Source organism: Kitasatospora sp. Root107, from assembly GCF_001424875.1.
Lineage (GTDB): Bacteria > Actinomycetota > Actinomycetes > Streptomycetales > Streptomycetaceae > Kitasatospora.
Genome location: NZ_LMCT01000045.1, coordinates 171528 through 229198, shown reverse-complemented (window position 1 = coordinate 229198; position 57671 = coordinate 171528). Strand labels below are relative to the sequence as shown.

Genomic DNA, 57671 nt, shown 5'->3' with positions numbered 1-57671 from the left:
AGCTCTTCGAGTGAGATGGGCCGACAGGAAGGGGCACGAATGCCCGGGCAACAGGCCCACCCCCGACACCGAGTCGGTCTCTGCCGAGCACCACCGAATGTGACCTGTTCCTCTCAGAATACGACGGGCTCGAGGCCCCGCCCAGCTGCGGAGCCCTGAAACGGCGACGATCCCGCTAACGGAGGATGCGCGCGCCGTGGCTTTCGCGCCCCTCTGTTGAGGCTGCGCGCCGCCCGACGAGAAGGTTCCCTGGAGCTTCGCCGAGGAAGCCCCTGGGCGCAACAGTGCCGCCACACAACGTGACCCGACTGTCATCGTCCAGTACTCAACCCGACCGGCCGGTCTGTCTGTTGCTGTCCCCTATATATGCCCGCCAATACGCCGACGTCACAAGCCCGCCCGGCCGGGGAGCGGGCCCCACCGATTCCCGCTCCCGCCCTCCACAGGCCGTCCAGCTCCGGCCCAAACCCCGCAGGCCGGCAGACCACTCGCTTCTGGCCATTTCGGTCCGCTACGGAACGCGACCGGGCAAATGCCTGCTGCATACGCCAGCGCACTGGCAGCATGCAGCGCATGCCGCTGCTGCTGTTCGATCTTGACAACACCCTGCTGCCCCGGGATGCCGCGTTCCGTGCCTGGGCGCAGGACTTCCTCGCCGAACACGGGCTTCCGGCCGGGGATCTGGGATGGTTCACCACCATCGACGGCAGCGGGCACGTCCCGCGCAGCACGGTACTCGGGGCGGCCAAGCGCCGCTACGGGCTCGACCGGTCGATGGACTTCCTACTCGCCCACTATCGGCGAGGCATCAACTCACATATTCACTGCCCAAGTTCACACATCCAGGCGCTCAAGGCGGCCCGCTCGGCCGGCTGGTCGCTCGGCATCGTCAGCAACGGGGGTACCCGGCCCCAGTTGGAGAAGATCCGTCGGGTGGGGCTCGGCTCGCTGGTCGACGGCTGGGTGATCTCCGAGGAGGCCAGCTACCTCAAGCCCGACCCACGGATCTTCGAGATCGCCGCCCAACGCTGTGGAGTCCCGCCGACCGGTGACTGGGCCACTCATACCTGGATGGTCGGCGACCACGCCCCCGCCGACATCGCCGGCGCCGAACTGACCGGACTGCGCAGCGTCTGGCTCCACCACGGCCGCCCCTGGGCCGAACTCGGCTACCGGCCGACCCTGAGCGCAGCCGGCATCCCCGAGGCCGTCGGCCTGATCCTCTCCGCCCGCTCCGCCCCGGTTCCCCGTCGCACGACCACAGCCGCCTCCACCTCCACCAAGCCGACGCACCGCCCGAGCACAACACTCGCGCGGTCAGCGGCACAGACCCAAGCCCAAGCCCAGGCCCAGGAGCGGCTCGCGCCCGCTGCCCTCCGCTCCGCCATGACCCGGTTCGCCCCCGCCCCCGCCCCTCCCGGTCCGGCAACCGCCACTACCGCCGCTACCGCCACCAGCGCGTGAGGCCCCGTTCCACGAACCCCAACCGCCGGTAGAGCGGTTCGCCGAGCAGGGTGGCCACCAGAGTGGTCACCCTGCCGGGCTGTGCCAGCAGGGCGGCCGAGAGCACCGCCCGGCCCAGCCCCTTCGAGCGGTACTCGGGCAGCACTGCCACCCAGTAGACGCCCACGGTCTCCCCGTTGTCGTACGTCATGCACGCGGCGGCCGGTTCGCCGTCCACCCGTCCCAGCCAGCCCCGGCAGCCGGGCTCCGCCAGCAGCCCGGGCGGGAGATGTACGCCCCGCTCCCACGGCTGCCTGGGCTCGATGGGGAAGCCGTCCACCACCACTCGCTCCAGAGCGGCCAGTTCATCGGCTTCCCGCACCTCCTCGACCGAGACGCCCGCCGCCCAGGTTTCCGGCGACTTCCCGGCCAGCCTCGCCGACGGCGGCAGTTCCGCAATCGGCGGTGCGTCGGGCTCGCGGACCATCACCGCCATCTCGAGCGTGGACTCCCGCCCCTGGCCGGTCAGGTCGATCCCGCCGTACGGGTCCTCCAGGACGAAATGGTCGGAGCTCCACTCCTTGAACAGCTCGGCCAGTTCGGCCAGCAACGGTTCGACCCCGTCCGGCCCGTACGGGCGGGTGACCACCACCCGGTGGGTGTCGGCGGCGTCCCGCGCGCACCGGACTGCCGTGAAACCGGGGCGGCTGGCGGACTCCCAGCCGTGCACCCTGGCCTGGGCCAGCCAGAAGGCCGCTGCGTTGTCACCGGCCGCTTCGAGCCGCCCCCGATTCGTCATGGCTCGACCCTAACCAGCGGTGGCACGTTCGTCCGATCCAGCCCCACCCTCCCCCGCTCCCCCGCTCCCCCGCTCCCCGACCGAGCTTCGGCCCCACCCGGCTCGAGCCCTTCGCCAGGGGCTCGCGCCGCCGCACCTCTCCCCACCCCGCTGCCCCGTGGCCGGGAGGCGTACGCAGGCGCACGCGCCTACCGCGAGCGCCCCTGCTGCGGACCGGCTGTTTTCGGTCAATCTCAGTGTCTGTCCGCCCGGTTCGGCAAAGTCGCAGCCCAGGGCAGCCGGCGCGGCGCATTCTCCCGTGCGGCCGACCGGTAGGTCGTGCGGCAACAAGCCATCGATCCTCCGGCCCTCTTCACAGGGGGGTCGACGGCTGCCACGCTTCGTGATCGAATGCATCACGCCAAATTGCCATGTCGACATAGCGTCGGATGGTGAACTTGTCACAACGGCAACGGTCCAACCAGTAGATTCGATCTTGGCGAGCAGGGCGATCTGCGGGGCGATTCGCCGATCACGGCGAGCAGTTCGGCACCACGGCACCACCACACACACCACCGAGGGGGCTGGAGCGCCTTGAGCAGGGTGAGCAGGAGCGACACGGGTCCTGACGGCGGCCAGTCGTCGGCCGGCTTCACGAACCGCGCTTCGAGAGACAACGCGCCCCACCAGTCACATCAGCACCAGACCCACCCCTCCGCCCCACCCCTCGGATACCAGCCCGGAAACCCGGTCGGAAACCAGGGCGGGCACCAAGCTGGGCATTCGGCCGGATTCCAGGCTGGGCATCCGGCGGGACATCCGGCGGGGCAACAGCAGTCCGCCAACTCCGCGCCTCGGCGCGGGATCTCTCCCACCGTCAGCCTGGCGGCCAGTCAGAACGGCGCCGGTGCAGCACAGCTGACCCATGGCCAGTTCGCCTCCGGCTCGGCCACGGCCGCCCTCCCCGCCCCGTCCGCCTCCGCAGCGTCGAACTCCGCCCTGCTCGGCCACGCCACCACCCCGCGCAAGCTGTCCGGCCGGCGCCGTCGCGAGACGGTGGCCGTGCTGATCTTCGGTGGCGCCCCGATCTTCGAGAGCTCGATCCCGCTCTCGGTCTTCGGCGTCGACCGTCAGGACGCCGGAGTGCCGCGCTACCGCCTGCTGGTCTGCGCCGGCGAGGACGGCCCGCTGGCGACCACCGGCGGCCTGACCCTCACCGCGCCGTACGGGCTGGAGACGCTCGCCCGGGCCGGCACCATCGTGGTCCCGGCCTGGCGGTCGATCTCGCAGCCCCCGCCCCCGGAGGCGATCGCCGCGCTGCGCAAGGCGCACCACGAGGGGGCCCGGATCATCGGCCTCTGCACGGGTGCGTTCGTGCTCGCCGCAGCGGGCCTGCTGGACGGCCGTCCGGCCACCACCCACTGGATGTACGCGCCCACCCTGGCCAAGCGTTACCCCAAGGTGCACGTCGATCCGCGCGAGCTGTTCGTCGACGACGGCGACGTCCTCACCTCGGCCGGCACCGCCGCCGGTATCGACCTCTGCCTGCACGTGGTCCGCAGCGACCACGGTGCCGAGGCCGCCAACGCGCTGGCCCGCCGGCTCGTGGTGCCGAGTCGGCGCAGCGGCGGCGGTCAGGCCCAGTACATCGACCAGTCTTTACCGGAGGAGATCGGCAACGACCCGCTCGCCGAGGTCGTGACCTGGGCCCTGGAGAACCTCAACCAGCAGTTCGACGTCGAGGTCCTGGCAGCCCGCGCCTACATGAGCCGCCGTACCTTCGACCGGCGGTTCCGCACTCTCACGGGCAGCGCCCCGCTGCAGTGGCTGATCACCCAACGGGTGCTCCAGGCACAGCGGTTGCTGGAGGCGTCCGAGCTCTCGGTGGACGACGTCGCGCGCCGCTGCGGCTTCCGCTCGCCGGTCGCACTCCGCGGTCACTTCCGCCGCCAGCTCGGCGTCTCCCCCGCCGCGTACCGGACGGGCTACCGCGCGCGGCGGCCGGCTCCCCAGCCGACCGCCGGTCCGCCGCTGCCCACCGGGGCGAATCCGACCGTGCCTGCCCAGGCCCACCCGGCCGACCGGTCCGCCGGTGTCCCGGGCGGGGCGGCGCACCTGACGGCGGGTCCGGTCCGCCCGCTGGTGCCCGTCCAGTCCGGCGGCGCTCCCCGCCCGGCTGCCTCTCGTGGCGCCCACCCCGGGCATCCCGCCCACCCCGGTGCTGCCGACACTCAAGCCAACTCCAACCCCAACTCCAACCCCAACGAGCGCGCCGTGGAGCACGCGCACGCCGCCGCGACGGAGGAGGGCTACGGCCAGCCGACGGCCCGTGATCTGGGCCAGGGTCACCGTCCGGACGGGGCACCGGCGTCCGCGCCCCGCCCTGGCCACAGCGGTGCTGCGGCCGGCTCCGGCAAGCCTGCGGGCACCGCCGCGGACGAAGCCACGGACGGGCGGACGGGCCGGCAGCTGTCCGGCTCCCGCGATCGCGCCGTAGGGTGAGCGTGTGAACGACCGCCTGGTATGGATCGACTGTGAAATGACGGGGCTCGACCTCGGCCGGGATGCCCTGGTCGAGGTCGCCGCTCTGGTGACCGACTCCGAGCTGAACATCCTCGGCGAGGGCGTGGATGTCATCATCCGCCCACCCGCCGAGTCCCTGGAGACCATGCCGGACGTGGTGCGCCAGATGCACACCTCCTCCGGCCTGCTCGACGAGCTGGCGAACGGCGTCACGCTCGCCGAGGCGGAGGCCAGGGTGCTCGCCTACATCCGGGAGCACGCCGCCGAGGCGGGCAAGACCCCGCTCTGCGGCAACTCGGTGGCCACCGACCGCGGCTTCCTCTCCCGGGACATGCCCGCGCTCGAAAGCCACCTGCACTACCGGATCGTGGACGTCTCCTCGATCAAGGAGCTGGCCCGCCGCTGGTTCCCGCGCGCCTACTACAACAGCCCGCAGAAGGGCGGCAGCCACCGCGCTCTCGCGGACATCCGGGAGAGCATCGCCGAACTCCGCTACTACCGCGAGGCGGTGTTCGTCGCCCAGCCGGGCCCGGACACCGACGCCGCTCGCACCATCGCGGCCAAGTACCAGCTGCCGACCAGCTGACACCGGCCGGCCCTCCCCCGGTCCCCGAAACCCTGGCGCGAGCACCCGGTCCGATCCTGTAGAGTTCTTCCTGTCGGAGCGGGAACGCACCGGCAGATGGTGGGTATAGCTCAGTTGGCAGAGCACCTGGTTGTGGTCCAGGGGGCCGCGGGTTCAAGTCCCGTTACTCACCCCAACAGCCTTGAGGGTCCGATCTCCTGGAGATCGGACCCTCAAGGCTTTTCGCGTTTTCCGCGCTGCTCGCATCGCTCGCTGCCCACCACCGCAGATGCCACACCGAACATGGCACTACCCTCAGAAGCTACCCACTAGTAACATCTCTGCCATGACCACACCTTCGATCGGCCAGCTGCTCGACTCCACGGTGCCGATGGCGCACACCCTCAAGCTCGAGTACCTGGAGACCAGTCCCGAGCGCGCGGTGCTCCAGCTGCCGGACCAGCCCGCCTACCACAACCACGTCGGCGGCCCGCACGCCGGCGCGATGTTCACGCTGGCCGAGTCCGCCAGCGGCTGCATCGTGCTCGCCGCGTTCGGCGACCAGCTGCACCGGGCCGTGCCGCTCGCCGTGAAGGCGGAGATCGCGTACAAGAAGCTGGCGAAGGGCGTGGTCACCGCCACCGCCACCCTGGACCGTCCGGCCGCCGACGTGGTCGCCGAGCTGGACAAGGGCGAGCGCCCGGAGTTCACCGTCACGGTGGACATCACCCGCGCCGACGGCGACGTCACCGGCGTGATGACCATCACCTGGACCCTGCGCCCCAACTCCTGACGCACGGTCACCCGGCGGGGGCCGGTCACCTCGGCCCCCGCCGACAGACCAGCCCAGCCCGGCCCGAAACCCAGGGCCCGTCCGACGATTCCCGTCGGATCAGACCCTAGGCCGACTCCCGCACCACCAGCTCGGTGGCCAGCACCACCTGCCGTCGCGCCCGCCCCTGCTCCGCGATCTCCTCCAGGAGCAGCCGGGCCATCGTCCGCCCCATCTCCTCGATCGGCTGGCGCACGCTGGTCAGCGCGGGGTCGGTGTGCCGGGCCACGATCGAGTCGTCGAAGCCGATCACCGCCACGTCGTCCGGCACCCGCCGCCCGGCGGCCCTGAGCACCTGCAGCGCGCCCGCCGCCATCACGTCCGAGGCGCAGAACACCGCGTCCAGCCCGGGCCGGCGCTCCAGCAGCTCACGCATCGCCAGCCGCCCGCCCTCCTCGGTGAAGTCACCCGGCCCCACCAGCTCCTCCTGGTACGGACGTCCGGCCTCCTCCAGGGCCTGCCGGTACCCGGACAGCCGGGCCCTGGCCCCTTCCATGTCGAGCGGCCCGGTGATGGTCGCGACCTCCTCGCAGCCGCGCCGCAGCAGGTGCCGGACGGCCATCCGGGCCCCGCCCGCGTTGTCCGCGTGGACGTAGCTCAGCGGCTCCAGGTCCCCCCGCCGTCCCGCCAGCACCGAGGGGATCTCCAGACTCTCCAGCAGGCTCGGCAGCGGATCGTCCTGATGCACCGACACCAGCAGTACGCCGTCCACCCGTTGGGCCGTCAGATAGGCCGAAAGTCGCTCCCGCTCACGCTGGTTGCGGACCAGGATCAGCAGCAGCTGCATGTCCGTCTCGGCGAGTTCGGCGGAGACGCCGCTGATGATGTCGGAGAAGTACGGCTCGGAGAAGAGCCGGGTCTCCGCCTCGGGGACGACCAGGGCGATCGAGTCGGTCCGCGAGGTGACCAGGGTGCGGGCGGCCCGGTTCGGGACGTAGCCGAGTTCGGCGATCGCGGCGTTCACGGCCTCCCGCGCCTTCTCGCTCACCCGGGGCGAACCGTTCACCACCCGGGAGACCGTCCCGCGCCCGACGCCCGCCAGCGCGGCCACCTCCTCCAGCGTCGGCCGCGCCGAACCTGCGGCGGTCCGGGCCGAGACGCGACCGGAGCCACCCGGCTCTCCCTGCGAGCTCTGCAAGCTCTGCGACCTCTGCGGCCTGTTCGGCCCCGTCGGCCGCTGTGCGGACTGGCTCATCGCTCACCTCGTGGGACGCGTCGTCGTGGTCGTCGTGCTCATTGTGGCCGGTTCGGGCACGGGCCGACCGACCGGCGTCCGTACGTCCGCCGGAGAGCCTCTCAGGACACACTCCGGCAACGGTTCCGACTTCTGCTCTTGACACTCACCCCCGCGACCGAGCAACCTTCCGGCATGCCTTCCGTGGGAGCGCTCCCACACTCTACTGGCCAATCACCGCGCACACAGCACCCCTGCCCCACCCTGGACCAAGGAGAACGTCATGCGCCGCAGCACCACCCGCCCCCGCAGAGCAGCCGCCCTCGCCACCGCCACGGTGGCCGCCACCGCCCTGCTGCTCACCAGCTGCTCCAGCTCCGGTTCCGGCACCGGCGACGCGAAGGGCGGGGACGCAAACGAGAAGATCACCCTCACCCTCGGCGACTTCGGCACCTTCGGCTACCAGGAGGCCGGGCTCTACACCGAGTACATGGCCGCCCACCCGAACATCACCATCAAGGCCGAGACCGCGCAGGACGGCCAGAAGTACTGGGATGCCCTGACCACCCACCTCGCCTCGGGTAGCGGCCTGGCCGACATCCAGGCCGTCGAGGTCGGCTACATCGCCCAGGCCACCAGCAAGTTGGGCGACAAGTTCGTCGACCTCGGCAAGACCGAGGGGGTCACCGCAGGCGCCTGGCTGCCCTGGAAGTCCACGCAGGCCACCACCGCCAAGGGCGAGCTGATCGGCCTCGGCACCGATGTCGGCCCGATGGCGATCTGCTACCGCAAGGACCTGTTCCAGCAGGCCGGCCTGCCGACCGACCGGGAGGCGGTCGGCCAGCTCTGGGCCGGAGACTGGGGCAAGTTCATCGAACAGGGCAAGGCGTTCCAGGCCAAGGCCCCGGCCGGGACCTTCTTCACCGACTCCGCGAGCGGGCTGTTCAACGCCGTCATCTCCGGCGAGGCCGAGCAGTACTCCGACTCCTCGGGCAAGCTGAACGTCAAGGACAGCGCGGCCGTGAAGAAGGCCTGGGACCTCTCGGTCGCCGCCTCGCAGGCGAAGATCAGCGCCGGGCTGCGGCAGTTCCAGAAGCCGTGGGAGGCGGCCTTCGCCAACGCGAAGTTCGCCACCGTGGCCTGCCCGTCCTGGATGACCGGCATCGTCAGCAAGCAGTCCGGCGAGGCCGGCAAGGGCAAGTGGGACATCGCCAAGGCCCCGGTCGCCGCCAACTGGGGCGGGGCCTTCCTGAGCGTCCCGAAGGCGGGCAAGCACGTCAAGGAGGCTGCCACGCTGGCCGCCTGGCTGACCGCGCCGGAGCAGCAGGCCAAGGTCTTCACCAAGGTCGGCAACCTGCCCTCGACCTCCGCCGGCCTCCAGCTGCCCGCCGTGCAGTCGGCCAAGCTGGACTACTTCGGTGACACCCCGACCGGTCAGATCTACGCGGCCGCCGCCTCGTCCATCAAGCCCGCCAAGATCGGCCCGGACGACGGCACCGCCAAGACCATCATCACCGACAACGGCATCCTCGACATCGAGGAGCACGGCACCGACCCGGCCAAGGCCTGGCAGAACGTGCTCTGTCTCGACCATCGGCGCCACCCAGTTGTTCGGTGAGCCGATTGTTCGGCGGCCACCCCCGCCGACTGCCGCCGTACCCACCCCAGTAGCACCGCCCGGCCGAGGCCTGACGACGCATCGGCCGGGCGGCACCATCAGCAGCCCTCCCGGGAGGACACCCCGTGGCCACCCCAGCCCCGTCCACCAGCTGGCGTTCGCGCCTGTACCGATTCGACCTGAAGGCCTCCCCCTACGCCTACATCGCCCCGTTCTTCCTCTGCTTCGCCGCCTTCGGGCTGATTCCGCTGGTCTGGACCGGCTGGCTGTCGCTGCACCAGGTCGACCTGCTCACGCCGGACGTGCAGGAGTGGCGCGGACTGGGCAACTACACCCGCCTCTGGGACAGCGAGCAGTTCTGGACGGCACTCCGGAACACCTTCACCATCGGGGTGATCTCCACCGTCCCGCAGCTGCTGATGGCCCTCGGTCTGGCCCATCTGCTCAACTACCGCCTGCGCGCCCGGGGTTTCTTCCGGGTGGCGGTGCTCGCCCCGTACGCGACCTCGATCGCCGCAGCCACCCTGGTGTTCGTCCAGCTCTACAACCCGGACTACGGGATGATCAACTGGGCGCTCTCCGCGGTGGGCGTCGAGCGCACCGACTGGTTCTCCGACACCTGGCCCTCCCAGATCGCCATCTCCTCCATCGTGACCTGGCGTTGGACCGGCTACAACGCGCTGATCTACCTGGCCGCGATGCAGGCCGTGCCGAAGGACCTGTACGAGGCGGCGAGCCTGGACGGAGCCTCGCGCTGGCAGCAGTTCACCCGGATCACCATCCCGTCGATCCGGCCGACCATCCTGTTCACCATCATCGTCTCGACCATCGGCGCCACCCAGTTGTTCGGTGAGCCGATGCTGTTCGGCGGCGGGGTCGGGGTGAGCGGCGGCTCGGCGCACCAGTTCCAGACGCTGAGCCTCTACCTCTACGAACTCGGCTGGCCCAGCCGCCAGTTGGGCCGCGCCTCGGCGGTGGCCTGGACCATGCTGCTGATCCTGCTGCTGATCGGCGCGATCAACCTGCTGATCGCCCGTCGCAACCGCGCCAAGCTGGAAGGCTGAGCGATGAGCACTCTGACCACTCCCCGCCCGGCCGAGGCCGCCGGCCTCGGCACGCCCACCCCCGCCCGGCGACGGTTCCGGGCCGGGGCCGGTGACCACGACAAGGCCGGCCCGATCACCTACCTGCTGCTCGGCCTGGCCGCGGTGATCTCGCTCTTCCCGCTCTACTGGACCTTCGTGGCGGCCAGCCACACCGGTGAACGGGTGGCCCTGTCGCCGCCGCCGCTGCTGCCCGGCGGCGAGCTGTGGACCAACATCTCCACCGTCTGGAACCAGGCCGCGATGGGTCAGGCCCTGCTCAACTCGACCATCGTGGCCGGGCTGGTGGCGCTCTCCACCGTCATGTTCTCCACGCTGGCCGGCTTCGCGTTCGCCAAACTCCCGTTCCGGGGCCGGAACATCCTGCTCACCCTGGTGGTGGCGACCATGACCATCCCGCCGCAGCTGAGCGTCATCCCGCTGTACCAGATCATCACCGACCTGAAGTGGGGCAATCAGCTCCAGTCGGTGATCCTGCCCTCGCTGGTGGCCGCCTTCGGGGTGTTCTTCATGCGGCAGTACCTGGCCGAGGCCCTGCCGGTGGAGCTGATCGAGGCCGCCCGGGTGGACGGCGCGCACAGTCTGCGGATCGTCTGGCACGTGGTCTTCCCGATCGCCCGCCCCGCCATGGCCGTCCTGGGCATGCTGGTCTTCGTGCAGTCCTGGAACGACTTCTTCTGGCCCTTCGTGGTGCTCACCCAACAGAACCCGACCGTGCAGGTCGCGCTCTCCGCGATCGGCGGCGGCAGCGCGTACGACATCAACCAGGCGGTCATCATGACCGGCGCGCTGGTCGGCACCCTGCCGCTGCTGCTGATCTTCGCCGTGCTCGGCAAGCACATCGTCGGCGGCATCACCGCCGGTGCCGTCAAGAGCTGATCCGACGTCAGCGTCCACACTCATCATGGGAGCGCTCCCGCAATGACCGTGACCGAACCGAGCACCATCCGCACCGGCCCGGCCTTCCCGCCCGGCTTCGCCTGGGGCGCGGCCACCGCCGCCTACCAGATCGAGGGTGCCGTCACCGAGAACGGGCGCACCCCGTCGATCTGGGACACCTTCAGCCACACCCCCGGCAAGGTGGCCGGCGGCGACACCGGGGACATCGCCGTCGACCACTTCCACCGGTTCCGCGACGACGTCCGGCTGATGGCCGAGCTCGGCCTGACCTCGTACCGGTTCTCGCTGTCCTGGCCGCGGATCCAGCCCACCGGGCGCGGCCCGGCCGTCGAGAGCGGGCTGGACTTCTACCGGGCGCTGACCGACGAGCTGCTGGCGCACGGCATCACCCCGGTCGCCACCCTCTACCACTGGGACCTGCCCCAGCACCTGGAGGAGGTCGGCGGCTGGCCGGCCCGGGACACCGCGTACCGGTTCGCCGACTACGCCGCGCTGGCCGCCGAGGCGCTCGGCGACCGGGTCGCCACCTGGACCACCCTGAACGAGCCCTGGTGCAGCGCCTTCCTCGGCTACGGCTCCGGCGTGCACGCCCCCGGGCGCAGCAACCAGGCCGACGCGCTCAAGGCCGCCCACCACCTCAACCTGGGCCACGGCATGGCGATCGGCGCCCTGCGCTCGGCGCTGCCGCGGACCGCCCAGCTGGCCGTCTCGCTCAACCTGCACCAGATCCGGCCACTCACCGAGGACCCGGCCGACCTGTCGGCCGCCCGCCGGATCGACGCCGTCGGCAACCGGATCTTCACCGGCCCGATGCTGAACGGCGGTTACCCGGCCGACCTGCTCGCCGACACCGCCCACCTGGTCGACTGGGACACCCTGGTCCAGCCCGGCGACGAGGCCGAGATCGGCCGGCCGATCGACCTGCTGGGCATCAACTACTACACCCCGACCGTGGTTTCGAGCGCCGAGAACGCCAAGGACCTCCCCCGTCACGACGGCCACGGCGGCGGTGACCAGTCGCCCTGGCCGGGTGCCGAGGACGTCGCGTTCCACCTCGCCCCCGGCGAACGCACCGCCATGGACTGGCCGATCGACCCGACCGGCCTGACCGACCTGCTGCTCGACGTGCACCGGGCACACCCGGGCCTGCCCATGCTGGTCACCGAGAACGGCGCCGCCTTCGAGGACACCGTCGGCCCCGACGGCCTGGTGGACGACCAGGACCGGATCGCCTACCTGCACGGCCACCTGGCCGCGGTGGCCGACGCCGTGGCCGCCGGAGCCGATGTCCGGGGCTACTACCTCTGGTCGCTGCTGGACAACTTCGAGTGGGCGTACGGCTATGCCAAGCGGTTCGGTGCGGTGCACGTCGACTACGCCACGCTGGCCCGGACCCCCAAGGCCAGCGCCCGCTGGTACGCCGAGGTGATCCGTACCGGAACCCTGCCGTAGCGGGGGTGACGTCGGCCGCGTGACCTGACCACCCGACCGGTCGTTCTCTCTTGTCGTGCGAGCAAATCACGCGGCCCGGCCGCGAGTCGAAGGCCCGAGCGGCGACCCGGAGTGTCAGGAGCGTCCGGGCCCGGAGCGGAACCGGGGACGGCTGCCCCGGCCCCGGGCCCGGACGCTTGCCGCCGGGGGCGCGGTGCTCGCCCACGTCTGGGGGATCGGCCTCGGGGTGACCAGCGCGTACGCCAGCGACAGCCCGTCCGTCACCGACCTGGTCAACCAGGCCGACGCGCCGGAGCTGTTGGGCCGCCTGACCGGGGCGACCGTGCCCGTGCTGGAACAGCAGACCGCCTCGGTGGGCCGCGCCCTGCAGGACCGGATCAGGACCGACGGGCTGCCGCTGCCCGGTCAGGCCACCACGGTGCCGGACGCCTTCGCCATCGCGGCAGTCCTGCTGCCCGCCGTACCGCCGCAGCCCAGGGGGGACGGCGACCCCCGGGCCTCCCGATCCAGCGGGGGCGCCGAAGCACCGGCAGCGGGCACTCCGTTGGTGGCCACCGCCGCGCTGCGCCCGGCGGTGGTCGGGCAGACGGCGGCGGTCACCGCCGCCGCTCCGGACCGGGCCGCTCCGGTCGTCAGGAGCGCCGACCTCCAGTTGGTGGAAGGCAGTTGGGAGACCGTCCCGCCGGAGCTGACCCTGGCCACCGCCGCCCCGGTGGAGACCGAGGGCAAGCTCACCGCCGTCCTGGTACCGATCGCGGCCGGGCTGCTGCTCACCGGGGCGGCGATGTACAAGCACCGGGGCATCCCCAGCGGGCACTGAACGGCTGCCACCGAGCAGCGGACGTCGGGTCGGGCCAGGCAGGCAGGTCAGATCAGGTCAGTGGAAGACGCCCGGCGGGGGCGCCGGGGACGGTGCCGCCGTGGCGTCGGTGGCCGGGGCGGCCCCGGCGGTGAAGTCGGTCAGCGGGCGGCCGTGTTCGATCCGGCCGAGGTAGGAGTCGGAGGCCACCCGGCGGCCCAACTCGTCCAGCGGCAGCGGCTGGTGAGCAGCGGTCAGGATCACGTTGCCGAATCGCTTGCCCCGCAGCACCGCCGGATCGGCCGTCAGACAGACTTCTGGGAACACCGCCAGCAGGGTGGCGGCCTGGGAGCGGGCGAAGCTCAGCGCCCCGCCGTCGGCGATGTTGGCGGCGTACCGGCCGCCGGGGGCGAGCGCCCGGGCGGCCAGCGCGGCGAACTCGACCGTCGCGCAGTGGGCCGGGGTCCTGGCGCCCGAGAAGATGTCGGCGATCACCAGGTCGACGGAGGCCTCCGGGGTCCGTTCGAGCACCGCCCGCGCGTCGGCGCCGCGGACCTTGATCTGCCAGCTGCGCTCCAACGGCAGCTCGGCGCGCACGAGTTCGGTCAGCTCGGGGTCGATCTCGGCGACCTGCTGACGGGATCTCGGCCGGGTGGCGGCGGTGTAGCGGGCCAGTGTCAGGGCGCCACCGCCGAGGTGCAGCACGGTGATCGGCTTGCCGGGCGGGGCCGCGAGGTCGATCAGGTGGCCGAGGCGGCGCTGGTACTCGAAGCCCAGGTGGCTCGGGTCGTCGAGGTCGACCAGGGACTGCGGCGCTCCGTCGAGCAGCAGCGTCCAGGCGCAGGGGCGGTCACGGTCCGGGATCAGCTCGGCCAGGCCGGAGGCGACCGGACGGGCCAGCGGGCCCTGTGCGTGTGTACGACCGCCGGGCGACCCGGCGGGGGCCGACGTCGTGGCGGGCTCGGCCTCGGTGCGAGCCCGACCGGCCCGGTTGCTGCGTCCCATGGGGACCATTATCGCCGGGTGGGGCGGGCCGACTGCCGCGGCCGGCGGGACGGGCGAGGGGCGGGCGAGGGGCGGGCGAGAAACGGTGGCAGGACGACCGTGCAGGTCAGAACGGGCCGAGGCCGCTCGCCGTCAGGGTGCAGGCCGCCTCGCAGAGGGCCGAGCGGAGCACCCAGGGGTCGGTCGCCCGGGCTGCGGCGGTGGGCCCGGCGGGCGGCATCACCCAGCGGGGGTCGGTCGCGGGGAGCTGCTTGGCCCCCGGCGTACAGCTGGTGCCGGGCAGGTGCCACTGCCCGGCGACCCCGGCGGGGACCAGGAACGCGATCGCCGACCCTCCGCCGGTCTGGTGCACCGTGCCGCAGGCCCGGCGGAGCCGGAGGATGTCCACCGTCTCCAGACCGTGCCGGACCGGGACGGTGACGGTGTCGAAGCCCGCCGGGGCGGGCCGCCCCACCCCGGGGCCGCCACCGCCGACGGCGAAGCCGGAGGGCTCCTGGTCGGCCCCGCCCGCACCCGAGGCGGGATGCAGCGCGGGGTGCAGGGCCGGGACGAGACCGGGAAGGCCCCGGCCTGCTCCGGCCGTGATGCGTCGGTAGTGCGGAAGTCCGGTGGCCATGGGGCCCTCCTGTCACCTCGTCAGGTCGGAAGCCGGGAGTCGCTCGATCGGAGGACCGGATCGGTGGGGGCGCGGCGATGGCTTCCACGTATCAGGACAACGCTGGGCGGCCGGAAAGGCCACGGGGCGACGTACAGCAAGCCATGGCATTTCATGGCGGATCTCGGCAACAGCGCCCGATTTAATGCCAATTGACCGCAGATCAGCCCACAACTGGACGTGACCGGTCGGTGACGGCCGGTACTCTCTGCGCTGGATCGAGGCCCTCCCGGGCCACCGGCACCACCACCGGCACCACAGGCACCACCGACGACGGACGCACCACGGACCGACCCCCGACGCACCAGCTCGGAGCGCATCAGATGGCAGCCACGAGGCCCCCCACCCCCAACGCCACCATGCGAGCCCTGCGCGGCGACCTCTCCCCAGCCGAGTTCGCGGTCGCGATCCGCCGGGCCGCCCGGGAGATCGGCGAGCACGTCTCCTGCGACGCCCGCTACGTCGGCCGGGTGGAGGCCGGGGAGATCCGTTGTCCCAACTACGCCTACGAGCGGGTGTTCCGGCACATGTGGCCGGGCCGCTCCCTGTCCGAGCTCGGGTTCACCCCACGTACGACGGTCCGCCGCCGTGTGGCCGACCCACCGTCGGTCCCGGCCCCCAGGCTCGGGCCGGGCGGGCCGAACCGGCTCGGCGACTCGTACCATCCCGACGAGGAGAACGACGACGTGCGTCGCCGTACATTCCTGAACGGCGGTTCGACCGCCCTGGTGACCGCGCTCGGCCTCGACCTGCCCGCGCAGGCCACGACACCGGTCGTGCCGCCCCCACGCCGGGTCGGCGCGGCCGAGGTGCTCGGTGTCGAACAGGCCGTCCGCGACATCCGGCTGCTGGACGACGTGCACGGCGCGGACGCCCTGTTCGAACTGGCCGGGCAGTCGCTGCGCGGCGCGTACGTGATGCTCAACGACGGCGAGTACAGCGCCGCCACCGAACGTCGACTGCAGTCCGGCGCCGGCGAACTGGCCATCTCGGTCGGCTGGTTGGCCCACGACTCGGACCGGCTGGCAGACGCCCGCTCGTTCTACTCCGAGGCCCTCGCCACCGCCCGGATGGCCGACGACGCGGCACTGGAGGCACACGTCTTCTCCAACAGCGCCTTCCTGGCTCGGGACGCCGGACGGGCCAGGGAAGCACTCCGGGCAGCCCAGGCCGGGCAGGCCGCAGCCCGGCACCTCGACTCCGACCGACTGCTCTCGCTGCTGGTCATGCGAGAGGCCGGGGCCTGGGCGCTGCTGCGCGACCGGGCAGCCTGCGAACGGGCGTTGGGGCGCGCTCACACGCTCTTCGACCGGGGCGAGTCAGAGGCCGACCCGGAGTGGATGAGCTTCTTCGGCGAAGCCGAGATCGCCGGCCTCGAAGCCCAGTGCTGGTCCGCGCTCGGCGAGTTCGACCGGGCCACCGAACGGGCCTGCCGGGCGATCTCCCTGCAGGAGCCGCACTTCGTCCGCAACCGGGTCCTCTACACCGCAGAGCTGGCCCACGACCGCCTCGGCCTCGGCGACCTGGCCGGCGCCGCAGTCCACGGCACGGCCGCCGCCACCCTGCTCGGCCAGGTCCGCTCGGCCCGCATCCGCAGCATGCTCGCCACCACCGCAGACCGGCTGCGCCCACACCGCACCGTCCCCGAGGTGGCCACCTTCCTCACCACCTACGAAGCCGCCTGACCTTCTCTCGGGCACCGCGCTCAGCCATCTACGGTCAGGGGCTCGGGGAACTGCGACGCCGACCTGGAAAAAGGTCACCAGTACGTAGGCGGTCAGGCACTTTTGCAGTGACCCGAACGCCAGATCTCCTCGCAGTTCCCCGAGCCCCTGGGTAGTAGACGGCTGAGCCCCTGCCAGAAGCTCAGCCCTGCAGGTGACTGTGGTCGTTCCAGATCTCCACCGCGGGCGCCCCGTACTCCCAGGACAGCACCGACAGCGCCGCTGTCCCGAGCTTGAACCGCTGCGCGAACTCCGGCGGGAGCCCCAGCCAACGCGCCGTCAGAATCCGCAGCAGGTGCCCGTGCGCGAACAGCACCACGTCGTGGTCGGCGCAGTGCATGGTGGTGGTCTCCGGATGCGGCTTCCCGTGTGCGGAGTTGAGATCCGCGAGGAAGCCGTCCACCCGCGCCGCCACGTCGGCGAGCTTCTCGCCGCCGGGCACGCCGTCCCGCCAGATCAGCCAGCCGGGGTGGTCGGTGGCCCGGATGTCGGGGCCGGTCCGCCCTTCGTACTGGCCGTAGTCCCACTCCAGCAGTTCGTCCCGGTCGGTCGCCCGGTCGCCGAAACCGGCCAGCTCGCAGGTCTCCTTGGCCCGGGACAGCGGGCTGGTGTAGACGGTGGCGTCCGGCAGTCCGTTCCACGGGGCCTTCGCCAGCCGGGCCCCGAGAGCGAGGGCCATCCCGCGGCCCTCCTCGGTGAGCGGGACATCGGTACGGCCGGTGTGCTGACCGCTGGCCGACCAGGCGGTCTCACCATGCCGGACAAGCACGATACGGGCGGGCATGAGCGGACTCCTCGCAGACAGGGGGCTGCTTCGACCTCCCCATGATCCCTCACCGCCCGGGCACTTCGAGGCAACCGTCCAACGTCCGGATGGCCCCGGAAGGTCCGGGGAGCGCGTTCCGGGGTGGTTTGTCGGTGCCGGGTGCGAGACTTGGCCGCACCATGAACGTCTTGACCTACGGACAGGCGGAGCCGGTCGCGCGGCGGCTCCGTGATCTGCGCGGCCAGGCGCCGCAGCGCAGCCTCGACGCCCGGGCGCTGGCCGCGCTCGCGGCCAATCCGGGGTGCCGCCGCCGCGCGGTGCTGGACGCGGCGGGGGTGGACAAGGGCGCGGTCGCCGAGCGGCTCGGGCACCCGGCACCGTTCGGGCAGTCCCCGTTCGCGATCACCCGGGGGAACGTCTTCGAGGCCCGGCTCAAGGCCGACGGCTACGCGGCGCTGCTGGAGCCACTCCGTCGGCTGCTCGGCGCACCGCCGGAGGGCGCCGAGCTGGCGGTGCCGGATCTGCTGCCGCGCTCGGCCCCCGCGACCCGGGCCGAGCGGACCGCTCAGGCGCTGGCCGAGGCCGCCGCCGATCCCGGGCGCTGGACACTGCTCGACCACCCGATGTTCCGGCTCACCGTGGCGGGCAGCCCGGCCTACCTGGAGCCGGACGCGGTGGTGGTGCACGGCGGGCGCTGCACGGTGGTGGAGATCAAGTCCTTCCCGATCATCGACGGCTCGGCCGACCCGGCGAAGGTCGGGGCGGCGGCCCGGCAGGCGGCGGTGTACGTGCTGGCGCTGCAGGAGACGGCGGCCGGGCTGGCGGGTACGACGGCCGATCAGTCCCCGTACGCCACCGACGAGTTCCCCGGCAGCCCCGAGCTGAGTGTGCTGCTGGTCTGCCCGAGGGACTTCACCAACCGGCCGACGGCCACCGCCGTGGACGTCCGCCGCGAGCTGGCCACCACCCGCCGGCAGCTGGCCCGGCTGACCGGGATCGAGCAGCTGCTCGACGCCCTTCCGCCCGGCACCAGCTTCGACCTGGCGCCGGATCAGGCCGGGTCGCCGACCCGCCCGGTGGCCGCACTCACCGAGTCCGTCGAATCCGTCCCGGCCGCCTACAGTCCGGACTGCCTCTCCACCTGCGAGCTGGGCTTCCACTGCCGGGCGCAGGCCCGTTGTGCGGACGCGGTGGAGCAGCTCGGCCGGGGTGTCCGGGGCGAGTTGGGCAGCCTCCGGACGGTCACCGCCGCGCTTACGGCCGCCACGTCCCAGGGCCCGCAGGCCGACAGTGAGGCCGCCGCCCGCCTGGCGCACGCGGCAGCCCTGCGCGCCGAAGCCCTCGCAGCCAACGGGGCCGACGGAGCCGGCCGGTGAGCCTGCTCGCCACCCTGGCCCGGCTGGAGGCCGTCCGCAGCGGGCACGCCGAGCCGCTGGCCACCGTCCGCCACCGGCACCTGTCCGACCGGCCGATGGTGCTGGTCCCGCTGGCCGCCGCCGGTGAGGCGGGGGCGCCGCTCGCGGTGCTGCTCGGCACCGAGCGGGCGGCGCCCCGGCTGCACCTCGTGCCGCAGCCGCTGAACCGCAGTCAGCGCTTCGAGTTCCTGGCCGGGTTCGCCGCCGAGCTGGTGCCCTACCTGGAGTCGTACGGCGCCGAGGTCGAGCAGATCGAGCGCACCGAGAAGGATCCGGAGACCGGCGAAAAGACCCAGGCCTTCCGCGAACTCTGTGCCGATGCACCCCAGTTGATCGTGCCGAACAGCGGTTCCGTGCAGCACCTGGCGCTGCTCGGCCGGTCCACCCGGTTCCGCCGCACCGCCGAGGATCCGGACCCGGGGCCCTACCCCGCGCCGACCAGGGTGCCGCTGCTGGGCCGCTGGCTGACGCATCTGACCGAGCGGGCCCAGGTGCCGGGCTCCAGCCTGCTGCTGCCGATGACCGGGCTGCTGGCCCGCCACTGGGCGACCGGCCAGAGCCACCTGGAGGATCAGCACCTCGGCGCCCAACTCGCCTGGCACCAGCCGCCGTTCGGCATCGGCGGGGCCGAGCTGGCCACCCGGATGGAGACGGAACGGGACGCCGCCGGCCAGTTGCTGCACCCACCGGCCGGCCCGGCCACCGACCCGGCCTTCGATGCCCGGGTGCTGGCCCCGGCCATCACCCGGCACGACACCGCACTGGCCGCACTGGCCGCCCTGGCAACCGCCCCGGGCGACCAGGCCCGCCTCCGGGTGAAACAGACCGCCGAGGAGCTGCACGCCGCGCTGCTCCAGGTGCTGCTGCCCACCTGGCAGGACGTCTGGCGCGGCCTCGACCTGCTCCGCGCCCTCCCCCCGGCCGCCCACCTGGCCGAGCGCTGGGAGGGCGACCGCTGGTCCTACACCGGTCACCGCGACCGGCTGGCGGCCGGCGAACCTCCGCAGCCCAAGCAGGACGACGCCGTCACCGCCGCCCGCAAACTGGCCCAGCGGGAGCGCGAGCAGGCCCGGCTGGACGTCCACGAGGCGCTGGACGACCCGCTGGCGATGGCCGAGCACCGGCTGTCCGGCGAGGCGTTCGCGGGGGTGGTCACCGAGGTGGTCCCGGAGTACGACACCTCGGGCCGCTCGCCCAAGCCCCGTCCGCTGCTGGTGATCCGCACCACCGACCGACCGCACGCCGACCAGGGCCGCAAGGTGTACCGGGCCAACCACAGCTCGGCCCAGGAGGCGGTGATCGTCGGGTCCGACCCGGCCGAAGGCACCGTCACCGTCCGGGTGTTGAACGGGATGGGCCGGAAGAAGGAGCCGGAGCCGGGCAGCCTGCCCGACCCCGGGGAGCGGATCGTGCTGACCCTGTTCGAGCTGACGCCCCGCCAGTCCGCCCCGCTCCCCGAGCCGGACGACACGCCGTGGACGCACGGCGGGCCGCCCGGCGGCAGCGATCGTTCGCCTACCGCCACCGAAGAGTGGGAATGACCACCGGCATGACCATCAGTCCGCCCAGCAGTCCGACCAACGAGCGCCCCGACGAGAATCCCGGTGCCGCCGCCGACTCCGCCGTGGCAGCGATCCTGGCCGCCACCGTCCACCCCGCCCCGGGTGCCCCGCGGGGGGTGGTGGTCGACTCACCGCCCGGTGCGGGCAAGTCGACCCTGGTGGTGCGGGCCGCCCGGGAGCTGGTCGCGGGCGGCGAGAAGCTGATGATCGTGGCCCAGACGAACAGTCAGGTGGACGACCTGGTCGCCCGGCTGGCCGAGAAGGGCCCGGACCTCACGATCGGCCGGCTGCACGCCGCCGACAGCAAGCCCGCTGCCGAGCTGTCCCGGTACGCCAACGTCACCGCCGCGCCGAAGGTCGGCGACCTGCTGGAGCAGGACGTGGTGATCTCCACCGCCGCCAAGTGGCAGTGGGTGAAGACCGAGGCGCGCTGGCGGCACGCGATCGTGGACGAGGCGTACCAGATGCGCTCGGACGCGCTGCTCGCCGTGGCCGGGCTGTTCGAGCGGGCCCTGTTCGTCGGCGACCCCGGCCAGCTGGACCCGTTCACGGTGGTCGGCACCGACCAGTGGGCGGGCCTGTCCTACGACCCGTCCAGCAGCGCGGTGGTCACCCTGCTCGCGCACAACCCGGAGATCCGGCCGCACCGCCTGCCGGTCTCCTGGCGGCTGCCGTACTCCGCCGCGCCGCTGATCTCGGCGGCCTTCTACCCGTACACCCCGTTCCGCTCCGGCACCGGGCCGGAGGACCGGCGGCTGACCACCTCCACCGCCCCGGACGGCTCCGCGCTGGACGCCGCGATCGACGAGGCGGCCGAGCACGGCTGGGCGCTGCTGGAGCTGCCCGCCCGGCACACCGTGCGGACCGACCCGCAGGCGGTGGCCGCCACCGCCGCCACCGTGCACCGGCTGCTCACCCGGGGGCTGACCGCCCACTCGGAGCAGGGCAGCACCCCGCTCACCGCCGACCGGATCGCGGTCGGCACCGCCCACCGGGACCAGGCGGCGGCCGTCCGGGCCGCGCTGCTGAAGCTCGGCGTGCCGGTGGACGGCTCGGCCGGCCCGGCCGTCACCGTGGACACCGCGAACCGGCTGCAGGGCCGCGAGTACGACGTCACCGTCGTGCTGCACCCGCTCTCCGGACGCCCGGACGCCACCGCCTTCCACCTGGAGACCGGGCGGCTCTGTGTGCTCGCGACCCGGCACCGGCACGCCTGCATCGTGGTGGCCAGGGCCGGTATCCCGGAGCTGCTGGACGAGCATCCGGCGACCGAGCCGGTCCAGCTCGGGGTGACGATGAAGTTCCCGGACGGCTGGGAGGCCAACCACGCGGTGCTGGCCCAGTTGAACGAGCACCGGGTACAGCTCCACTGACGGGGGCGCGCGGCCCGGGAATAGCGCCCGCACGTGCACCGTTCCGTTACCGGCCGTTCCCGCGCGACAATGGACGGCAGCCCCCTCACCCGCCACCTCGGAGGTGTCTCCCTATGCCCGACCGCCATCCGCCGGTGTCCGCCCAGCCGGTCGACCGCGAAGCCGTACGGCCACTCCCGGCGCAGTCCGGTCCCTCCGCTGGCGAGCCGAGCACCACCCCGCCCACCGCCGAGACCCCGCCGCCGCGCCGCCTGCGCCCGGCCCAGCTGCTGTTCGAGCCCACGGCCGCGGAGCCCGAGGAGGAACGGTTCTTCGACCTGGAGTCGATCGACGACCCGGCCGAACTGCTCCGTCGCTCCACCGAGTTGACCCTCGCCTTCCGGGTCGCCGCCGAGCGGGCCGCCGACTTCCAGGCGATCGCCGCCGCCCAGCTCGCGGACACCCGCCGGTTCGACGCGCTCTCGCCCGCCGAGATCGCCACCCGGATCGACTGGACGCCGGACTACGCGGCCCGGATGGTCGAGTACGGCCGCACCCTGATCCGCCAGCAGCACAGCGGCGAGCAGCACTAGGCCCTTCGACACGCCTCTGGCATATGCAGGCGGGAAGGGTACGCCCCTCCCCCGCCCGTTGTCCGCCGAACGTCGCTTTCCCGGCGCGGCTCACCCCAGCCGGGCCAGTCTGCTGCCCGTGGACATCTGGACGTATCAATCCGTGGAGTACGTCACCGTGGCCGGGGAGTCCTGGCTGGCCTCCGCGAGTGAGTACCCGCGCAGCATGCGCGCCCTCTGGGAGTCACGCCCCTGGGCGCCGACCGTCCTGCCCTGTGGGCGGGCCTTCGACGTGATCAGCATGCCGGCCCTGTTCGGCCGCGCCGTGCTGGACGAACTCTGGGCCTCCGGCCCGGGCTGCGGTCCGGTCGCCTCCTTCCGGGGCCGGACCCTGCTGTTCGTCCAGCCGGGCGCGGCGCCCCGGCTCCGTACCCTGCTGGCCTGGGAGGAGTGGGCCCGCGAGGTGCCGCCGCTGCTCTGCCACGGGCAGGGCGACGCGGTGACCGTGCCGCCGATCCAGCGGATGGTGGACGCCCCGGCCTCCCCCGGCCAGGGCGCCGGCCGCTGGATCGTCGCACCGGACTCCCGAGAGCCCTGGCTGCCGGGCGCCGCCACCGTGCTCTGGGCCTGCGTCCGGGCCTCCCGGGCAAAGGCGCCGGCCGAGCCCACCGAGGCCTGAAACCGATTTTGGTTCCGCCGGATCACGCTGCTAATGTTTTCCACGTCAGACAGGCGCCGCTAGCTCAGTTGGTTAGAGGCAGCTGACTCTTAATCAGCGGGTCCGGGGTTCGAGTCCCTGGCGGCGCACAGACGGTCGGAAGGCCCCCACCTCACGGTGGGGGCCTTCCTTCGTTCCCAGCGCGCCCGGCCGGAGCGGCCCCCCGCCCGAGCGGGGGGCCGCCGTCCGTCAGCGCCCGCGCAGCGAGCGGTAGTTCTGCACCAGCGCGGCGGTCGAGCTGTCCAGCGCCTCGGTACCCTCGCCGGTCAGCAGCACCGGCTCGATCCGCTTGGCCAGCACCTTGCCGAGCTCGACGCCCCACTGGTCGAAGGAGTCGATGTTCCACACCGCGCCCTGGACGAACACCTTGTGCTCGTACAGCGCGACCAGCTGGCCGAGCACCGACGGGGTGAGCTCGGCGGCCAGCACGGTGCTGGTCGGGTGGTTGCCCTTGAAGGTCTTGTGCGGGACCAGCTCGGCGGGCACGCCCTCGGCGGCGACCTCCTCGGCGGTCTTGCCGAAGGCCAGCGCCTGGGTCTGGGCGAAGAAGTTGGCCATCAGCAGGTCGTGCTGGGCGGCCAGCGCCGGGCTCAGCTCGGCGACCGGCTTCGCAAAGCCGATGAAGTCGGCCGGGATCACCTTGGTGCCCTGGTGCAGCAGCTGGTAGTAGGCGTGCTGGCCGTTGGTGCCGGGGGTGCCCCAGACCACCGGGCCGGTCTGCCAGTCCACCGGGTTGCCCTCGCGGTCCACCGACTTGCCGTTGGACTCCATGTCGAGCTGCTGGAGGTAGGCGGTGAAGCGGGCCAGGTAGTGCGAGTACGGGAGCACCGCGTGCGCCTGGGCGTCGAAGAACGCGCCGTACCAGACGCCCAGCAGGCCGAGCAGCAGCGGGACGTTCTGCTCGGCGGGCGCGGTGCGGAAGTGCTCGTCGACCAGGTGGAAGCCGTCCAGCATCTCGCGGAAGTGGTCCGGGCCGATCGCGATCATCAGCGAGAGGCCGATCGCCGAGTCGAAGGAGTAGCGGCCGCCGACCCAGTCCCAGAACTCGAACATGTTGGCCACGTCGATGCCGAAGTCGGCCACCCCGGCCTCGTTGGTGGAGAGCGCCACGAAGTGCTTGGCGACCGCCTCCTGGCCGGCCCCCAGCTCACCGAGCAGCCACTCCCGCGCCGAGGTGGCGTTGGTGATGGTCTCGATCGTGGTGAAGGTCTTGGATGCCACGATGAACAGCGTCTCGGCGGCGTCCAGATCGCGGACCGCCTCGTGCAGGTCCGCGCCGTCCACGTTGGAGACGAAACGCACCGTCAGGTCGCGCTGGGAGTAGGAGCGGAGCACCTCGTACGCCATCGCCGGGCCGAGGTCCGAGCCGCCGATGCCGATGTTGACGATGTTCCTGATCCGCTTGCCGGTCTGCCCGGTCCACTCGCCGGAGCGGACCTTGTCGGCGAAGGCGGCCATCCGGTCCAGCACCGCGTGCACGGCGGGCACCACGTTCTCGCCGTCCACCTCGACCACCGCGCCGCGCGGGGCGCGCAGGGCGGTGTGCAGGACGGCCCGGTCCTCGGTGATGTTGATCTTCTCGCCGCGGAACATCGCGTCGCGCAGCTCGGCGACACCGGTGGCGGCCGCCAACTCCCGCAGCAGGCCCAGGGTCTGGCCGGTCACCAGCTGCTTGGAGTAGTCCACCAGCAGGTCGCCGACCTGCAGCGTGTACTCGGCCCCGCGGCCGGGGTCGGCCGCGAACAGCTCGCGCAGATGGGTGTCACCGAACTCCTCCCGGTGCTTGGCCAGTGCCGTCCACTGCGGCAGCCGGTCCAGGGGGGTACGGTTCAGCGCCGTCATCGGTTGCTCCTCGAAGTCATCCGGTTGTGAGTACCGGCAGGGCCCAGCGGGAGGGTGACGCGAGGTCCGGCGGTAGTACAGGTGTGGTGCGCCGACTCCGTTGACGGCCTGCCCGGGCCAGCCTAACCGTCCTGGTGGACCGTCACCCGCGCCGCCACCTGCGGTCACGGACACTTCGTCGGTTCCACCCCTGCCGGTCACTTGCGCCGGGAGCGCAGGTCGAGCTTGCGCATCACCTGGTCGGCGATCTCCGGGTCGCCGCCCAGCTCGCCCCGGGCGGCGAGCACCTCACGGCGGGAGGCGGCGATCATCTCCTGCTCGATGTCGGCGGCGGCCTGCCACTGGACGAACCGCTCCCTGGCTTCCTGCGCCTCCTCCTCGGCGTACCTCTCCGGGCAGAGCCTGGCCAGCCGGTCGTGCTGACGCTCCCGCAGCCGCTCGACCACCTCGGGCTGCAGGTCGCGCTCGTCCTCCAGCTCGCCGAGCCGGGTCAGCCCGGCCTTGGCGGCCCGCCACCACAGCTGCTTGACCGCCTCCTCGTGCGCGTCCGCCGCGCCGCCGAGGCCGAGCATCCTGACCACCAGAGGCAGCGTCAGACCCTGGACCAGCAGGGTGAACAGCACCACCGCGAAGGCCACCACCATGATCTCGTCCCGCCCGGGGAAGGCCGCGCCGCCGTCGATGGTGAGCGGGATGCCGAGCGCCAGCGCGACGGTGGCGACCCCGCGCATCCCGGACCACCAGAGCACCAGGGTCTCCCGCCAGCTGATCGGGGTGTCCTCGTCCGCCCGGCTGACCCGCTTGGAGATCCAGGCGGCCGGCAACAGCCAGAGCAGCCGGACCAGCACCAGCGCGCCGACCACCCAGGCCGCGTCACCGACCATTCCGTGCCAGCTGTCCCTGACCTCCTCCATCAGCGGGGCCAGCTCCAGCCCGATCAGCCCGAACGCGACGCCGGTGATCAGGATCTCGACGATCTCCCAGAAGGCGTTGCCGACCAGCCGGTACGCCACGTCGTCGGCGTCGGCCGCCCGGTCCGCCAGGTAGAGCGCGCAGACCACCACGGCCAGCACACCTGAGCCGTGGATCTCCTCGGCCAGCACATAGGCGGCGAACGGCACCAGCAGGTTGAGCGCGACCTGCTGGGTCGGGTCCTCGAGCAGACCGGCCAGCTTGGCGTTCAGCCAGCCCAGCGCGATCCCCACCACCACCGCGACCACCGCCGAGAGCACGAACCGCAGCGCCGCGCCGCTCCCCGAGAAGTCCCCGGTCACCACCGCCTCGACGGCCACCGAGTAGATGACGATCGCGGTCACGTCGTTGAACAGGCCCTCGCTCTCCAGCACCGCGACCAGCCGCCGGGGCAGGCCGACGCTGCCCGCCACCGCGACGGCCGCGACCGGGTCGGGCGGCGAGACCAGCGCGCCGAGGGCGACGGCGGCGGCCAGCGGGAGGGTGGGCATCAGCCAGTGGAAGACCCCGGCCACCACCGTGGTGGTGACGATCACCAGGGCGACCGCGAGCAGCAGGATCGAGCGGATGTTGGCCCGGAAGTACCGGACCGAGGAGCGCCGGGCCACCGCGAAGATCAGCGGCGGCAGCACCAGCGGCAGGATCAGCTCGGGGTTGATGGTGATGTCCGGCACCTGCGGAAGCCAGGCGAACAGCAATCCGATCGCGGTCATCAGCACCGGCTGCGGCACCCGGGTGAGCCGGGCCACCGGGATGGTCACCACCGAGGCGAGCAGCACCAGGAAGAGCAGTGACAGCTGACCCACGGAGTACTGTCCTCTCGGTTCTGACGGCCCCTCGGGTCAGGATAAATCTGACAATGCGCCAAGCCGTGCTCCGGCGCGCCGCCGGGTGCTTGACTTCAAGCGCACTTGAACATCGAGAGTGGGCGACAGAAGCCGACGAACCAAGAGGAGCAGCCCCATGCTGGCGTCGATGTTCAACGAGCCCGGTGGCCCCGAGGTGCTGTACGTGGCGGAGCTGCCGGTGCCCGTAGCGGGCCCGGGCGAGGTGCTGGTCCGGGTACTGGCGGCCGGTATCCAGCCGGCCGACACCGCCGTCCGCGCCGGCTGGAGCCCGCCCGGCGCGGAGATCGCGTACCCGGCGATCCCGGGCAACGAGTTCGCCGGAGTGGTCGAGCAGCTCGGCGCGGGCAGCTTCGGCTGGGAGGTGGGCGACGAGGTGCTCGGTTTCCGGCTGCTGAACTGCCACGCCCAGCACGTCGCGGTGGACGGCGCCCAGCTGGTGGCCAAGCCCGCCGCGATGAGCTGGGCCGAGGCCGGTTCGTTCTCCGCCTCCGCGCAGACCGCGCACGTCGCACTGACCGAGCTGAAGGTCGGCCGGGGCGACACGGTGCTGATCCACGGCGCCTCGGGCGGGGTCGGCACGGTCGCCGTCCAGCTGGCCCGGGCCTGGGGCGCCACCGTGATCGGCACCGCGAGCGAGCGCAACCACGCCTACCTGCGCGAGCTCGGCGCGATCCCGGTCACGTACGGCGAGGGCCTGGCCGACCGGGTCCGCGAGCTGGCACCGGACGGCGTGGACGCCGCACTGGACGCGGCCGGCCGGGGCGCCCTGGAAGCCTCGCTCGAGCTGGTCCCCGACCACGCCCGGATCGGCACCATCGTCGACTACCTCGGTGCCCAGCGGCTCGGCCTGACCAGCCTGCGTGGCCCGCGCACGGCCGCCCGGCTGGCCGAGCTGACCGGGCTCTGGGAGTCCGGCGCGCTCCGGCTGGAGATCGCCGCGACCTTCCCGCTGGAGCGGGCGGCCGAGGCCCACCGCCTGGTGGAGGGCGGCCACGTCCGGGGCAAGGCGGTCATCACCCCCTGGGCGGACTGATTTCTGCTTTCCGCTGCTGACCAGGTAATGTTCTCTTCGTCAGCACGCGCCGCTAGCTCAGGCAGCTGACTCTTAATCAGCGGGTCCGGGGTTCGAGTCCCTGGCGGCGCACAGACGGTCGGAAGGCCCCCACCTCACGGTGGGGGCCTTCCTTCGTTCTCGGAGTCGCTCAGCCGAAGTAGCTGTCGAAGTTCTTCGAGAACTCCCGGACCCCGTTGTACTGGTCCCAGTTGATCGACCAGGTCATCAGGCCGCGCAGGTTGGGCTGGGCCCCGCTGCGCGGGACGTACGTGCCGCAGTTGGTGAGCTTGGTCAGGCAGTCCAGGGCCTTGTCGACCTCGGTCGGGCTGACGTAGCCGTTACCGGCGTTGACGGTGGCCGGCATGCCGATGGCGAGCTGCGAGGCGGCCAGCGGGGGGAACATGTTCGCGATGTTGCCCGCCACCGGGAAGCCCTTGAGCAGCATGTCGGTCATCGCGACGTGGAAGTCGGCGCCGCCCATCGAGTGGTACTGGTTGTCCAGGCCCATGATCGAGCCGGAGTTGTAGTCCTGGACGTGCAGCAGGGTGAGGTCGCCCCGCATCGCGTAGATCACCGGCAGGTAGGCGCCCGCGCGCGGGTCCTGGCCGCCCCAGGGGCCGGAGCCGTAGTACTGGTAGCCGAGCTGGACGAAGAAGGTCTCCGGGGCCATCGTCAGCACGAAGTTCTGGCCGTACTTGGCCTTGAGCGTCTTCAGCGCCGAGATCAGGTTGACCACCACCGGCGAGGTGGGGTTCTTGAAGTCGGTGTCACCGGTGTTCAGCGACAGCGAGTGGCCCTCGAAGTCGATGTCCAGGCCGTTCAGGCCCCACTTGTCGATGATCGCGGAGACCGAGCTGACGAAGGTGTCCCGGGCCGCCGTGGTGGTGAGCTGAACCTGGCCGTTCTGGCCGCCGATCGAGATCAGCACCTTCTTGCCCTTGGCCTGCTTGGCCGCGATCGCCGCCTTGAAGTCGGCGTCCGACTCCACCCCGGCGCACTCGGTGGCCGGGCAGCGGTTGAACCTGATGTCGCCCGAGGTCACCGAAGTCGGCTCGCCGAACGAGAGGTTGATGACGTCCCAGGAGTCCGGGATGTCGGCGACCTTGGTGTAGCCGGCGCCGTTGGCGAAGCTGGCGTGCAGGTAGCCGACCAGCGCGTGCGCGGGCAGGCCGTTCGGCGGCGCGGTCGGCGACTGCGAGGTGGAGGGTGACGGCGAGGCCGATACGGAGGCAGAGACGGACGGCGACGGCGGGTCGGTGACCACGGTGCCGCTCGGCGACGGGCTCGGCGCGCCGGGGCCGTCCAGCGAGAGGTCGTCGGCGTAGTAGGTGCCCTGGCCGTACCAGCCGTGGGTGTACACGGTGGCGCTGGTCTGCGAGGCGGTGGTGGTGAAGCTGACGGAGAGCTTCTGGAAGGCCCCGCCGGTGCCCGGGGTCCAGGTGCTGGTGCCGCCGTCCACACCCAGGTAGACGTACGCGCCCTTGACCCAGCCGGTCAGCTGGTACGTGGTGCTGGGCTTGACCGTGACGGTCTGGCTGCACTTGGCCGAGTCGCTCGCCGAGGCGGCCCCGGCCAGCGCGTAACTGCCGGTCCTGGCCTGGCTGGTGACGCTGCCGAGCCCGCCGGTGCAGCTCCACGGGGAGACGCTGCCGGTCTCGAAGCCGCCGTTGCCGAGGAACTCGCCGGCGCTCGCGGTCGGGGCCAGGGTGAAGCTGAGGGCGACGGCACCGGCCGCGGCCGTGCTCCAGGCGGTCGCGGCGGCGACCACTCTTCTGGTGGTTCGGGGAGTTCGCATGTGGGGGATGCTCCTGCCTCGATGTGTGGGGGTCGTCCAACTCGCCTCGGGGAGAGGCTCGGTGTGGGGAGCAAAGATTGGACTGGACCACTGAACCGGCTCCGCCAGGCGAGTGTCAATGGTCTGAACCAATAACCCGAGCCCCGAAACGCCGCGCTCACCCGACCCGTCAGGCACGGTGTTCTGACGGTCCGTCCGAGTTGCGACCCGCCCGGCAGGACCGTTGCATGGAGGGGTGACCGAGCCCGGCTATCTCAGGTACCCGCACCTGCGCGGCGGCCTGCTCACCTTCACCGCCGAGGACGACGTCTGGGCCGCCCCGCTGGCCCCGGACGGCACGGTCGGCCGGGCCTGGCGGGTGAGCTGCGACCGCACCCGGGTCAGCGACCCCCGGCTCTCCCCGGACGGCGCCACCATCGCCTGGACCAGCTGGCTCACCGTCATCCCCGAGGTGTGGACCGCCCCTTCGGACGGCGGCCAGGCCACCCGGCTGACCCACTGGGGCAGCCAGGACACCCGGGTGCGCGGCTGGCTGCCGGACGGCGAACTGCTCGCCCTGACCTCGTACCACGAGCCGTTCGCCCACTACACCTGGGCCTGGGCGCTGCCCCCGGACGGCTCGCCCGGCCGCCGGATGCCCTGGGGTCCGATCAGCGACGCCCAGCAGGACGCCCGGCACACCGTGCTGCTCACCGCCGCCGCCCCGCACGAACCCGCCGCCTGGAAGCGCTACCGGGGCGGCGCCACCGGCCGGCTCTGGCTCGGCACCACCCAGCTGCTCCCCGACCACCCCGGCCACCTGGCCTCCCCGATGCCCATCGGCCCACCCCATGACCCGAGGGTCGCCTTCCTCTCCGACCACGAGGGCGTCGGCAACCTCTACTCCTGCCGCCCCGACGGCACCGGCCTGCGCCGGCACACCGACCACGCCGCGTACTACGCCCGCGAGGCTGCCAGCGACGGTACCCGGATCGTCTACCAGCACGCGGGCGACCTCTGGCTGCTGGACAGCCTGGACCACCCGCACCCGCGCCGACTGGACGTCCCGCTCGGCGGCTCGCGCTCAGGCCGCCGCCCGTACCAGGTGCCGACGGCCAGTCAGGTCAAGGACCTGGCCTGCGACTCCACCGGCCGGGCCAGCGCGATCACGGTGCGCGGCAGCCTGTACTGGCTCACCCACCGGGACGGCCCGGCCCGGGTGCTGGCCGACACCCCTGGGGTACGGACCAGGCTGCCGGTGCTGCTCGGCCACAGCGGGCAGCTCGCCTGGGTCACCGACGCCGAGGGCGCCGACGCGATCGAGCTGGCCCCCGTCCCGAGCCGGGACAGCTCGGAGACCCCGCCGCGCCGGATCGCCGCCGGACAGCTCGGCCGGGTGCTCGAACTGACCGCCGCGCCGGACGGCCAGACCCTCGCGGTGGTCACCTCGGACGGCCGGCTGCTGCTGGTGGCCACCGCCGACGGCACCGTCACCGAGGCGGCCAGCTCCCGGTACGGCCCGGTCGGCAGCGCGGCCTTCTCACCGGACTCGCAGTGGCTGGCCTGGTCCCAGCCGGTGGCCGGCCGCTCGCTGCGCTCGATCCAGCTGGCCCGGGTGGCCGACCCGGCAGAGACCATCGACGTCACCGGCGGCCGGTTCGAGGACGAGCACCCGGTCTTCACCCGGGACGGCCGCTTCCTGGTCTTCCTCTCCTGGCGCGGCTTCGACCCGGTGCACGACGTGCACACCGGCGACATGTCCTTCCCGCTCGGCTGCCGCCCGTACCTGGTGCCGCTGGCGGCCGACACCCCGTCACCTTTCGCCGCCCCGGCCGAGGGCCGGCCCCCGGTCGGCCTGGACCCGGAGCAGACCGGCGGCGACGGCACCGTGACGGTCGACCCGCAGGGCCTGTCCACCCGGCTGGTGCCGTTCCCGGTGATCGCCTCCAAGTACTCCGCCACCGCCGCCGCCCGGGGCGGCCTGCTCTGGCTGCGCTGGCCGATCGCGGGCGCGCTCGGCCAGACCTTCGCCAACCCCGCCGACACCTCGGGCCGCCCGGCGCTGGAGTACTTCGACCTGGCGCAGGGCACCCGCACCACGGTCGCCGAACAGCTGGACGGCTACTCGGTCTCCGGCGACGGCCGCTCGGTCCTGGTGTTCTCCTCCGGCACCCTACGCCTGCTCCAACTACCCTCCGGAAGCCAGCCGTTGACCGTGGACCTGCGCCGGATCACGCACACCGTGCACCCGGCGCAGGAGTGGCGCCAGGCGTACCGGGAGGCGGCCAGGATCGTCCGGGACCAGTTCTGGGACGCCGGGATGTGCGGTCTGGACTGGCCCGAACTGGTCGAGCAGTACGCCCCGTTGGTGGACCGGGTGGCCAGCCCCGACGACTTCGCCGACCTGCTCCGGGAGCTGCTCGGCGAGCTGGGCACCTCGCACGCCTACGTCTCCGCGTCCCGGCGCAGCGAGGGCCCGGCCCCGGCCGGCCAGCCGCTCGGCCTGCTCGGCGCCACCGTCCACCGCGCCCCGGACGGCCGTTGGCTGGTCGAACGGATCCTGCCCGGCGAGTCCTCCGACCCGCGCGCCCGCGCCCCGCTGGCAGGCTACGGGCTGCGCGACGGCGACGAGCTCGTGGCCGTCTCCGGCCGCTCGCCCGACCCGCTGCGCGGCCCCGCCCAACTGCTCGTGGGCACCGGCGGCACCACCGTCGAACTCACCTTCCGTACCGCCGACGGGGGCCCTCTGCGGCGGATCGCGGTCACCCCGCTGACCGACGAGCGGCCGATCCGCTACCAGGACTGGGTGGCCCGACGGCGCCACCTGGTACGGGAGTTGAGCAACGGCCGGTGCGGCTACCTGCACATCCCCGATCTCGGCGGCTCCGGCTGGGCCCAGTTCAACCGCGACCTGCGGCGTGAACTCGACCACCCCGCCCTGGTGTTGGACGTCCGGGGGAACGCCGGCGGCAACGTCTCCGAACTGGTGCTGGAGAAGCTCAGCCGCCGGGTGCTGGCCTGGGACCACAGCCGCGGCCGCCACCCGGTCCGCTATCCGAAGGACGCGCCGCGCGGCCCGGTGGTGGCGCTGGCCGACCATGCCACCAGCTCGGACGGCGACGTGATCATCACCGCCATCAAACTGCTCGGCCTCGGCCCGGTGGTGGGCAGCCGCACCTGGGGCGGCGTGGTCGGCATGACCGGCCGTCACACCCTGGGCGACGGCACCCAGATCTCGGTGCCGAAGAACGCCTCCTGGTTCACCGGCGGCATCGGCTGGTCGGTGGAGAACCACGGGGTGGCGCCGGACGTACAGGTGGTGCGCGGCCCGCACGAGTGGGCGGCCGCGCTGCACACCGAGCTGGAGGCTGCCGTCCGGCTGGCGCTGGAGCTGCTGGCCGAGCACCCGGCGGCCACTCCCCCGCCGCCGGACGCGCCCCGGCCCGACCTGCGCCGCCCACCGCTGCCGCCGCGCTGAGCCGGGCACGACGGGCACGACGAAGGGGCGCATCCACCAGCGGATGCGCCCCTTCATCGTGCGGTAACTCAGTCCCAGGGATCGCCCTCGGCGGTCATCTCCTCGGCCGCCCGACGGTCCTCCTCGGTGGGCTCCGCCTTGTGCATGGCGCTGCGTACGGCGGTGTCGGGGAAGGCGTCGGCCGCCTCGTCGTGGGCGAGCCGCTGCCGCTCGGCCGGGTCCGCAGTCTCGTGGGCCTTGTGCCGGAACCTGTCCAGAATGCCCATGTCTCCTCCTCCGATCGGTCGGATGACGGGCTGCCACCAATCTTTCACCGGCCACGTCGCTCCGCACCCCGGGGCGGGCAGGCCACCCGGACGGCGGAGTGGGCGCGACCACGGCCGCACTTCTCCCAACCCTTACGGCACCCGGCCGTTGGGCCTTTGGTCCCCCTCGACTTCGATCGTAGGGCCGTAGCCGACTCATCCGCCTCAGACGGAGGGTGGAGCTGTCAGCCGCTCCGGCAGCGCCGCCGGAGTTGCCACGCAGCTCCGTTCTCCGAGGTGAGCGATATGACCCGCCAGCAAGCCGCAGCACCCGGGACTCCGGCCCCGTCCGACGCCGCCACAGCGGTGGACATCCTGGTCGGCAACGGACAGAAGGCCCTGCAGGAGTACGCCGGGTTCACCCAGGAGAAGATCGACCACATCGTCAAGAAGGCCTCGCTGGCCGCGCTCGCGGCGCACACCCGGCTGGCCGTGCTGGCGGTCGAGGAGACCGGGCGGGGGGTGTTCGAGGACAAGGCCGTCAAGAACATCTTCGCCTGCGAGCACGTCACGCACTCGATGGCCGACATGAAGACGGTCGGCGTGATCCGCCGGGACGACATCGACGGCATCGTGGAGATCGCCGAGCCGGTCGGTGTGGTCGCGGGCGTCACCCCGGTGACCAACCCGACCTCGACCACCATCTTCAAGGCGCTGATCGCGCTGAAGACCCGCAACCCGATCGTCTTCGGCTTCCACCCCGCCGCACAGCGCTGTTCGGCCGAGGCGGCCCGGATCGTCCGGGACGCGGCGGTCGCGGCCGGCGCTCCGGCGTACTGCGTGCAGTGGATCGAGACACCCTCGATGGAGGCCACCGGGGCGCTGATGAACCACCCGGGCGTGGCCACCATCCTGGCCACCGGCGGCAACGCGATGGTCAAGGCGGCGTACAGCTGCGGCAAGCCGGCGCTGGGGGTCGGCGCGGGGAACGTGCCCGCGTACATCGAGAAGAGCGCGAACCTCAAGCGCGCCGTCAACGACGTGGTGGTCTCCAAGTCCTTCGACAACGGGATGATCTGCGCCTCCGAGCAGGCGGTGATCCTGGATCAGGAGATCTACGGCCCGGCGCTCGGCGAGTTCCGCAAGCTCAAGGCACACCTGGCCAGCAAGGCCGAGAAGGCGCTGCTCGAGCAGTACGTCTTCGGCGTCGGCGAGGACCGGAACTGCGCGGGCGCCAAGCTGAACGCGGCCGTGGTCGGGCAGTCGGCGGTGGCGATCGCCGAGGGGGCCGGCTTCGAGGTCCCGGCGGACACCTCGATCATCCTGGCCGAGGTCGACTTCGTCGGTCCGGACGAGCCGCTGACCCGGGAGAAGCTCTGCCCGGTATTGGCGGTACTCAGGGCGGACACCCGCAAGCAGGGCCTCAAGCTGGCCACCGAGATGGTGGAGTTCCACGGCCTGGGCCACTCGGCCGCCGTGCACACCGAGGACGCGGCCTTCGCCGAGGAGTTCGGCCACGCGGTCAAGGCCTGCCGGATCATCTGGAACGCGCCCAGCTCGCAGGGCGGCATCGGCGACGTCTACAACGCCTTCATGCCCTCGCTGACGCTCGGCTGCGGCTCGTACGGGGCCAACTCGGTCTCCGGCAACGTCAGCGCGCTCAACCTCGTCAACGTCAAGCGGATCGGGCGGCGCAACACCAACATGCAGTGGTTCAAGATCCCGCCGAAGGTGTTCTTCGAGCGCAACTCCATCAAGTACCTGGCCGACATGCGCGGTGCCCGCAGGGTGGTCATCGTCACCGACCGGACCATGGTGGAGATCGGGCACCTGGAGCGGGTCAGGTCGATCCTGAACCGGCGCACCGAGCCGGTCGAGATCCGGGTGCTCGACTTCGTGGAACCGAACCCGAGCATCGACACGGTGGAGAAGGGCGCCGAGCTGATGCGCGGCTTCCAGCCGGACACCATCGTCGCGCTCGGCGGCGGTTCGCCGATGGACGCGGCCAAGGTGATGTGGCTGATGTACGAGCACCCGGAGACCGTGTTCGCGGACCTTAAGGAGAAGTTCTTCGACATCCGCAAGCGCGCCTTCACCTTCCCGGACCTGGGCGAGAAGGCCAAGCTGGTCTGCATCCCGACCACCTCGGGCACCGGCTCGGAGGTCACCCCGTTCGCGGTGATCACCGATTCGGAGACCGGCCAGAAGTACCCGCTGGCGGACTACGCGCTGACCCCGAGCGTGGCGATCTGCGACCCGGCGCTGACCACCGACCTGCCGAGGGCCGTCACCGCCGACTCCGGCTTCGACGCGCTGACGCACTGCATCGAGACCTATGTCTCGGTCTACGCCAACGACTTCACCGACGGTCTTGCGCTGCAGGGCATCCGGCTGATCTTCGAGAACCTCGAGGAGGCCGTCGTCAACGGGCCGGACAACCCGGTGGCCCGGGAGAAGATGCACAACGCCGGAACGATCGCCGGCATGGCCTTCGGCTCGGCCTTCCTGGGCGTGGTGCACGCGATGGCGCACACCCTGGGCGCCACCTTCCACGTCGCGCACGGCCGGACCAACGCGATCCTGCTGCCGCACGTGATCCGCTACAACGGCGCCGCCCCGTCCAAGGTGACCAGCTGGCCCAAGTACCAGAGCTACGTGGCTCCGGAGCGCTTCCAGCAAATCGCCAGGATGCTCGGCCTGGCCGCCGAGACCCCCGAGCAGGGCGTCGAGTCGCTGGCCCTGGCGGTCGAGCAGCTGCGCGACAAGGTGGGCATCCCGCAGTCCTTCAAGAACGCGGGCGTGGACGAGACGGCCTTCCTGACGGCACTGCCGCAGCAGGCGATGTACGCCTACGAGGACCAGTGCGCGCCCGCCAACCCCCGGATGCCGATGCTGGCCGACATGCAGCAGCTGATGCGGCAGGCCTACTACGGGGACCGCATCTGAGCCGGACCAGAAAGGGACCGGGAGCTGATCGTCGGCCTGCAGACCGACGCCCCGCTGAAGCGGGCGATCATGCCCTACGGCGGCTGGCGGATGGTGGCCGGCGCCCTGGAGACGTACGGCTACCCGGTCTCCGCCGAGCTGGAGGCAGACGGTCTCCGGCGGCGAACCCCTGCCGAGCTGGGCCCGTACGGTGCTGCACGGCAACCCGTGGGTGACCGTCCGGCTCGCGCCCGTGCTGGCCGGCTTCGCCCCCGACCGGGTCCGCTGAACCCGGGACGCGTCGGCCGCCCCCGAGTCCTGGGTCCCGGTCTCGCTGCGTGGGCCCGCCTCGACCAGCGGGCCACCGGCTACGCTCCTCGCTCGGCCGTCGCGGTCACCCTCAAGCCCGAGCAACTGCCGGGCCGACTCCCGCAGTTGGACCAGCCCCAGATCTTGCTCCCCGCCCTGGCGGCGCTCCCCGAAGCCGCCGAGGCGGTCGACAGCTACGACCTGAGCCGGAGCCCGATCGGCGCGGTCGGCTGCGAACTCGCCACCAGCGTCCCGGTCACCGCACCGGACAGCCCGCTCCGGCTGCTGCTCCGCAGCCCGCTGCCGTTCAGCCGCCGCGACGCGCTGCTGTTGCGCCGCAAGCTCCGCAAACTCCCGGTCCGGGTCGAAGCCGAGCTGGAGACCCGTCACGGCGCCGTCTCCCTCGCCGAGTACTCCACCTCCCCGCAGTCCCTCACCCTGCACACCCCGGACGGCCCCCGCCTGGTCGGCGACCCCTGGCTCCCCCCGCGCCGCCGGCTCCCCAGCGCTACTCGGCATCCAGCGCCGCCACCAACTGCGGCAGGGCGCCGCCCGCCACGGCGAGGGCCAGATGGTCGTGGAAATCCCGGCTGCTGACGATCAGTCCGTCGCGGACCCGCAGCACCTGAATGTTGGCCGCCTCGAAGTTCCGCCCGGTCACCCGGTGGTGCACCTGGTAGTTCCATTCGGCGACGATCACCTCCGGGTCGTCGGTCTCCCGGATCAGCACATCCTTCGAGGTCAGCTCCACGGGCGAGCTCCCGGAGACCTCCGCGAACCGCTCCTCGAGTACGGCCCGCCCCTCGAACCGGCGGGGCCCGACCGGCGCGAAGACGGTCTCCACCACGGCATCCTCGGCGTAGAGCTCGGCCAGCTCCGCGAACCGCCCCGCGGTGATGCCCTCGAGCAGCTTCCGGAAGACCTCGCGCGGTGACAGCGACTCGGACATGATCAACCCCCGGTCGGATCGGTCACTAGAATCGGACTAGCGACTCAGGTTATCGACGATACGGACTAGCGACTCCGGTTGTCCAGAGTGACTCCGCCTTCGGCGGGGAAGGGTGGGAGGGATGAACGGCGCTCAGGGACGCCCGCTGCGGGCGGACGCGGCCCGCAACCGGGCCAGGCTGCTGGACGTCGCCACGGAGGTGTTCACCACCCGCGGCGTCGGCGTGCCGACCGAGGAGATCGCCCGGGCCGCCGGGGTCGGGGTCGGCACGCTGTTCCGGCACTTCCCGACCAAGGAGGCGCTGCTGGAGGCCGTGATGGTGGGCAGGCTGGAGTCGATCGCCGCCCGGACCGCACGGCTGGCCGCCGAGGCCGGGCCCGCCGAGGCCTTCTTCGGCTGCTTCCGCCTGGTGATCGACCAGTCCGCGGGCAAGAACGAGTTCGCCCGGGCCCTCGCCGCTGCCGGGGTGGACGCGCACGCGGCGCTCCAGGAGTCCAGCCAGGTGATCCAGGCGCAGCTGGCCGAGCTGCTGACCGGAGCGCAACAGGCCGGGGCGGTCCGCCCGGAGCTGGGACTGCCGGAGCTGATCGCCCTGCTGGTCGGCACCAGCACGGCGATGGAGCACCTCGGATCCGACCCGGCGGCCCGGGAGCGGATCTTCGAGGTGGTCTTCGACGGGCTGCGGCCGCGCTGAACCGGTGGTACCACGCCCTACGCGTGGTGGCAGGCGACCCCGTCCTCCAGCGCAGGCGACTCCCCGTCACATCGAGTCTGCCGCGCCGGGTCAAGGGTGGCGTACAGCGGGCAGCGGGTGCGGAAGGCGCAGCCCGTGCGTCGTTCGGTCGGCGAGGGCGGGTCGCCCGGGAGGAGGACTCGGGTGCGGGCCCGTTCGGCCGGCGGGTCGGGGAGGGGTACCGCTGAGAGGAGGGCCTGGGTGTACGGGTGGCGGGGCTGGGCGAAGACTTCGGCTGCGGCGCCGGCTTCGACGGTGCGGCCGAGGTACATCACGCTGACCCGGTCGCAGAGGTGACGGATCACCGAGAGGTCGTGCGAGACGAAGAGGTAGGCCAGGCCCAGCTCGGCCTTGAGCTGTTGCAGCAGGTTGAGTACGCCCGCCTGCACCGAGACGTCCAGCGCGGAGACCGGTTCGTCCAGCACCAGCAGCCGGGGCTGCACCGCCAGGGCCCGGGCGATCGAGATCCGCTGCCGCTGCCCGCCCGAGAACTGGTGCGGGTAGCGCGCGGCGTACGCGGGGTCGAGACCGACCTGCCGGAGCAGTTCGGGGACCCGACGGTTGATCAGCTCCCGGGCTGCGCCCTGGGCGAGCAGCGGTTCGGCGATCACGTCACCGATCGGCAGCCGGGGGTCGAGGCTGGCCATCGGGTCCTGGAAGACGATCTGCACCTCGCCGCGCAGCCGGTGCGCTCCCGCCCGGTCGAGCTTGGCGGTGTCCTGGCCGAGCAGTTCGATCTGCCCGCCCTCCGGCTTGCCGAGGTTCAGCAGCTCGAACAGGGTGGTCGACTTGCCGGAGCCCGACTCCCCCACCAGGCCGAGCGTCTCGCCCCGGCGGATGTCCAGCTCGACCCCGTCGACGGCGTACACCGAGCCGACCCGGCGCTTGAAGACGGTGCCCTTCAGGACGGGGAACGTCTTGGTCAGCCCGGTCACCCGGAGCACCGGCTCCCGCTCCGCACGGGGCGTCAGGTCGGCGGCGGGCAGCGGCGGTACGGGGTAGACCTCCTCCGGCCGGGGGCGGCGCTCGGCCAGTTCGTCGGCCCGGACGCAGGCGGCCAAGTGGTCACCCGCGCCGGTCAGTTCGGGCTCGACGTCCCGGCAGCGGTCCTGCACCAGCGGGCAGCGGTCGGCGAACGGGCAGCCAGGCCCGACCGAGCCGAGCGCGGGCGGCTGACCCGGGATCGGGACCAGCGGGCCGCCCTCGGCGTCCAGCCGGGGGACTGCGCCGATCAGGCCGAGGGTGTACGGGTGCCGGGGGTGGGCGAAGAGTTCGTCCACGGGGGCGGTCTCCACCACCCGGCCCGCGTACATCACCGCGACCCGGTCGGCCATCCCGGCGATCACCCCGAGATCGTGGCTGACCAGCACCAGCGCGGCGCCGGTCTCCCGCTGCGCGGTGCGCAGCACGTCCAGTACCTGGGCCTGGATGGTGACGTCGAGCGCGGTGGTGGGCTCGTCGGCGAGCAGGATGTCGGGGTCGTTGGCGATCGCCATCGCGATCATCGCGCGCTGCCGCATCCCGCCGGAGAACTCGTGCGGAAAGGCGTCCAGCGCCCGCGCCGGATCCGGGATGCCGACCAGGTCGAGCAGTTCGGCCGCGCGCTTGCGGGCGGCCGCCTTGTCCAGCTTCTGGTGGATCCGGATCGCCTCGACGATCTGGTCGCCGATCCGGTAGACGGGGGTGAAGGCGGAGAGCGGGTCCTGGAAGACCATCGCGACCTTGCGTCCGCGCAGTCCGGCCAGCTCCCGGCCCGGCAGGCCGACCAGTTCCCGGCCCTCCAGCTTCACCGAGCCCCGGACCTGTGCGGTACCGGGCAGCAGCCCGAGCACGGCGAGCGCCGTGACCGACTTGCCGGAGCCGGACTCGCCGACGATGCCCAGGGTCTCGCCGCGCCGGAGCGCGAGGTCGACTCCCCGGACGGCCGGCTGGGAGCCGAAGTCCACGGCCAGGTCGGTGACTTCGAGCAGTGCGGGGCTCACGGCCGACTCCCGGAGGTGGGGTCGAGGGCGTCCCGCAGGCCGTCCCCGATCAGGTTGACGGCGAGCACGAACAGCACCAGCAGCCCGGCCGCGAAGTAGAACAGCCAGGGGAAGACCGGTGCCTGGTCCGTCCCGGCGGCGAGCAGGGTGCCGAGCGAGACGTCGGGGGCACGGACGCCGAAGCCGAAGTAGGAGAGTGCGGCCTCGCTCATCACGGCGCCGCCGACCGCGACGGTGGCGTCGGTGATCAGGAAGGAGGCGACGTTGGGCAGGATGTGCCGCAGGATGATCCGCAGCGGGTGGACGCCCATGAACCGTGCGGCACGGACGAATTCACGCTCGCGCAGCGAGCGGGTCATCGAGCGGACCACCCGGGCGGTGATCATCCAGTTGAAGGCGGCCAGCAGCACCACGAAGGCGATCCAGCCCGAGCCCTTGAGCCGGGGCGAGATGATGGTGATGATCAGGAAGCTCGGGAAGACCAGCATCAGGTCGACCAGGAAGGTCAGGCCCCGGTCCGCCCAGCCGCCGAAATACCCGGCGCAGGCGCCGACCAGCCCGGCCAGCACGGTGGAGAACAACGCCACCAGCAGCCCGATCACCAGCGACTTCTGCAGCCCCCGGACGGTCTGCGCGAAGACGTCCTGCCCCAGCCCGTTGGTGCCGAACCAGTGGGTCCCGGAGGGCGGTTGACGCAGCGCCAGATAGTCGGGCGTGGCGTAGTCCCAGGGCGTCAGGAACGGGCCGACGAAGGCCAGCAGGAAGAGCAGCAGCACGGTCACCGCGCCGATCAGCACCCCCTTGGCGGCCAGCAGTCGCCCGGTGACCAGGCGCAACCGCCCGGCGGCGATAGGCAGTTCGGCGGTGGGCAGCGGCAGCACGGCAGTCATCAGGACCTGACCCGGGGATCGAGGGCGGCGGTCAGCAGGTCGGCCAGGAAACCGGACGCCAGCACCACCACCGCGGCGAACAGGTTGACCGCGACCACCGAGTTGATGTCCTGCTCGTTGATCGCCTGGATGAACCACTCCCCCATGCCGTGCCAGCCGAAGATGGTCTCGGTGAAGGCCGCGCCGGTGAAGATTCCCAGGAAGCTGTACGCGAACATGGTGGCCATCGGGATCACCGCGGTACGCAGCCCATGCTTGATCAGCGCCCGGTTCCTGGTCAGGCCCTTGGCCTCGGCGGTCCGCAGGTAGTCGGAGCCGAGCACGTCGAGCATGGTGGCGCGCTGGTAGCGGCTGTAGACCGCGATCCCGCCGAGCGCCAACGACAGGGTGGGCAGCAGCAGATGGAGCCCCCAGTCGCTGAGGTGGGCGCCGAGCCCACCGGCCAGCCCCGGGGTCTCGTAGCCGGTGAACGGGACCACCTCGTGGCCGGCCGCGTCCTTGGCGGCGATCGCGCCGTTCTTCAGCAGCAGCGCGAGCAGGAAGACCGGGGTGGAGAGCAGCACGAAGGAGGCCAGCGTGGTGGCCCGGTCGGAGAAGCGGTACTGCCGCACCGCGCCCCAGGCGCCGACCGCCACCCCGAGCACCATGCCGAGCAGGCTGCCGACCAGCAGCAGCCGGAGCGAGACCCAGATCCGGCGGCCGAAGTCCTCGTTCACCGAGGTGTCGTGGATGGTCCGGCCGAGGTCGCCGTGCAGCACCAGACCCTCGGCCCAGGTGCCGAACCGTTCGACCACCGGCGTGCGGTCGTTGATGTTCAGCGCGGTCAACTGCCGGTCCACCGAGGCGGCGGAGGGCCGGGGCTGCTTGGCCTCGAAGTAGCTCCGGGGCCCGAGCGCGGTGCTGGAGAGGGCGTACGCCAGGAAGACCGCGACGATCAGCAAAATCACGTAGTAACCGAGACGTTTGGCCAGGTACCGGATCACCCCGCGCCCCCGGTCGGGAGGTTCGTATACCTGGTCGACATGACGAATTGCCTTCGCTCTAGGGGGATTTGACGCAGCTTCGCGCGCAGCAGTTCTACGGCATGGCCGGTCGGCCGTCCAGAGTTCTGACACACACCGCTCAACCCGGTCGGTTAAGCAGCAGGTCAGAGTGTTTCAGCGGGTTACTGACAGCGTATTGCCGCAGTGTTGCGGCCCGTTTCGATTCGATCAGGTGTGAACACGACCCCCTGGTACGTGAACTGATCCGCTGTTACGTTCTGCTCGGCCGGACACCGACTTGGCTGCCCATGATCAAGCGTCGCCACACCTGGCGGCCACCAACTCTCTCCGGGGGAACCCCTGATGGACACCTTCACCACCGCCCGCGGCCTGCGCCGCGCCGCTGTCCTCGCCATCGCGCTGGCGCTGGCCGTCACCGGCTGCAGCTCGGCCGGCTCGGGCTCGGGTGACGGGGCCAAGAACGTGGTGCCGACCCAGGACGCCGAGGACAACAACCCGCAACCACTGGACAGAATCAAGGACGGCGGCGAGTTCCGCCCACCGCTCCAGCAGTGGATCACCCAGTGGAACCCGTACCAGGTGGACGGCCGGTACGGCGACGCGGTCGAGATCATGTACTACACCCAGGCCAAGCTGTTCCGCACCGACGCCAAGGGTGTCTTCAACCCGGTACCGGAGTACCTGACCTCGGCCGAGGTGACGTCCAAGTCGCCGCAGGTGATCACCTACAAGATCAACCCGAAGGCCAAGTGGTCGGACGGCAAGCAGCTCGGTGTGCAGGACTTCAAGGCGGTCTGGGAGTCCACCAACGGCAAGAACCCGGCCTACAACATCGCCGACTCCTCCGGCTACGAACAGATCTCCTCGGTCGAGCAGGGCGCCGACGCCCAGGAGGTCAAGGTCACCTTCGACAAGCCGTACGCGGACTGGCAGAACCTGTTCAACCCGCTGATCCCGGCGGCCGGCATCGCCACCCCGGAGGCGTTCAACGAGGGCTGGATCGAGAAGGTGCCGGTCTGGGGCGGGCCGTTCAAGGTCGGCACCATCGACAAGACCGCGCAGACCATCACCCTGGTGCCCAACCCGGAATGGTGGGGTCCGAAGCCCAAGCTGGACAAGATCACCTACCGGGTGCTGGCCAGCCCGGCGATCACCCAGGCGTTCCTCAACAACGAGGTGGACTACGCCTCGGCGGGCACCGCCACCGCGTACGGCCAGCTCAAGGACGCCAAGGACGGCGTGATCAGGACCGGTACGCCGTGGGACGAGGTGCACATCTCCTTCGGCGGCAACGGGCCGCTGGCCGACAAGTCGCTCCGGCAGGCGCTCGGCCTGGCGCTGGACCGGGCCGCGCTGATCAAGATCGTCAACCAGGGCGTGCCGGTGGAGTTCAAGCCGCTCGGCAACCACCTCTTCATGACCAACCAGAGCGGCTACCAGGACAACTCCGGCGACTGGGTCAAGTTCAACGTCCCCGGTGCCAAGGAGCTGCTGGACAAGGCGGGTTGGAAGGAGAGCGCGGCCGGCCAGCCGCGCACCAAGGACGGGCAGCCGCTGGAGCTGCACTACGTGCTCAGCGACGGCGCCGCCCAGGCCCAGATCGACCTGGCCACCGCCGTGCAGAACATGCTCCAGCAGGTCGGGGTGAAGCTCACGGTCGACAAGGTGCCGAGCAAGGAGTACTTCGGCAAGTACGTCAACGAGGGCAAGTTCGACCTGGCGAGCTGGCGAAACACCGGCTCCTTCCCGCTCTCCGCGGGTGTGGGCAACTTCCGTGCCCCGCAGGGCGACAACGTGTTCGGCAACTACTCCAAGCTGGCCACACCGGAGATCGACGAGCTGCTCCGGACCGCCGCCGCCACCCTCGACCCGGCCGAGGCGGCCAAGCTCTACAACAAGGCCGACGCGCAGATCTGGGAGCTGGGCCACACCTACGAGCTGTACCAGCGGCCGAGCATCGTGGCGGTCCGCAAGGGCCTGGCCAACTTCGGGGCGGGCAGCCTGGCGGACACCGACATCACCAAGGTCGGCTGGGAGAAGTGACGTCCTGAACGAAGCGGAGTGACGGACGCCAGACGGCCCTGACGAGCAGCGCGGTGATCACGAGACCGGCGGCACGGGCAAGCGGTTGACCCGCCCCCGTGTACCGCCACCGGCCTTGACCTTCCGCGTTGCTCGCAGACCGCCTGCGTCGTCCATGCACTGCCGAGGAATCTATCCGGTCCAACCGGACACGCCGAACAGCACCAAGAGGGCACGCCCGAGGACCCGCCACTGTCACCCGGTTCGCGCACTGCGTCGTCAACTCTCGCTGACGATGGGACAGAACGGGCGCAAGTCGGGTATAAGACCCTCCGGCAATTGGTGGGCGGATGAAGGAGCGGCGTTGGGGTGCGTGCCTCGGCGGTGCCGAGGAGGGAGTCCATGCGGAGCATCGGCGACCGACGAGAAGCCGGCGAGGTGCGTGCCCCAACGCCGCGACGCCGCCCACCAATTGCCGGAGGGTCTAAGGCGTGCCGCCGTGGTACGTGCGCCACGGGTGACGGGGTGTCAGGATCGACCCATGACCAGCAGCGAGGCCGTCCCGACCGAACCGGCGCCGTTCCGCCGGATGGTGCCCAGGAGCAAGGCCGAGAGTCACCGGGCCGCCACCCCCCTGGAGCTCTTCTTCGACCTCTGCTTCGTGGTGGCGGTCGCCCAGGCCGGCTCCGCGCTGGCCCACGATCTGGCGGCGGGTCACCTCGGCCACGGGCTCTACAGCTACGCGTTCGCGTTCTTCGCGATCTGGTGGGCGTGGATGAACTTCAGCTGGTTCGCCTCCGCGTACGACGTGGACGACGTGCCGTACCGGCTGACCACGCTGGTGCAAATCACCGGGGTGCTGATCCTGGCCGCCGGGGTGCCCCGGATCTTCGCCGACCAGGACCTCACGCTCTCGGTGGTCGGCTACGTGGTGATGCGCCTGGCCATGGTCACCCAGTGGCTGCGCGCGGCCTCCTGCGAGAGCGGCGGCGCGCGCACCATGGCGCTGCGCTACGCGGCGGGCATCACGCTCTGCCAGATCGGCTGGGTCCTGATGCTGCTGGTCCCGGAGAGCGCCCGCAGCTGGGTCCTGCCGCTCGGCATCCTGGCCGAGCTCTCGGTGCCCGCGCTGGCCGAGCTCCACACCCAGAGCACCTGGCACCCGGAACACATCGCCGAGCGGTACGGCCTGTTCACCCTGATCGTGCTCGGTGAGACGGTCTCCGCCGCCACCCTGGCGATGCAGGCCGCGCTCGACGAGCACGAGGCGCTGAGCGAGTTGATCCCGCTCGCGGCCGGCGGCATCCTGATCTGCTTCGCCGCCTGGTGGATCTACTTCGCCCGGCCGGTGCACCACATCCTCACCTCCAACCGGCGGTCCTTCCTCTGGGGTTACGGCCACTACCTGGTGCTCGGCTCGGCCGCCGCGATCGGCGCCGGGCTCGAGGTCGCGATCGAGTACGCGACCGGCGAGGCGCACATCGGCGCGGTGGCGGCCACCGCCGCCGTCACCGTGCCGACCGCGCTCTACCTGTTCACCGTCTGGCTGCTGCACGCCCGGCACTCCAAGCGCGGCCCGGCCCAGCTGCTGCTGCTCCCGGTCGCCGCGGTGGCTGTACTGGCCTGCACGCTGCTCGGCGAATCGGGTGTACTGGCAGCCGGGCTGCTCTGCGCGGCGACGGTGGCGGCGGGCGTCACCCTGCACGCCCGTCAGACCCGGATGTGAGGATGGCCGGACCCGTCACGCTTGGAGACCCATATGCCGTCCGTCCCCGACCAGCTCGCCGACCTGCCGTACGCGCACCTGCTCACCCCGCACAGCGGGCCGCTCCGGCGGGACGAGCGGTACGACACCGTGCACTTCGAGGGCCCGGAGCTGGACGGCCCGGCGAACGGCGCGACCTTCCTGGAGTGCGCCTTCACCGGCGTGCAGCTGAGCGGCAGCAAGCTCCGCCAGGCGCGGTTCAACGAGGTCTGGGTGCAGGGCAGCCGCTGGGTCGCGGTGGACTGCGCCGAGACCGAGTGGCAGGACGCCGGCTTCGTCGGCACCGTACTGGCCGGGCTGACCTGCTACGGCTCGGCGCTGCGCCGGGTGGTGTTCCGGCAGTGCAAGCTGGAGGCGGTCAACCTGCGCGGCGCGACCCTGCGCGACGTGGTGTTCGAGGACTGCCTGCTGCGTGACGTGGACTTCGGCGACGCCCGGCTGACCGAGCTCTCCTTCCCCGGCTCCACCCTGGAGGAGGTCCGCCTCGGCGGGGCCACCCTGCGTCAGGTCGACCTGCGCGGCGCCGCCAGGCTCGGTCTGGCCGACGGCCCGCACGGTCTGCGTGGCGCGATTCTCGGCAGCAGCCAACTCTTCGAGCTGGCACCACAGTTCGCCCAGGCCCTGGGGATCATCGTGCGGGACTGATCCCCGGCCGTTCATTCGGCCTTCGTTCCGCGAACCCGCGTTGAACAATCCAACAAGCCTTGATGGAAAGTCCTGGCCCCACGCCGCGACCTGCACAAAGATGCCGCCTGAACGATGTCGTGGACACAACGTGTGTGCACAACATCGCTACCGAAGGGACGGGCAGGCGGGATGTCCGAGCTGAGTCGTAGGAAGTTCATGGCACTGTCGGCGAGCGCGGCGGCCGGGGCGGCGGTGGCGGGTTCGGCCACCGTGGCCGGAGGTACGGCCGAGGCGGTCACGCTCGGTCTGGACGCGACCGGGACGATCACCGACGCGAAGCACATCGTCGTGCTGATGCAGGAGAACCGCAGCTTCGACCACTACTTCGGCATGCTCAAGGGCGTCCGTGGCTTCGCCGACCGGGCCGCGATCCAGATCCCCGGCGGGCACAGCGTCTTCAACCAGCCGAACGGCGCCGGCCGCCAGTACCCGTGGGCGTTCAGCGCCACCAGCCCGGCCGGCGGCCAGACCCCGGAGCGGCTGGCCCAGTGCAGCGGCGACCTGGCGCACTCCTGGAACGACCAGCACAGCGCCTGGAACACCGGCAGGATGGACAACTGGGTGGCCGCCAAGTCCAGTGTCCGCGCGCTCGGTTACCTGAACCGCAAGGACATCCCGTTCCACTACGCGCTGGCCGACAACTGGACGGTCTGCGACGCCTACTTCAGCTCCACGCTGAGCGCCACCGGACCGAACCGGACCTTCCACTGGAGCGGCCAGATCGACCCGGAGGGCAAGGCGGGCGGCCCGGCCTACAACGGCGGTGACGAGTCCGGCCTGCGCTGGCAGACCTACGCCGAGGCGCTGGAGAACGCCGGGGTGAGCTGGAAGCTCTACCAGAACGCTGCCGACAACTACGGCGACAACGCCCTGGCCTACTTCAAGCAGTTCACCGACGCCCCGGCCGGCAGCCCGCTCAAGGTCAAGGGCATGGGCTCGGTGCCCAGGGTCACCGGGAAGACCCCGGAGGACATCGCCGCCGCGATCCGCGCCGACGTGCTGAACGGCACGCTGCCGCAGGTCTCCTGGATCGTCGCCGACGAAGCCTCCTCCGAGCACCCGTACGCGCCGCCGAACGACGGCGCGCACTTCGTGCACCTGGTGATGGACGCGCTGAACGCCGACCCGGCGGTCTTCAACTCCACCGTGATGTTCCTGAACTACGACGAGAACGACGGCTTCTTCGACCACGTCCCGCCGCCGGTGCCGGTGACCGGCACCGCCGGGGAGTTCTACAACGGCCAGCCGATCGGCCTCGGCTTCCGGGTCCCGATGGTGGCCATCTCGCCCTGGAGCCGCGGTGGTTGGGTGAGCTCCGAGGTCTTCGACCACACCTCGGTGCTGCGCTTCCTGGAGACCTGGACGGCCGCCCTGGGCAAGCCCGCCAGCTGTCCGAACATCAGCGCCTGGCGGCGCAAGGTCACCGGCGACCTGACCGGCGCCTTCGACTTCGCCCACCCGGTGTACGGGATGCCCGCGCTGCCGGACACCTCCTTCGTGATCGGCCAGTCCACCTGCGGCCCGCTGCCCAACCCCGCGCCGGCCAACAACGCCCTGCCGCTGCAGGAGGCCGGCACCCGCCCGGCCCGCGCGCTGCCGTACCAGCCGAACGCCAACCTGGACCACCTGGAGTTCGGCTCGGGCGGCGTGATGAAGGTCTGGATCAAGATGGCCAACGAGGGTGCTACTGCCCGTAGTTCGGCGCACTTTGCGGCCTACGCGAACGCGTATCGCAGCGGCGGGCCGTGGCAGTACACCATCGACCCGGGCGGCAGCAGCAGCGACTTCTTCAACTGCGGCACCAACTTCGGCAACGGCCCGTACGACCTGAGCGTGACCGGCCCGAACCGCTTCCTGCGCCGCTTCAAGGGCGACGCCACCAAGGCCGGCAAGACGGTCACCGTGACCGCCTCGTACGCCAACGCGCCGGACACCGGCAAGGCCGCACTCTGGTTCCGGCTGGCCAACGCGGGCACCGCCGCGGTGACCTTCACCGTCACCCCGAACAACTACCGGGCGGACGGCCCCTGGACGTACACCGTGCAGCCCGGCGGCAACACCAGCGACTACTTCAACGCCGTGGCGTACCAGAACGGTTGGTACGACTTCACGGTCACGGTCAGCTCCGACCCGAGCTGGTCGCAGCGGTTCACCGGGCACATCGAGACCGGTGCGCCGAGCATCTCCGGCTGAGACTAGGGCCGGGCCAGTTGGAGCTGGCCCAGCGCGTAACGGCGGAGCACGATCCTGGCCACCAGCGGGTGGTCGGCGAGCGGAGCGGACACGGCCAGCGCACCCAGCCTGGCCCGGAGCCGGCCGACTCGAACCCGCCTGCGGGTGGCCACACTCCTGCTCGGGCGCGCAGGCGGCGGGTGATCGGCGCAGGCTGGAGGTATCCAGCCGGTCGGTCACCCGCCGCCCGGCCTTTCCCGGAGGTGAGTGGGATGGTGATGGAACCCGAAATGGAAGCCGAGGCGGAGTTCGGCCCGGAGCGGTACGCCAAGCCCCGTCGGGTCGGCGGGCCGCGCGGCGCCTGGCACCTGCTGGAGCAGGTCCGGCCGATGACCATCGCGCTGCTGCTGTCACTGTCGATCGGCCTGGTCCTGGTGGCCGTGCAGACCGACAACGCGATCGCCCTGTCGCTGTTCAGCCTGGTCTGGGCCACCACCCTGTTCGCCCTGATGGGCTGGCTGGGCCGCCGGCACGACGCGCAGGTGGCAGGACGGCACCACCAGACCGCCTGACCGAGCCCGGGGAGGGTCACCGGCCGGGGCGTACTCGTCCCGGCCGGAGCAGTCCGCCGATGGTGCTGATGGCCTTCGGCCTGTACCTGACCCACCGGCTGGTCCCGAACGGGCGGCGGATGCCGTACCACGAGGTCGGCGAGCTGTTCTCAATGGTCGGCGTGCTCTACGCGGTGCTGCTGGCGTTCGCGCTCTTCCCGGTGACCAGCTCACTCTGGGTCTTCGTCGGCTTCTACGCCGTCTGCCTGATGGTCTGCTGGTGGTTCTACGCCCGCAAGGGCGCCGAGGCCCTGAGCTGACCGTGACCGGACGGTCACGATTTCGGAGATCCTGCTGATGTCGCGTACAGTCTTCGACGTCAGACAGGCGCCGCTAGCTCAGTTGGTTAGAGCAGCTGACTCTTAATCAGCGGGTCCGGGGTTCGAGTCCCTGGCGGCGCACAGACACAAGGAAGGCCCCCACCTCACGGTGGGGGCCTTCCTTCGTTCTCAGCCCTGGCGGCGGCCGAAGACGCGGCGCCACCAGCTGCGGCGCGGGGCCGGGGCGGCCGGAGCGGCGGCCACGACGGGCTCTGCGGCCAGGGTGACCGGGGCGGGTGCCTGGGCCGGGACGACCGGGGCGGCGGGCGGCGGGGTGGGCTTCGGGCGGCCCGGGGTGAAGCGGACCGGGAGGCCGGTCAGGTGGCGGGCCAGCCAGGCGCCGCTCCAGCGGAGGTCTTCCTCGGCGACCGCGAGCTGGAGGTCGGGCAGGCGGGTGAGCAGGATGTCGATGCCGGTCTCGGCGATCGCGCGGCCGACGTCCTGGCCGGGGCACTCGTGCGGGCCGCCGCTGAACGCCAGGTGCGAGCGGTTGCCGTAGAGCGGGGTGTCCAGGTCGGGGCGGACCTCGGGGTCGACGTTGCCGGCCGCCAGGCCGAGCAGCAGCATGTCGCCGGCCTTGATCTGCTGGCCGCCGAGCTCGGTGTCGATGGTGGCCCAGCGGCCCGGGATCATCGACAGCGGCGGGCTGTCCCAGAGCACCTGGTCCAGCGCGTCCGGCAGGGTCATGTGACCGCCGGAGAGGTTGGCGCGGAACCGGCTGTCGGTGAGCACCATCCGCAGGGTGTCCGCGATCAGGTTCACGGTGGACTCGTTGGCCATCAGCAGCACCAGCCGCAGGTGCTCCATCAGCTCGTCGTCGGAGAGCTCGGCCTCGTGCTGGATCAGCCAGCTGGCCAGGTCGTTGCCCGGCTCGGTCCGCTTGCGGGCGACCAGCTGACGGAGCGTGGTGGCCACGTACTCGTTGCTGGCGATCGCGGTCTCGGTGCCGAGCATCATGTCCCGGGCGGCGACCACGAGTTGGGGGCCGTACTCGTCCGGTGCACCGAGCAGCTGGGTCATCACCAGCATCGGCAGGTGCTCGGCGAACTCGCCGACCAGGTCGACCGTGCCGCGGCCGGTGAAGCCGTCCACCAGCTGGTCGGCGAACCGGGTGACGTACCGTCGCATGCCCCGGCGGTCGAACCGGTTCAGCGCGTCGGTGACCGCGCCGCGCAGCCGGCGGTGCTCGGCACCGTCCGCGAACAGGCAGAGCGGCTGCCAGGCCAGCACCGGCATCAGCGGCGAGTCCATCGCCACCTGGTTCTGCTGGAACGCCGTCCAGCGCCGGGAGTCCCGGGAGAACCGGGACGGGTTGCGCATCACGGTCAGGTTGGCCGAGTGGCCGACCACCAGCCAGGCCGGCAGGTCGCCGTGCAGCAGCACCGGCGCCACCGAGCCGTGCTCGGCGCGGAGCTTCTCGTACAGGCCGCTCGGGTCCGCCTCGGCCTCCGGGCCGTACAGCCGCCGTATCTGGTCGGTGCCGAGGCCGTGGGCCGGGCAACCGGGCGGCGGGGTGAGCTGGCCGTCGGGGGTGGTCACGGGTTGTCTCCGGGAGTGAGTGTGAGCAGACGTCAGGAGGTGAGGGTTCAGGAGCTGAGCGTGTACAGGTAGCGCATCAGGGCGAGCAGCACGTCGCGGCTGGCCTCCCGGCTGCGGGCGTCGCAGGCCACGATCGGCACCTCGTCCGGCAGGTCGAGCGCCGCCCGCAGTTCGTCGATCGGGTGACTCGGCGACTCCGGGAAGGTGTTGACGGCCACCACGAAGGGCACGCCGCGCTCCTCCAGCCGCCCGATCACGTCGAAGCTGACCTCGAGGCGGCGGGTGTCGACCAGCACCACCGCACCCAACGCACCTTCGAACAGACCGTTCCAGAGGAACCAGAACCGCTGCTGGCCCGGAGTGCCGAAGAGGTAGAGCACGAGTTCGTCGGAGATGGTGATCCGGCCGAAGTCCATCGCGACGGTGGTGGAGGTCTTCCGCTCCACGCCGGTGACGTCGTCCACCTCGACCCCGGCCCGGGTCATGGTCTCCTCGGTGGTCAGCGGACGGATCTCGCTGACCGAGCCGACCAGGGTGGTCTTGCCCACCCCGAAACCACCGACGATCACCACCTTGACGGCGCTGGCGGCGGTGGCGGGCAGCAGATCGGTCCCGCTCGGGCCGCCCGGCTCAGAGCTTCTGAAGTCCATTCATCACCGCTTCGATCAGGGCACGGTCGGGGAGTTCGGCCTTGGGGACGGGGGCCCGGGCCTCGACCCTGTCCTCCGTCAGCAGGTCGGCGATCAGCACGGTGACCACGCTCATCGGCAGGTTGAGGTGGGCGGAGACCTCCGCCACCGAGAGCGGCGACTCGCAGATCCGCAGAATCGCCGCCTGTTCCGGCTGCATCGCGGGCTGCGGGCGGGACTTGGCGACGACCAGGGTGACCAGGTCGAGCACGACCCGCTCGGTCAGCCCGCTGCGTCCGCGCGTGATCACGTACAGCCGCTCGGGATTACCCGCCTCCCAGTCCGCGCCGGGGTCGGTCATGCGACCTGCTCACCATGGCGCGGGGCTGTGCTCAGATGCTCGCCGATCCGGGCCACCAGGTCGCGCATCCGCTGGCCCATCAATCCGGCGTCCACGCCCTGGTCGGCCAGTACCGCGAGGTAGGCCCGGGCGCCGGCCGCCATCAGGTAGAAGAAACCGCCGGAGGTCTCGATCACCACCAGCCGCATCCGCCCGTCCCCGTGCGGGAACTCGGAGCCGATCGCGGTGGCCAGACTCTGCAGTCCGGCGCAGGCGGCGGACAGCCGGTCCGCGGTGTCGGTGTCCGTGCCGTACTGCGCCATCCGCAGTCCGTCCGAGGACAGCACCACCACGTGCCGGGTCTGCGGTACGCCCTCGGCCAGTTCCTTGAGCATCCAGTCCATGTTGGCCCGCTGCTGAATCACTGCTCACCCTTACCTGAGGACTCGTCACTGTGGTGGTCCGGCCGGCCGTTCACACCGTTGGCGAACGCCGCCAGCCACATCCCGGGCTGCTCCGGTGCCGGCGCCGGGGCGGCCTGCGGGATCGGCACCGGTCGGCTCGTCGCGGCGGCGTGCCGACGACGCTGCGGCAGGCCGTTGGCGGCCCGCTCGGTCACTGCCGGGTTCTGCTCGTTCTCCCAGGGCTGCGGTCCCGACGGCTCCCAGGGCTGCGGTCCCGACGGCTGCCGGGCCGCCGGGGCGGTCACCGCGTGCCGGGCCACCAGGGCCGGACGGGCCGACGCCGGCGCCGCCCGGCGCGGGCCGGAGGCCACGCCGATGCCGTGCGCCCGATCGGTGGTCGCCGGGGTGGCGGTGAGCAGGTCCTGCGGGACGATCAGCACCGCGCGCACGCCACCGTAGGCGGACGGGCGGAGCGAGACCTGGAAGCCGTACGCCTGGGCCAGCCGGCCGACCACGGCGAGGCCGAGGCGGGGGGTCTCGCCGAGGTCGTTGAGGTCGATGCCCTCCTGCGCCTCGCGGAGCATCCGCTCGGCCCGGGCCCGGCCCTCCTCGCTCAGGCTCAGGCCGCCGTCCTCGATCTCGATCGCGATGCCGGTCTGCACCTCGACGGCGGTCAGGTGCACGTTGGTGTGCGGCGGGGAGTAGCGGGTGGCGTTGTCCAGCAGCTCGGCCAGCGCGTGGATCAGCGGCTCGACCGCGGGGCCGACCACCGCGACCTCGGAGACCGGGTGCAGTTCGACCCGCTGGTAGTCCAGGATTCGGGAGACCGCGCCGCGCAGCACGCTGTAGAGCGGAACTCCCTTGCTCCACTGACGTCCTGGCCGCGCTCCACCGAGCACCGCGATCGAGTCGGCCAGCCGGCCGACCAGGGCGTTGCCGTGGTCCAGCCGGAGCAGGTCGTCGAAGACGGCCGGGTCGGTGCCGTGCCGGTCCTCCATCTCGCGCAGGTCCTGGGCCTGCCGGTGCACGATCGCCTGCACCCGGCGGGCGATGTTCACGAACGCCCGCTGGGCCGACTCGCGCAGCCCCTCCTCGGCGTCGACCGCTTCGAGCACCGTCCGCAGCACGGCCTGCCTGGCCTGCTGGAAGCCGGGCGAGTCGGCGCTGCTGGGGGACAGCTCGCGCAGCACGTCGTCCAGGAACTCGCCGGCCTGCAGCCGGGCCACTGCCAGCGGCAGCACCTCGGCGAGCTGGACGGTCTCTGCCTCCTGGGCGGCCAACTGGCCTCTGAGCTCCGCCTCCTGGCGGGCCGAGCGTTCGCGCAGGGCGGTCAGCGCGCGGCCTCGGCGGGCCGCCTCGGCCGCCACCAGGGCAACCGCCAGGGTGGCCACCGCACCGCACCAACCAACGGCCGGCCGGGCCTCCTTGGCGATCAGGAAGGTGGCGACGACGGCCGCGGCCGCGGTCAACACCGTGGGCAGGAGCCATCCCAGCGTGCGCGCGGGGCGCAGATCTCCGGGCGTCTCTCCAGCACCAAGCATCAGCGTCCTCAACTGTCGGAAGGTGTACGGACATACGAGCCGCGTACCGGCCTGGGAAGGGCCTTTCCGGTCCTCGCCCACCTTGATGGACATGGGGTGGGCGCGGCTGGGCGGGAGTAGCATAGCCGGTTTTTCGGATCACCCTGACGGGTCCTCAACATACTGATCGGCTACCATATTTGGGCCTTTCACGTGGCCTTTTGGGCGCAGATCACATGCAGATCACACCGGACCACACGACGACGGCCCGCCGTCGGGGACGGCGGGCCGCGCATTCGGGTGTTGGGTCAGGGGGTCTGACCGCCCGAGGCGGGCTTCAGCTGGACCCAGCCCGCGGTGCTCGGTGCACCCTCCTCGTTCAGCAGGAAGATCATGTAGTAGCCGGGCGGCGCGGCGGCCGCCGAGGGCGGTGCCTGCAGCTCCAGGAAGCTGCCCCCGCGGCTCTTGATCCTCAACTCCAGGTGGCGCTGGCTGGTGTTGACCGAGTGGGTCGCGGTGGTCGGGGCGAGCAGCACCGCGCGGGTCACGTCGTTGGGGGTGCTGCTGCTGACGGTGATCTTCTCGTTGTAGGCGACCGAGGGGTTGAACACCATGCCGAGGTTGGGCCGGCTGCCCTGGTGCAGGTAGGCCGGTTCGTAGATCTCGATGCTGCCGTTCATGTCGTCGTTGATGTCCGGGTCGTTGGCCAGCTGCTGGAGCTCGTCACCGGTCACCATCACCCGGCCGTCCGGCAGCACCACCGCGTTGGAGTGGTAGCCGCGCGGCAGCCGCTGGGCCGGGCCGAGCTTCCAGTTGCCGTTCTCGTCCCGGAGTTCGGTCTGCCGGTACTTCAGGTCGGCGTTCGGGTTGTACGTGCCGTTGCCGTAGTCCCGGATGTCGAAGGCGCCGTTGACGGTGAGCAGGGTGGCGTCCGGGAGCAGCAGGGTGTCGTCCTGGGTACGGCCGAAGGCCCGCGGCTGCTGCTTGCTCCACTGGCCGCCGACCAGCTGGTAGGTGTTCGGGTCGTCGCGGTCACCGCCGAGCACCAGCACCGAGTCCGGGCCGCGGAAGCCGGCCGGCAGCGGGACGGCAGAGCCGTAGTTGCGGCCGAAGCCCTGCGGCGGGGCCATCGCGCCCGGCGCCGGCGGGTTGTCCGGTCGGGCCGGCAGGGCGGTCCTGGTCTCGGAGTTGATGTCGAAGGTCCACTGCTGGTCGGGGCTGCGGCCGAGCCCGTAGATCTTGCCGTCGCGCAGCGAGAACAGGTGGGGGTAGTCCCGCTTGAACGGGGCGTCCGCCTTGAACTTCCCGATCGACCAGCCCTCCGGCTTGTCGGTCTTCGCCACCGGCACCGCCTTGTCGAGGGCCGGGAAGCGCTCCACGATCGCGGTCGGGGTGCCCCAACCCAGCTCGGACTGGCCGGACATGATGAGCTGTCGGCCGTCCATGCCGGTCACCACGCTCGGGTACCAGCGACCGACCGCCATGTCCTTGTTCTGGTACCAGACCTCCTGCCAGGGGTCGAAGACCAGCGAGAGCTTGGCACCGGAGCCGCCGTTGCCGCCCAGGTTGCCGCCGAAGACGCCGAGCATGCCGTTGGGCAGGAAGGAGTGCCCGGCGCAGAAGAACGGCGCGGGTCGCGGCTGGTTGAGCCCGTCCGGCATGTTCACCACCGGCGGGGTGACCTTGGTGAAGGCGTCGGTGCCGGTGCCCTTGGCCGGGTCCCAGAGGTACGCCCGGCCGGCGTTCTCCTTGCCGATCGTGTCGGTCGGCGCGGGCTCCTTCTGCGGGTTCTTCTCGATCCGCTCGAAGGAGAACAGCAGCACCTTGCCGGTGGGCAGTTGGGCGATGTGCGCGGCGAAGTCGGGGGACGGGAAGTACTCCCGGAACCGCCCGGACTCACTGGGGTCGAAGCCCAGGTTGGCGGCGGCCTGGGACTCCCCCAGCGCCTTCAGCCGTTCGGTCCGGGTGGACTGCGGGTACTCGCCGACCGCGGCCAGCATCTGCCTGGTCAGGGCGTGTTCCTGGGCGTGCTCCTCGCCGAGCACCGCCGCCTCGTCCGGATCGGCCTTGGCCTTGGCCTTGCCGTCGGCCTGACCGTCGGCCGGGGCGGCAGCCGGGGCCCCGGCCGGGGTGTCGGCGCGGGTGCCGGCGGTCGGGTCGCTGCCATGGGCGGCGACCGGACCGGCCACCGAGACGGTCAGCGCGGTGGCGGCACAGACCGCCACCGCAGCCGCGAGCAGCCGCCGGGGGACGGGCGGATTCCTGCGGGACATGGGACTCCTAGCGCAGCTGGGACAGATGAGCCGGGGCGCCGGCGGGAGCGGACGCACCGTCACTCAGTGTTGCTTCGTTCACGACTGACTGTCACTCCGGAGCGGGCACCTGGGTGAGCCGGTCCGACCATTCGGCCGGTCGAGTCATTCCGGACCGGAGCCCTGTTGCCGTTCGCATGCATACCGTAGCGTCACCGTTGCTCCGTGTAACCAACGACCCACCGGGAGGCACCATGCCGACTGAGCTGAAGCTGCGTGAGAGCGAAGACATCCAGGGCGACGTGATCGCCGGTTTCAAGAAGGACCAGATGACCCTGCTGTTCCTCAAGTTCGAGGACGCGGCCAGGGCCCGGACGTGGGTGCGGCAGCTGGAGCCGCAGATCTCCACCACCAAACAGGTCGCCGCCTTCAACGCGGCATTCCGCAGCGCCCGACAGGCTTCGGGCGGCGACGACCCGCAGAAGCTCAAGGCGACCTGGATGAACGTCAGTTTCACCTACGAGGGCCTCAAGCAGCTCACCGGAAAGGAGCCGCTGCCCTCGGTCCCCGCGGGCGGCACCCTCGAGGCCTTCAAGCAGGGTTCGGACAAGCGCACGCTGGGCGACGTCGGCGACAGCTCCCCGGCCAACTGGCTGTTCGGCGACGGCAAGGGCCAGACCGTGCACGCGGTGCTGACCATCGCCTCGGACACCCTGCAGGACTTGCAGGCCGCCGTCACCGCGCAGCGGGAGGCGACCGCCCAGGCCAAGATCGTGATCGTCTTCCAGCAGAACGGCGCGACCCTGACCGGCACCCGCCGGGGCAAGGAGCACTTCGGCTTCAAGGACGGCGTGAGCGAGCCCGCCGTCCAGGGCTTCGACGAACCCGACCCGGAGAGGCCCGAGTACGAGAAGGGCAAGCCGGGCACCCGGCTGATCCCGGCGGGTGAGTTCGTGGTCGGGCACCCCCGGATCGGCGGCATCCCGTACGACCCGATGCCGGACTGGGCCGAGAACGGCAGCTTCCACGTGGTCCGCCGGCTGGCCCAGGACGTCCCCGGCTGGTGGGCCCAGATCTCCGCCCAGCTCAAGGTGCTGAAGAAGGCCAAGGTGGTGCCGGACGAGGCCACCCCCGAGTGGCTGGCCGCCCGGGTGGTCGGCCGCTGGCGTTCGGGCACGCCGGTGGCCAAGTGCCCGAACGCCGACCGGCCGTTCAACTCGATGTCCGGCGGGGACAACGACTTCGGCTTCCGGAACGACCCGGAGGGCTTCACCACCCCGCTCTTCTCCCACCTGCGCAAGACCAACCCCCGGGACGGTCTGCAGGAGCGCCCGGGCGCCGAGCCGTTCCCGGAGAACCCGGTGATGGACCGTCGGCGGATCATGCGCCGGGGCTCCCCGTACGGCGCGCCCTTCGACCCGGCCTCCGAGGGGCCCGGCGGCCCCGACG

General features: G+C 71.7%; 46 protein-coding genes and 4 tRNA genes (1 of these 50 only partly in view). 31 read left to right on the top strand and 19 right to left on the bottom strand.

Translation table 11 applies throughout. The features are described 5' to 3' along the window. Positions 1-573: 573 nt before the first annotated feature. Positions 574-1464: an HAD family hydrolase gene (locus ASC99_RS29675; RefSeq protein ID WP_057237764.1), complete on the top strand. Its 891-nt coding sequence runs from the start codon at positions 574-576 to the stop codon at positions 1462-1464. Here ASC99_RS29675 and ASC99_RS29670 read toward each other — a convergent pair. Further along, positions 1445-2242, bottom strand: a complete 798-nt coding sequence (locus ASC99_RS29670) for a GNAT family N-acetyltransferase (protein ID WP_057237762.1) — start codon at positions 2240-2242, stop codon at positions 1445-1447. The genes ASC99_RS29675 and ASC99_RS29670 overlap by 20 nt on opposite strands. Before the next feature lie 978 nt (positions 2243-3220). Here ASC99_RS29670 and ASC99_RS29665 point away from each other — a divergent pair. The 4 genes from ASC99_RS29665 (at position 3221) to ASC99_RS29650 (ending at position 6102) form a co-directional block, all read left to right on the top strand. Continuing rightward, the gene (locus ASC99_RS29665) at positions 3221-4723 is read left to right on the top strand and encodes a helix-turn-helix domain-containing protein (RefSeq protein ID WP_082598745.1); all 1503 of its coding nucleotides are present in this window, start codon (positions 3221-3223) and stop codon (positions 4721-4723) included. A gap of 4 nt (positions 4724-4727) precedes the next feature. Next, complete coding sequence (gene orn, locus ASC99_RS29660; RefSeq protein ID WP_057237760.1) at positions 4728-5330, top strand: oligoribonuclease; 603 nt, start codon at positions 4728-4730, stop codon at positions 5328-5330. Between the two features lie 99 nt (positions 5331-5429). After that, positions 5430-5505 (top strand) — tRNA-His (locus tag ASC99_RS29655). A 150-nt stretch (positions 5506-5655) separates the two neighbouring features. Then, a complete protein-coding gene (locus ASC99_RS29650; protein WP_057237758.1) occupies positions 5656-6102 on the top strand; it encodes a DUF4442 domain-containing protein in 447 nt (148 codons plus the stop codon). Positions 6103-6208: 106 nt separating this feature from the next. Here the strand turns inward: ASC99_RS29650 and ASC99_RS29645 are convergent, their stop codons facing one another. Beyond that, positions 6209-7336 carry a LacI family DNA-binding transcriptional regulator gene (locus ASC99_RS29645; RefSeq protein ID WP_369824159.1) on the bottom strand — a complete coding sequence of 376 codons (1128 nt, stop codon included), beginning with the start codon at positions 7334-7336 and terminating at the stop codon, positions 6209-6211. 262 nt (positions 7337-7598) lie between these two features. Here ASC99_RS29645 and ASC99_RS29640 point away from each other — a divergent pair, with 262 nt between their 5' ends. From ASC99_RS29640 to ASC99_RS29620, 5 genes are all read left to right on the top strand, one after another. Next, positions 7599-8933, top strand: coding sequence for an ABC transporter substrate-binding protein (locus ASC99_RS29640; RefSeq protein WP_057237756.1), 1335 nt, complete (start codon positions 7599-7601; stop codon positions 8931-8933). Between the two features lie 125 nt (positions 8934-9058). Then, complete coding sequence (locus ASC99_RS29635; protein ID WP_057237754.1) at positions 9059-9997, top strand: carbohydrate ABC transporter permease; 939 nt, start codon at positions 9059-9061, stop codon at positions 9995-9997. Between the two features lie 3 nt (positions 9998-10000). Continuing rightward, positions 10001-10915, top strand: a complete 915-nt coding sequence (locus ASC99_RS29630; protein ID WP_057237752.1) for a carbohydrate ABC transporter permease — start codon at positions 10001-10003, stop codon at positions 10913-10915. Positions 10916-10957: 42 nt separating this feature from the next. Then, on the top strand, positions 10958-12388 hold the full coding sequence (locus ASC99_RS29625; RefSeq protein WP_057237750.1) for a GH1 family beta-glucosidase: 1431 nt from the start codon (positions 10958-10960) through the stop codon (positions 12386-12388). Positions 12389-12443: 55 nt separating this feature from the next. Continuing rightward, positions 12444-13208 (top strand): hypothetical protein, encoded by a 765-nt coding sequence (locus ASC99_RS29620; protein WP_157531832.1) that lies wholly within the window; start codon positions 12444-12446, stop codon positions 13206-13208. Between the two features lie 57 nt (positions 13209-13265). Here the strand turns inward: ASC99_RS29620 and ASC99_RS29615 are convergent, their stop codons facing one another. Together ASC99_RS29615 and ASC99_RS29610 are read right to left on the bottom strand one after the other, a co-directional pair. Next, complete coding sequence (locus ASC99_RS29615; RefSeq protein ID WP_369824160.1) at positions 13266-14192, bottom strand: spermidine synthase; 927 nt, start codon at positions 14190-14192, stop codon at positions 13266-13268. A gap of 106 nt (positions 14193-14298) precedes the next feature. After that, entirely contained in the window at positions 14299-14808 is a 510-nt protein-coding gene (locus tag ASC99_RS29610) for a hypothetical protein (protein WP_057237746.1), read from the bottom strand. A gap of 362 nt (positions 14809-15170) precedes the next feature. Between ASC99_RS29610 and ASC99_RS29605 the strand changes: the two genes are divergently transcribed. Next, positions 15171-16532 (top strand): hypothetical protein, encoded by a 1362-nt coding sequence (locus ASC99_RS29605; protein ID WP_057237851.1) that lies wholly within the window; start codon positions 15171-15173, stop codon positions 16530-16532. A gap of 181 nt (positions 16533-16713) precedes the next feature. Here the strand turns inward: ASC99_RS29605 and ASC99_RS29600 are convergent, their stop codons facing one another. After that, positions 16714-17355 (bottom strand): histidine phosphatase family protein, encoded by a 642-nt coding sequence (locus tag ASC99_RS29600; RefSeq protein ID WP_057237744.1) that lies wholly within the window; start codon positions 17353-17355, stop codon positions 16714-16716. Positions 17356-17516: 161 nt separating this feature from the next. Here ASC99_RS29600 and ASC99_RS29595 point away from each other — a divergent pair, with 161 nt between their 5' ends. From ASC99_RS29595 to ASC99_RS29570, 6 genes are all read left to right on the top strand, one after another. Further along, the gene (locus ASC99_RS29595; RefSeq protein ID WP_057237742.1) at positions 17517-18713 is read left to right on the top strand and encodes a hypothetical protein; all 1197 of its coding nucleotides are present in this window, start codon (positions 17517-17519) and stop codon (positions 18711-18713) included. Next, positions 18710-20293: a hypothetical protein gene (locus ASC99_RS29590; RefSeq protein WP_057237740.1), complete on the top strand. Its 1584-nt coding sequence runs from the start codon at positions 18710-18712 to the stop codon at positions 20291-20293. The genes ASC99_RS29595 and ASC99_RS29590 overlap by 4 nt, the downstream gene beginning before the upstream one ends. Next, positions 20290-21687: an AAA domain-containing protein gene (locus tag ASC99_RS29585; protein WP_369824161.1), complete on the top strand. Its 1398-nt coding sequence runs from the start codon at positions 20290-20292 to the stop codon at positions 21685-21687. Before ASC99_RS29590 ends, ASC99_RS29585 begins: the two co-directional genes overlap by 4 nt. A gap of 251 nt (positions 21688-21938) precedes the next feature. Beyond that, a complete protein-coding gene (locus ASC99_RS29580) occupies positions 21939-22259 on the top strand; it encodes a hypothetical protein (RefSeq protein WP_057237847.1) in 321 nt (106 codons plus the stop codon). A gap of 112 nt (positions 22260-22371) precedes the next feature. Further along, positions 22372-22917, top strand: a complete 546-nt coding sequence (locus ASC99_RS29575; RefSeq protein ID WP_304440484.1) for a bifunctional DNA primase/polymerase — start codon at positions 22372-22374, stop codon at positions 22915-22917. A 53-nt stretch (positions 22918-22970) separates the two neighbouring features. Next, a tRNA-Lys gene (locus ASC99_RS29570) sits at positions 22971-23045 on the top strand. Between the two features lie 100 nt (positions 23046-23145). Here the strand turns inward: ASC99_RS29570 and pgi are convergent. Both pgi and ASC99_RS29560 read right to left on the bottom strand, forming a co-directional pair. Next, a complete protein-coding gene (gene pgi / locus ASC99_RS29565; RefSeq protein WP_057237738.1) occupies positions 23146-24798 on the bottom strand; it encodes a glucose-6-phosphate isomerase in 1653 nt (550 codons plus the stop codon). A gap of 197 nt (positions 24799-24995) precedes the next feature. After that, positions 24996-26576: a Na+/H+ antiporter gene (locus ASC99_RS29560; protein ID WP_057237736.1), complete on the bottom strand. Its 1581-nt coding sequence runs from the start codon at positions 26574-26576 to the stop codon at positions 24996-24998. 157 nt (positions 26577-26733) lie between these two features. Here ASC99_RS29560 and ASC99_RS29555 point away from each other — a divergent pair, with 157 nt between their 5' ends. Together ASC99_RS29555 and ASC99_RS29550 are read left to right on the top strand one after the other, a co-directional pair. Further along, positions 26734-27651, top strand: a complete 918-nt coding sequence (locus ASC99_RS29555; RefSeq protein ID WP_057237734.1) for an NADP-dependent oxidoreductase — start codon at positions 26734-26736, stop codon at positions 27649-27651. Positions 27652-27697: 46 nt separating this feature from the next. Further along, positions 27698-27762: transfer RNA gene (locus tag ASC99_RS29550), tRNA-Lys, on the top strand. A 58-nt stretch (positions 27763-27820) separates the two neighbouring features. On the opposite strand, the gene ASC99_RS29545 is transcribed toward ASC99_RS29550, so the two are convergent. Continuing rightward, positions 27821-29467 (bottom strand): chitinase, encoded by a 1647-nt coding sequence (locus ASC99_RS29545; protein WP_057237732.1) that lies wholly within the window; start codon positions 29465-29467, stop codon positions 27821-27823. Positions 29468-29702: 235 nt separating this feature from the next. On the opposite strand from ASC99_RS29545, the gene ASC99_RS29540 reads away from it, so the two are divergent. Beyond that, on the top strand, positions 29703-32924 hold the full coding sequence (locus tag ASC99_RS29540; RefSeq protein ID WP_235502418.1) for a S41 family peptidase: 3222 nt from the start codon (positions 29703-29705) through the stop codon (positions 32922-32924). A gap of 68 nt (positions 32925-32992) precedes the next feature. Here the strand turns inward: ASC99_RS29540 and ASC99_RS29535 are convergent, their stop codons facing one another. Then, positions 32993-33190 carry a hypothetical protein gene (locus ASC99_RS29535; RefSeq protein ID WP_057237731.1) on the bottom strand — a complete coding sequence of 66 codons (198 nt, stop codon included), beginning with the start codon at positions 33188-33190 and terminating at the stop codon, positions 32993-32995. Positions 33191-33475: 285 nt separating this feature from the next. Between ASC99_RS29535 and adhE the strand changes: the two genes are divergently transcribed. Further along, the gene (adhE, locus tag ASC99_RS29530) at positions 33476-36115 is read left to right on the top strand and encodes a bifunctional acetaldehyde-CoA/alcohol dehydrogenase (RefSeq protein WP_057237729.1); all 2640 of its coding nucleotides are present in this window, start codon (positions 33476-33478) and stop codon (positions 36113-36115) included. Between the two features lie 69 nt (positions 36116-36184). After that, positions 36185-37000: a phosphoribosyl-dephospho-CoA transferase MdcG domain-containing protein gene (locus ASC99_RS41410; RefSeq protein ID WP_057237727.1), complete on the top strand. Its 816-nt coding sequence runs from the start codon at positions 36185-36187 to the stop codon at positions 36998-37000. Here the strand turns inward: ASC99_RS41410 and ASC99_RS29520 are convergent. After that, a complete protein-coding gene (locus tag ASC99_RS29520) occupies positions 36912-37352 on the bottom strand; it encodes a nuclear transport factor 2 family protein (protein ID WP_057237725.1) in 441 nt (146 codons plus the stop codon). The genes ASC99_RS41410 and ASC99_RS29520 overlap by 89 nt on opposite strands. A 121-nt stretch (positions 37353-37473) precedes the next feature. On the opposite strand from ASC99_RS29520, the gene ASC99_RS29515 reads away from it, so the two are divergent. Beyond that, complete coding sequence (locus ASC99_RS29515) at positions 37474-38046, top strand: TetR/AcrR family transcriptional regulator (protein ID WP_057237723.1); 573 nt, start codon at positions 37474-37476, stop codon at positions 38044-38046. Between the two features lie 17 nt (positions 38047-38063). Here ASC99_RS29515 and ASC99_RS29510 read toward each other — a convergent pair whose 3' ends face one another. The 3 genes from ASC99_RS29510 to ASC99_RS29500 are packed head-to-tail and all read right to left on the bottom strand — an operon-like array spanning position 38064 to position 41940. Beyond that, positions 38064-40067: an ABC transporter ATP-binding protein gene (locus ASC99_RS29510; protein WP_057237721.1), complete on the bottom strand. Its 2004-nt coding sequence runs from the start codon at positions 40065-40067 to the stop codon at positions 38064-38066. Further along, positions 40064-40957 carry an ABC transporter permease gene (locus ASC99_RS29505; protein ID WP_057237719.1) on the bottom strand — a complete coding sequence of 298 codons (894 nt, stop codon included), beginning with the start codon at positions 40955-40957 and terminating at the stop codon, positions 40064-40066. Before ASC99_RS29505 ends, ASC99_RS29510 begins: the two co-directional genes overlap by 4 nt. Then, positions 40957-41940 carry an ABC transporter permease gene (locus tag ASC99_RS29500; RefSeq protein WP_057237717.1) on the bottom strand — a complete coding sequence of 328 codons (984 nt, stop codon included), beginning with the start codon at positions 41938-41940 and terminating at the stop codon, positions 40957-40959. Before ASC99_RS29500 ends, ASC99_RS29505 begins: the two co-directional genes overlap by 1 nt. Before the next feature lie 363 nt (positions 41941-42303). Here ASC99_RS29500 and ASC99_RS29495 point away from each other — a divergent pair, with 363 nt between their 5' ends. The 7 genes from ASC99_RS29495 to ASC99_RS29465 all read left to right on the top strand — a co-directional run bounded on the left by ASC99_RS29495 (position 42304) and on the right by ASC99_RS29465 (position 49619). Then, positions 42304-44004, top strand: a complete 1701-nt coding sequence (locus tag ASC99_RS29495; RefSeq protein WP_057237715.1) for an ABC transporter family substrate-binding protein — start codon at positions 42304-42306, stop codon at positions 44002-44004. Between the two features lie 520 nt (positions 44005-44524). Next, the gene (locus tag ASC99_RS29490) at positions 44525-45709 is read left to right on the top strand and encodes a low temperature requirement protein A (protein WP_057237713.1); all 1185 of its coding nucleotides are present in this window, start codon (positions 44525-44527) and stop codon (positions 45707-45709) included. Between the two features lie 33 nt (positions 45710-45742). Then, positions 45743-46393 (top strand): pentapeptide repeat-containing protein, encoded by a 651-nt coding sequence (locus ASC99_RS29485; RefSeq protein ID WP_057237711.1) that lies wholly within the window; start codon positions 45743-45745, stop codon positions 46391-46393. A 171-nt stretch (positions 46394-46564) separates the two neighbouring features. Beyond that, positions 46565-48628 carry a phosphocholine-specific phospholipase C gene (locus ASC99_RS29480; RefSeq protein ID WP_057237709.1) on the top strand — a complete coding sequence of 688 codons (2064 nt, stop codon included), beginning with the start codon at positions 46565-46567 and terminating at the stop codon, positions 48626-48628. Between the two features lie 251 nt (positions 48629-48879). Then, the gene (locus tag ASC99_RS29475) at positions 48880-49179 is read left to right on the top strand and encodes a hypothetical protein (RefSeq protein WP_057237706.1); all 300 of its coding nucleotides are present in this window, start codon (positions 48880-48882) and stop codon (positions 49177-49179) included. Between the two features lie 59 nt (positions 49180-49238). Beyond that, positions 49239-49478, top strand: a complete 240-nt coding sequence (locus tag ASC99_RS29470) for a hypothetical protein (protein WP_057237704.1) — start codon at positions 49239-49241, stop codon at positions 49476-49478. A gap of 67 nt (positions 49479-49545) precedes the next feature. Further along, positions 49546-49619: transfer RNA gene (locus ASC99_RS29465), tRNA-Lys, on the top strand. A gap of 48 nt (positions 49620-49667) precedes the next feature. On the opposite strand, the gene ASC99_RS29460 is transcribed toward ASC99_RS29465, so the two are convergent. The 6 genes from ASC99_RS29460 to ASC99_RS29435 all read right to left on the bottom strand — a co-directional run bounded on the left by ASC99_RS29460 (position 49668) and on the right by ASC99_RS29435 (position 56243). Continuing rightward, on the bottom strand, positions 49668-51077 hold the full coding sequence (locus ASC99_RS29460) for a cytochrome P450 (RefSeq protein WP_057237701.1): 1410 nt from the start codon (positions 51075-51077) through the stop codon (positions 49668-49670). A gap of 47 nt (positions 51078-51124) precedes the next feature. After that, positions 51125-51727, bottom strand: a complete 603-nt coding sequence (locus ASC99_RS29455) for an ATP/GTP-binding protein (protein ID WP_057237699.1) — start codon at positions 51725-51727, stop codon at positions 51125-51127. Further along, positions 51708-52067 (bottom strand): DUF742 domain-containing protein, encoded by a 360-nt coding sequence (locus ASC99_RS29450; RefSeq protein WP_057237697.1) that lies wholly within the window; start codon positions 52065-52067, stop codon positions 51708-51710. Before ASC99_RS29450 ends, ASC99_RS29455 begins: the two co-directional genes overlap by 20 nt. Further along, the gene (locus ASC99_RS29445; protein ID WP_057237695.1) at positions 52064-52471 is read right to left on the bottom strand and encodes a roadblock/LC7 domain-containing protein; all 408 of its coding nucleotides are present in this window, start codon (positions 52469-52471) and stop codon (positions 52064-52066) included. The genes ASC99_RS29450 and ASC99_RS29445 overlap by 4 nt, the downstream gene beginning before the upstream one ends. Next, a complete protein-coding gene (locus ASC99_RS29440; protein ID WP_057237693.1) occupies positions 52468-53991 on the bottom strand; it encodes a sensor histidine kinase KdpD in 1524 nt (507 codons plus the stop codon). Before ASC99_RS29440 ends, ASC99_RS29445 begins: the two co-directional genes overlap by 4 nt. A 287-nt stretch (positions 53992-54278) precedes the next feature. After that, the gene (locus ASC99_RS29435; protein WP_057237691.1) at positions 54279-56243 is read right to left on the bottom strand and encodes a galactose oxidase early set domain-containing protein; all 1965 of its coding nucleotides are present in this window, start codon (positions 56241-56243) and stop codon (positions 54279-54281) included. Between the two features lie 233 nt (positions 56244-56476). Between ASC99_RS29435 and ASC99_RS29430 the strand changes: the two genes are divergently transcribed. After that, positions 56477-57671, top strand: partial view of a Dyp-type peroxidase gene (locus ASC99_RS29430; RefSeq protein WP_057237689.1) — the 5' portion only. The gene runs 1076 nt beyond the window's last position; 1195 of the gene's 2271 nt are visible here — the first part of the coding sequence; it begins with the start codon at positions 56477-56479; the stop codon falls past the right edge of the window.

Coding starts and splice junctions, on each gene's coding strand:
- ASC99_RS29625 (WP_057237750.1), top strand. CDS start 10,958: ATGACCGTGACCGAACCGAGCACCATCCGCACCGGCCCGGCCTTCCCG.
- ASC99_RS29555 (WP_057237734.1), top strand. CDS start 26,734: ATGCTGGCGTCGATGTTCAACGAGCCCGGTGGCCCCGAGGTGCTGTAC.
- ASC99_RS29630 (WP_057237752.1), top strand. CDS start 10,001: ATGAGCACTCTGACCACTCCCCGCCCGGCCGAGGCCGCCGGCCTCGGC.
- ASC99_RS29615 (WP_369824160.1), bottom strand. CDS start 14,192: ATGGGACGCAGCAACCGGGCCGGTCGGGCTCGCACCGAGGCCGAGCCC.
- ASC99_RS29440 (WP_057237693.1), bottom strand. CDS start 53,991: ATGCTTGGTGCTGGAGAGACGCCCGGAGATCTGCGCCCCGCGCGCACG.
- ASC99_RS29435 (WP_057237691.1), bottom strand. CDS start 56,243: ATGTCCCGCAGGAATCCGCCCGTCCCCCGGCGGCTGCTCGCGGCTGCG.
- ASC99_RS29600 (WP_057237744.1), bottom strand. CDS start 17,355: ATGCCCGCCCGTATCGTGCTTGTCCGGCATGGTGAGACCGCCTGGTCG.
- ASC99_RS29490 (WP_057237713.1), top strand. CDS start 44,525: ATGACCAGCAGCGAGGCCGTCCCGACCGAACCGGCGCCGTTCCGCCGG.
- ASC99_RS29640 (WP_057237756.1), top strand. CDS start 7,599: ATGCGCCGCAGCACCACCCGCCCCCGCAGAGCAGCCGCCCTCGCCACC.
- ASC99_RS29535 (WP_057237731.1), bottom strand. CDS start 33,190: ATGGGCATTCTGGACAGGTTCCGGCACAAGGCCCACGAGACTGCGGAC.
- adhE (WP_057237729.1), top strand. CDS start 33,476: ATGACCCGCCAGCAAGCCGCAGCACCCGGGACTCCGGCCCCGTCCGAC.
- ASC99_RS29495 (WP_057237715.1), top strand. CDS start 42,304: ATGGACACCTTCACCACCGCCCGCGGCCTGCGCCGCGCCGCTGTCCTC.
- ASC99_RS29485 (WP_057237711.1), top strand. CDS start 45,743: ATGCCGTCCGTCCCCGACCAGCTCGCCGACCTGCCGTACGCGCACCTG.
- ASC99_RS29470 (WP_057237704.1), top strand. CDS start 49,239: ATGGTGCTGATGGCCTTCGGCCTGTACCTGACCCACCGGCTGGTCCCG.
- ASC99_RS29480 (WP_057237709.1), top strand. CDS start 46,565: ATGTCCGAGCTGAGTCGTAGGAAGTTCATGGCACTGTCGGCGAGCGCG.
- ASC99_RS29645 (WP_369824159.1), bottom strand. CDS start 7,336: ATGAGCCAGTCCGCACAGCGGCCGACGGGGCCGAACAGGCCGCAGAGG.
- ASC99_RS29650 (WP_057237758.1), top strand. CDS start 5,656: ATGACCACACCTTCGATCGGCCAGCTGCTCGACTCCACGGTGCCGATG.
- ASC99_RS29545 (WP_057237732.1), bottom strand. CDS start 29,467: ATGCGAACTCCCCGAACCACCAGAAGAGTGGTCGCCGCCGCGACCGCC.
- pgi (WP_057237738.1), bottom strand. CDS start 24,798: ATGACGGCGCTGAACCGTACCCCCCTGGACCGGCTGCCGCAGTGGACG.
- ASC99_RS29515 (WP_057237723.1), top strand. CDS start 37,474: ATGAACGGCGCTCAGGGACGCCCGCTGCGGGCGGACGCGGCCCGCAAC.
- ASC99_RS29605 (WP_057237851.1), top strand. CDS start 15,171: ATGGCAGCCACGAGGCCCCCCACCCCCAACGCCACCATGCGAGCCCTG.
- ASC99_RS29520 (WP_057237725.1), bottom strand. CDS start 37,352: ATGTCCGAGTCGCTGTCACCGCGCGAGGTCTTCCGGAAGCTGCTCGAG.
- ASC99_RS41410 (WP_057237727.1), top strand. CDS start 36,185: ATGCCCTACGGCGGCTGGCGGATGGTGGCCGGCGCCCTGGAGACGTAC.
- ASC99_RS29675 (WP_057237764.1), top strand. CDS start 574: ATGCCGCTGCTGCTGTTCGATCTTGACAACACCCTGCTGCCCCGGGAT.
- ASC99_RS29505 (WP_057237719.1), bottom strand. CDS start 40,957: ATGACTGCCGTGCTGCCGCTGCCCACCGCCGAACTGCCTATCGCCGCC.
- ASC99_RS29670 (WP_057237762.1), bottom strand. CDS start 2,242: ATGACGAATCGGGGGCGGCTCGAAGCGGCCGGTGACAACGCAGCGGCC.
- ASC99_RS29610 (WP_057237746.1), bottom strand. CDS start 14,808: ATGGCCACCGGACTTCCGCACTACCGACGCATCACGGCCGGAGCAGGC.
- ASC99_RS29455 (WP_057237699.1), bottom strand. CDS start 51,727: ATGGACTTCAGAAGCTCTGAGCCGGGCGGCCCGAGCGGGACCGATCTG.
- ASC99_RS29595 (WP_057237742.1), top strand. CDS start 17,517: ATGAACGTCTTGACCTACGGACAGGCGGAGCCGGTCGCGCGGCGGCTC.
- ASC99_RS29585 (WP_369824161.1), top strand. CDS start 20,290: ATGACCACCGGCATGACCATCAGTCCGCCCAGCAGTCCGACCAACGAG.
- ASC99_RS29450 (WP_057237697.1), bottom strand. CDS start 52,067: ATGACCGACCCCGGCGCGGACTGGGAGGCGGGTAATCCCGAGCGGCTG.
- ASC99_RS29475 (WP_057237706.1), top strand. CDS start 48,880: ATGGTGATGGAACCCGAAATGGAAGCCGAGGCGGAGTTCGGCCCGGAG.